This is a genomic window from Aeromonas sp. 102P (assembly GCF_051920345.1).
Taxonomy (GTDB): Bacteria; Pseudomonadota; Gammaproteobacteria; order Enterobacterales; family Aeromonadaceae; genus Aeromonas; species Aeromonas veronii.
The window spans coordinates 2,010,809-2,067,814 of sequence record NZ_JBQBCZ010000001.1 but is presented as its reverse complement, the minus strand read 5'-3'; the positions used below and the strand labels follow the sequence as shown (position 1 = coordinate 2,067,814).

At 59.6% G+C, this 57,006-nt stretch carries 49 protein-coding genes, 2 tRNA genes and 3 pseudogenes (2 of these 54 only partly in view); 29 read left to right on the top strand and 25 right to left on the bottom strand.

What is annotated here, in order from left to right:
- The 8 genes and pseudogenes from ACTG1K_RS09940 to ACTG1K_RS09905 all read right to left on the bottom strand — a co-directional run.
- Positions 1 to 6,028, bottom strand: the 5' end (the start) of a protein-coding gene (locus ACTG1K_RS09940; protein WP_440005204.1) for a two-partner secretion domain-containing protein. 6,812 nt of this gene lie to the left of the window's left edge; only the first 6,028 of its 12,840 coding nucleotides appear in the window; its start codon is at positions 6,026 to 6,028; its stop codon lies beyond the left edge, outside the window.
- Between the two features lie 88 nt (positions 6,029 to 6,116).
- Positions 6,117 to 7,556: a ShlB/FhaC/HecB family hemolysin secretion/activation protein gene (locus tag ACTG1K_RS09935; RefSeq protein ID WP_440005203.1), complete on the bottom strand. Its 1,440-nt coding sequence runs from the start codon at positions 7,554 to 7,556 to the stop codon at positions 6,117 to 6,119.
- Positions 7,557 to 8,045: 489 nt separating this feature from the next.
- Positions 8,046 to 8,969: a 23S rRNA pseudouridine(2605) synthase RluB gene (rluB, locus tag ACTG1K_RS09930; protein WP_440005202.1), complete on the bottom strand. Its 924-nt coding sequence runs from the start codon at positions 8,967 to 8,969 to the stop codon at positions 8,046 to 8,048.
- A 134-nt stretch (positions 8,970 to 9,103) separates the two neighbouring features.
- Positions 9,104 to 9,675, bottom strand: a pseudogene (scpB, locus tag ACTG1K_RS09925) (SMC-Scp complex subunit ScpB).
- A complete protein-coding gene (locus ACTG1K_RS09920) occupies positions 9,659 to 10,528 on the bottom strand; it encodes a segregation and condensation protein A (RefSeq protein ID WP_440005201.1) in 870 nt (289 codons plus the stop codon). The pseudogene scpB and the gene ACTG1K_RS09920 overlap by 17 nt, the downstream one beginning before the upstream one ends.
- Positions 10,521 to 11,141 (bottom strand): L-threonylcarbamoyladenylate synthase, encoded by a 621-nt coding sequence (locus ACTG1K_RS09915; protein ID WP_440005200.1) that lies wholly within the window; start codon positions 11,139 to 11,141, stop codon positions 10,521 to 10,523. Before ACTG1K_RS09915 ends, ACTG1K_RS09920 begins: the two co-directional genes overlap by 8 nt.
- Before the next feature lie 226 nt (positions 11,142 to 11,367).
- Positions 11,368 to 12,249 carry an RNase RNM gene (gene rnm, locus ACTG1K_RS09910; RefSeq protein WP_440005199.1) on the bottom strand — a complete coding sequence of 294 codons (882 nt, stop codon included), beginning with the start codon at positions 12,247 to 12,249 and terminating at the stop codon, positions 11,368 to 11,370.
- Between the two features lie 232 nt (positions 12,250 to 12,481).
- Positions 12,482 to 12,685: a hypothetical protein gene (locus ACTG1K_RS09905; protein ID WP_125729266.1), complete on the bottom strand. Its 204-nt coding sequence runs from the start codon at positions 12,683 to 12,685 to the stop codon at positions 12,482 to 12,484.
- Between the two features lie 11 nt (positions 12,686 to 12,696).
- On the opposite strand from ACTG1K_RS09905, the gene ACTG1K_RS09900 reads away from it, so the two are divergent.
- The 9 genes from ACTG1K_RS09900 (at position 12,697) to ACTG1K_RS09860 (ending at position 21,965) form a co-directional block, all read left to right on the top strand.
- Positions 12,697 to 14,334 (top strand): anthranilate synthase component 1, encoded by a 1,638-nt coding sequence (locus ACTG1K_RS09900; RefSeq protein WP_440005198.1) that lies wholly within the window; start codon positions 12,697 to 12,699, stop codon positions 14,332 to 14,334.
- Positions 14,327 to 14,926, top strand: a complete 600-nt coding sequence (locus ACTG1K_RS09895) for an aminodeoxychorismate/anthranilate synthase component II (RefSeq protein WP_440005197.1) — start codon at positions 14,327 to 14,329, stop codon at positions 14,924 to 14,926. The genes ACTG1K_RS09900 and ACTG1K_RS09895 overlap by 8 nt, the downstream gene beginning before the upstream one ends.
- 15 nt (positions 14,927 to 14,941) lie before the next feature.
- On the top strand, positions 14,942 to 15,970 hold the full coding sequence (gene trpD / locus ACTG1K_RS09890) for an anthranilate phosphoribosyltransferase (RefSeq protein WP_279484096.1): 1,029 nt from the start codon (positions 14,942 to 14,944) through the stop codon (positions 15,968 to 15,970).
- Positions 15,970 to 17,466, top strand: a complete 1,497-nt coding sequence (gene trpCF / locus ACTG1K_RS09885; protein ID WP_440005196.1) for a bifunctional indole-3-glycerol-phosphate synthase TrpC/phosphoribosylanthranilate isomerase TrpF — start codon at positions 15,970 to 15,972, stop codon at positions 17,464 to 17,466. Before trpD ends, trpCF begins: the two co-directional genes overlap by 1 nt.
- A 47-nt stretch (positions 17,467 to 17,513) precedes the next feature.
- Positions 17,514 to 18,707, top strand: a complete 1,194-nt coding sequence (gene trpB, locus ACTG1K_RS09880) for a tryptophan synthase subunit beta (protein WP_005347359.1) — start codon at positions 17,514 to 17,516, stop codon at positions 18,705 to 18,707.
- Positions 18,704 to 19,510: a tryptophan synthase subunit alpha gene (trpA, locus tag ACTG1K_RS09875; protein WP_042032437.1), complete on the top strand. Its 807-nt coding sequence runs from the start codon at positions 18,704 to 18,706 to the stop codon at positions 19,508 to 19,510. Before trpB ends, trpA begins: the two co-directional genes overlap by 4 nt.
- 706 nt (positions 19,511 to 20,216) lie before the next feature.
- Positions 20,217 to 20,372, top strand: a complete 156-nt coding sequence (locus ACTG1K_RS09870; protein WP_376896042.1) for a hypothetical protein — start codon at positions 20,217 to 20,219, stop codon at positions 20,370 to 20,372.
- 208 nt (positions 20,373 to 20,580) lie between these two features.
- A complete protein-coding gene (locus tag ACTG1K_RS09865) occupies positions 20,581 to 21,309 on the top strand; it encodes a DUF2971 domain-containing protein (RefSeq protein WP_376896040.1) in 729 nt (242 codons plus the stop codon).
- A gap of 98 nt (positions 21,310 to 21,407) precedes the next feature.
- Positions 21,408 to 21,965, top strand: a complete 558-nt coding sequence (locus tag ACTG1K_RS09860) for a hypothetical protein (RefSeq protein ID WP_376896038.1) — start codon at positions 21,408 to 21,410, stop codon at positions 21,963 to 21,965.
- A gap of 575 nt (positions 21,966 to 22,540) precedes the next feature.
- On the opposite strand, the gene ACTG1K_RS09855 is transcribed toward ACTG1K_RS09860, so the two are convergent.
- The gene (locus tag ACTG1K_RS09855) at positions 22,541 to 23,083 is read right to left on the bottom strand and encodes a metal-dependent hydrolase (RefSeq protein ID WP_440005195.1); all 543 of its coding nucleotides are present in this window, start codon (positions 23,081 to 23,083) and stop codon (positions 22,541 to 22,543) included.
- Between the two features lie 220 nt (positions 23,084 to 23,303).
- On the opposite strand from ACTG1K_RS09855, the gene ACTG1K_RS09850 reads away from it, so the two are divergent.
- Positions 23,304 to 24,080, top strand: coding sequence for a BPL-N domain-containing protein (locus ACTG1K_RS09850; protein ID WP_101529787.1), 777 nt, complete (start codon positions 23,304 to 23,306; stop codon positions 24,078 to 24,080).
- 181 nt (positions 24,081 to 24,261) lie between these two features.
- Here the strand turns inward: ACTG1K_RS09850 and ACTG1K_RS09845 are convergent, their stop codons facing one another.
- Positions 24,262 to 24,411 carry a hypothetical protein gene (locus ACTG1K_RS09845; protein WP_005338159.1) on the bottom strand — a complete coding sequence of 50 codons (150 nt, stop codon included), beginning with the start codon at positions 24,409 to 24,411 and terminating at the stop codon, positions 24,262 to 24,264.
- Between the two features lie 443 nt (positions 24,412 to 24,854).
- Here ACTG1K_RS09845 and ACTG1K_RS09840 point away from each other — a divergent pair, with 443 nt between their 5' ends.
- A complete protein-coding gene (locus tag ACTG1K_RS09840; protein ID WP_101529788.1) occupies positions 24,855 to 26,954 on the top strand; it encodes a hypothetical protein in 2,100 nt (699 codons plus the stop codon).
- Between the two features lie 77 nt (positions 26,955 to 27,031).
- On the opposite strand, the gene ACTG1K_RS09835 is transcribed toward ACTG1K_RS09840, so the two are convergent.
- The 7 genes from ACTG1K_RS09835 to ACTG1K_RS09805 form a co-directional block, all read right to left on the bottom strand.
- Positions 27,032 to 28,240, bottom strand: coding sequence for a NupC/NupG family nucleoside CNT transporter (locus ACTG1K_RS09835; RefSeq protein WP_101529789.1), 1,209 nt, complete (start codon positions 28,238 to 28,240; stop codon positions 27,032 to 27,034).
- 358 nt (positions 28,241 to 28,598) lie between these two features.
- Positions 28,599 to 29,024, bottom strand: a complete 426-nt coding sequence (arsC, locus tag ACTG1K_RS09830) for a glutaredoxin-dependent arsenate reductase (RefSeq protein WP_080741219.1) — start codon at positions 29,022 to 29,024, stop codon at positions 28,599 to 28,601.
- A gap of 89 nt (positions 29,025 to 29,113) precedes the next feature.
- The gene (arsB, locus tag ACTG1K_RS09825; protein WP_047440564.1) at positions 29,114 to 30,178 is read right to left on the bottom strand and encodes an ACR3 family arsenite efflux transporter; all 1,065 of its coding nucleotides are present in this window, start codon (positions 30,176 to 30,178) and stop codon (positions 29,114 to 29,116) included.
- A gap of 109 nt (positions 30,179 to 30,287) precedes the next feature.
- Positions 30,288 to 32,051: an arsenical pump-driving ATPase gene (arsA, locus tag ACTG1K_RS09820; protein ID WP_440005194.1), complete on the bottom strand. Its 1,764-nt coding sequence runs from the start codon at positions 32,049 to 32,051 to the stop codon at positions 30,288 to 30,290.
- Between the two features lie 27 nt (positions 32,052 to 32,078).
- The gene (gene arsD, locus ACTG1K_RS09815; RefSeq protein WP_440005193.1) at positions 32,079 to 32,447 is read right to left on the bottom strand and encodes an arsenite efflux transporter metallochaperone ArsD; all 369 of its coding nucleotides are present in this window, start codon (positions 32,445 to 32,447) and stop codon (positions 32,079 to 32,081) included.
- Positions 32,448 to 32,451: 4 nt separating this feature from the next.
- A complete protein-coding gene (locus ACTG1K_RS09810) occupies positions 32,452 to 32,820 on the bottom strand; it encodes an ArsR/SmtB family transcription factor (protein ID WP_005338181.1) in 369 nt (122 codons plus the stop codon).
- Between the two features lie 239 nt (positions 32,821 to 33,059).
- The gene (locus ACTG1K_RS09805) at positions 33,060 to 33,458 is read right to left on the bottom strand and encodes an META domain-containing protein (RefSeq protein ID WP_139741745.1); all 399 of its coding nucleotides are present in this window, start codon (positions 33,456 to 33,458) and stop codon (positions 33,060 to 33,062) included.
- Between the two features lie 157 nt (positions 33,459 to 33,615).
- Between ACTG1K_RS09805 and ACTG1K_RS09800 the strand changes: the two genes are divergently transcribed.
- Positions 33,616 to 34,095, top strand: a complete 480-nt coding sequence (locus tag ACTG1K_RS09800; RefSeq protein ID WP_440005192.1) for a hypothetical protein — start codon at positions 33,616 to 33,618, stop codon at positions 34,093 to 34,095.
- A 1-nt stretch (position 34,096) separates the two neighbouring features.
- On the opposite strand, the gene ACTG1K_RS09795 is transcribed toward ACTG1K_RS09800, so the two are convergent.
- Together ACTG1K_RS09795 and ACTG1K_RS09790 are read right to left on the bottom strand one after the other, a co-directional pair.
- On the bottom strand, positions 34,097 to 34,576 hold the full coding sequence (locus tag ACTG1K_RS09795; RefSeq protein WP_005338188.1) for a putative 4-hydroxy-4-methyl-2-oxoglutarate aldolase: 480 nt from the start codon (positions 34,574 to 34,576) through the stop codon (positions 34,097 to 34,099).
- A 42-nt stretch (positions 34,577 to 34,618) separates the two neighbouring features.
- Entirely contained in the window at positions 34,619 to 35,026 is a 408-nt protein-coding gene (locus tag ACTG1K_RS09790) for a DUF3293 domain-containing protein (RefSeq protein WP_368158459.1), read from the bottom strand.
- 396 nt (positions 35,027 to 35,422) lie between these two features.
- Here ACTG1K_RS09790 and arcA point away from each other — a divergent pair, with 396 nt between their 5' ends.
- Complete coding sequence (arcA, locus tag ACTG1K_RS09785; protein ID WP_005338193.1) at positions 35,423 to 36,142, top strand: two-component system response regulator ArcA; 720 nt, start codon at positions 35,423 to 35,425, stop codon at positions 36,140 to 36,142.
- Positions 36,143 to 36,303: 161 nt separating this feature from the next.
- On the opposite strand, the gene ACTG1K_RS09780 is transcribed toward arcA, so the two are convergent.
- A tRNA-Gly gene (locus ACTG1K_RS09780) sits at positions 36,304 to 36,378 on the bottom strand.
- A gap of 15 nt (positions 36,379 to 36,393) precedes the next feature.
- Positions 36,394 to 36,467 (bottom strand) — tRNA-Gly (locus ACTG1K_RS09775).
- Positions 36,468 to 36,668: 201 nt separating this feature from the next.
- Here ACTG1K_RS09775 and cydD point away from each other — a divergent pair.
- From cydD to ACTG1K_RS09755, 4 genes are all read left to right on the top strand, one after another.
- The gene (cydD, locus tag ACTG1K_RS09770) at positions 36,669 to 38,438 is read left to right on the top strand and encodes a heme ABC transporter permease/ATP-binding protein CydD (protein WP_181269020.1); all 1,770 of its coding nucleotides are present in this window, start codon (positions 36,669 to 36,671) and stop codon (positions 38,436 to 38,438) included.
- Positions 38,431 to 40,161, top strand: a complete 1,731-nt coding sequence (cydC, locus tag ACTG1K_RS09765; RefSeq protein WP_440005191.1) for a heme ABC transporter ATP-binding protein/permease CydC — start codon at positions 38,431 to 38,433, stop codon at positions 40,159 to 40,161. Before cydD ends, cydC begins: the two co-directional genes overlap by 8 nt.
- Before the next feature lie 174 nt (positions 40,162 to 40,335).
- Entirely contained in the window at positions 40,336 to 40,707 is a 372-nt protein-coding gene (rcsF, locus tag ACTG1K_RS09760) for an Rcs stress response system protein RcsF (RefSeq protein WP_041235016.1), read from the top strand.
- 9 nt (positions 40,708 to 40,716) lie between these two features.
- On the top strand, positions 40,717 to 41,103 hold the full coding sequence (locus ACTG1K_RS09755; RefSeq protein WP_335828445.1) for a DUF488 domain-containing protein: 387 nt from the start codon (positions 40,717 to 40,719) through the stop codon (positions 41,101 to 41,103).
- A gap of 159 nt (positions 41,104 to 41,262) precedes the next feature.
- On the opposite strand, the gene ACTG1K_RS09750 is transcribed toward ACTG1K_RS09755, so the two are convergent.
- Positions 41,263 to 42,261 carry an NAD-dependent epimerase/dehydratase family protein gene (locus ACTG1K_RS09750; protein WP_440005190.1) on the bottom strand — a complete coding sequence of 333 codons (999 nt, stop codon included), beginning with the start codon at positions 42,259 to 42,261 and terminating at the stop codon, positions 41,263 to 41,265.
- A gap of 213 nt (positions 42,262 to 42,474) precedes the next feature.
- On the opposite strand from ACTG1K_RS09750, the gene tsaA reads away from it, so the two are divergent.
- Together tsaA and ACTG1K_RS09740 are read left to right on the top strand one after the other, a co-directional pair.
- Entirely contained in the window at positions 42,475 to 43,179 is a 705-nt protein-coding gene (gene tsaA, locus ACTG1K_RS09745; protein ID WP_440005189.1) for a tRNA (N6-threonylcarbamoyladenosine(37)-N6)-methyltransferase TrmO, read from the top strand.
- A 288-nt stretch (positions 43,180 to 43,467) separates the two neighbouring features.
- Positions 43,468 to 44,016, top strand: coding sequence for a cytochrome b (locus ACTG1K_RS09740; protein WP_064341216.1), 549 nt, complete (start codon positions 43,468 to 43,470; stop codon positions 44,014 to 44,016).
- Between the two features lie 87 nt (positions 44,017 to 44,103).
- Here the strand turns inward: ACTG1K_RS09740 and ACTG1K_RS09735 are convergent, their stop codons facing one another.
- Positions 44,104 to 44,775: a bactofilin family protein gene (locus tag ACTG1K_RS09735; protein ID WP_440005188.1), complete on the bottom strand. Its 672-nt coding sequence runs from the start codon at positions 44,773 to 44,775 to the stop codon at positions 44,104 to 44,106.
- 208 nt (positions 44,776 to 44,983) lie between these two features.
- Here ACTG1K_RS09735 and ACTG1K_RS09730 point away from each other — a divergent pair, with 208 nt between their 5' ends.
- The 5 genes and pseudogenes from ACTG1K_RS09730 (at position 44,984) to ACTG1K_RS09710 (ending at position 48,586) form a co-directional block, all read left to right on the top strand.
- Complete coding sequence (locus ACTG1K_RS09730; protein ID WP_040066247.1) at positions 44,984 to 45,658, top strand: response regulator transcription factor; 675 nt, start codon at positions 44,984 to 44,986, stop codon at positions 45,656 to 45,658.
- A pseudogene (locus ACTG1K_RS09725) lies at positions 45,658 to 47,042 on the top strand (ATP-binding protein). Before ACTG1K_RS09730 ends, ACTG1K_RS09725 begins: the two are co-directional and overlap by 1 nt.
- Positions 47,043 to 47,234: 192 nt before the next feature.
- On the top strand, positions 47,235 to 47,714 hold the full coding sequence (locus ACTG1K_RS09720; protein ID WP_227096060.1) for a TIGR00645 family protein: 480 nt from the start codon (positions 47,235 to 47,237) through the stop codon (positions 47,712 to 47,714).
- A gap of 85 nt (positions 47,715 to 47,799) precedes the next feature.
- Complete coding sequence (locus ACTG1K_RS09715; protein ID WP_440005187.1) at positions 47,800 to 48,225, top strand: N-acetyltransferase; 426 nt, start codon at positions 47,800 to 47,802, stop codon at positions 48,223 to 48,225.
- A 112-nt stretch (positions 48,226 to 48,337) separates the two neighbouring features.
- Positions 48,338 to 48,586: a DUF3297 family protein gene (locus ACTG1K_RS09710; RefSeq protein WP_005338226.1), complete on the top strand. Its 249-nt coding sequence runs from the start codon at positions 48,338 to 48,340 to the stop codon at positions 48,584 to 48,586.
- A 124-nt stretch (positions 48,587 to 48,710) separates the two neighbouring features.
- Here the strand turns inward: ACTG1K_RS09710 and ACTG1K_RS09705 are convergent.
- A pseudogene (locus ACTG1K_RS09705) lies at positions 48,711 to 49,987 on the bottom strand (NAD(P)/FAD-dependent oxidoreductase).
- A 45-nt stretch (positions 49,988 to 50,032) separates the two neighbouring features.
- Entirely contained in the window at positions 50,033 to 50,635 is a 603-nt protein-coding gene (puuR, locus tag ACTG1K_RS09700; RefSeq protein WP_201990823.1) for an HTH-type transcriptional regulator PuuR, read from the bottom strand.
- Positions 50,636 to 51,048: 413 nt separating this feature from the next.
- Here puuR and ACTG1K_RS09695 point away from each other — a divergent pair, with 413 nt between their 5' ends.
- From ACTG1K_RS09695 to ACTG1K_RS09675, 5 genes are all read left to right on the top strand, one after another.
- A complete protein-coding gene (locus ACTG1K_RS09695) occupies positions 51,049 to 52,512 on the top strand; it encodes an NAD-dependent succinate-semialdehyde dehydrogenase (protein WP_440005186.1) in 1,464 nt (487 codons plus the stop codon).
- Positions 52,513 to 52,636: 124 nt separating this feature from the next.
- On the top strand, positions 52,637 to 53,926 hold the full coding sequence (gene gabT / locus ACTG1K_RS09690; protein ID WP_440005185.1) for a 4-aminobutyrate--2-oxoglutarate transaminase: 1,290 nt from the start codon (positions 52,637 to 52,639) through the stop codon (positions 53,924 to 53,926).
- A 366-nt stretch (positions 53,927 to 54,292) separates the two neighbouring features.
- Positions 54,293 to 55,642: an APC family permease gene (locus tag ACTG1K_RS09685; protein WP_440005184.1), complete on the top strand. Its 1,350-nt coding sequence runs from the start codon at positions 54,293 to 54,295 to the stop codon at positions 55,640 to 55,642.
- A 536-nt stretch (positions 55,643 to 56,178) separates the two neighbouring features.
- A complete protein-coding gene (locus tag ACTG1K_RS09680) occupies positions 56,179 to 56,445 on the top strand; it encodes a hypothetical protein (RefSeq protein ID WP_021230505.1) in 267 nt (88 codons plus the stop codon).
- Positions 56,445 to 57,006: the start of an APC family permease gene (locus ACTG1K_RS09675; protein WP_021230506.1), read on the top strand. 785 nt of this gene lie beyond the right edge of the window; only the first 562 of its 1,347 coding nucleotides appear in the window; it begins with the start codon at positions 56,445 to 56,447; its stop codon lies off the right edge, out of view. Before ACTG1K_RS09680 ends, ACTG1K_RS09675 begins: the two co-directional genes overlap by 1 nt.

Sequence of the window (57,006 nt, the reverse complement as noted above, 5' to 3'; positions counted from 1 at the left end):
TGCCCCGGTTATCCAGCCGCGCACCGCTGATGCTGCCCTGGCCAGTCACCAAGATCACCCCATCATTTTGCAGCGCACCGCCGCTTTGCAGGCGAGTCGTTTCAACACGGCCCAACTGCTCGATGCGAGCAGCATTCATGGCCAGTTCGCCGCCGCTCAGCAGATTGCCGAGCTGGCTTATCAGGGTATTGGCATTGAGATCTACATTGCCTTTGGCGGCCAGGGTCCCCTTGAGGGTGAGCGCGGGCGCCGAGAGGGTTGCATTGCCATCGGCCTGCACTGTGCCTGCAAGGGTCGCTCCCTCGGTCAGCTCGGCGTTCAGTCCCCCGTTTGCCCGGGTTTTGCCACCTTGTTGCCAATAGCCGCTGCGCAAGAGCAGGTCACCGCCGGCCAGCAAGTCGCCCTGCTGCTCGAAGCGCGAGCCCTTGAGGCTCATGCCACGCGCCGACTGCCACAGCCCTTGTTGCGTCAGGGTAGCACCATCAAGGGACAGCGCTCCGCCCGACACTAGCTGGCTGTCCGCCTGACTGGTCAATGCCCCCCGACTGGTAAGCGTCAGGTTGCCGCCACTCACCAGCGAGCCCCCCAGCGTCATGGTATCGGCCTGAATGTCTGCCTCACCACGAATACGCCACGGGCCGGCCAGTTGCAGTTGGCCGGTACGTAGCTCAAGTACGCTGCCACTGCCGACGCCACCGCTTCCCTGCCAGCTGGCACTACGCAGCACAACCTGATTGCCTTGCAGTTGGCCATTATGCTGCACCGCCCCCCGGGCATTGACCGCCAGGTCGCCACGGCTGGTCAGTTTGCCGCGATTGGTCAGTGTGCCGGTATCCAGCAACACCCGCTCCCCTTGCAGGTCACCGTCCAGGGTGACGGACTCACCCTGCAGCGTCAGCGCACCATTGGTCACCGCACTGCCGCTGTACGCTAAATTCGCGCCTTGCCAGCTCAGATCACCCGCCGATGACAATGTCCCCTGGCTGGTCAATGTGCCCGCATGGAGTTGCAACTGGCCATTGCTGGCCGTGGTGCTGCCACTGCCCAGCGTGGCTTCGTTGGTGTTCAGAACAAGGTCTTTATTGGCCAACAGCTTGCCGCTGCTGCTCAACTGTGGGGCGTTGATGGTGAGGTCAGCACCGGCAAGCAACGTTCCACTGTTATCCAGTGCATCCAGTGTCAATGTCTGACCCAGGCCGCTGACCCACTGACCGCTGTTGAGCAGCCGATTGGCCATCAAGGTGATGCCCTGGTCCGATTGCCAGTGGCCCCTGTTAGTCAGGGTGCCGGTCTTCAGGTTCAGTGCATCCTTGCTGACCAGCGCACCACCGTTGTCGATGTCTGCCGCCGTCAGCGTTATCGCTTGCGCCGACACCTTGCCATCATTGCGCAGGGTATCGGCGACCTGCAGTGACAGTGAGCCACCGCTGGCCAATATCCCCTGTTGTGACAACCGGGTGGCTTCGATGTGCTGGGCCCCTCCCGCAACCGCACTACCCTGCAGCGTCATCTGGCCAGCCGTCAGCTGTTGCCCTGCTTTGGCCAACAATTGACTCTGCTGACCGGTTGTGAGGGTGGTTGCCGTCACCTGTTGATGGTCCCCTTTGAGGGTGCCATCCAGCGTCACTTGTTCACCACTCAAGGTGACATCTCGCGCGGCCGCCGTACCCGACATCACCAGAGTCTTGCCGCGCCACTGCAGTTGGTCGGCTGCCAGGTTGCCAGCCAGCGCTGCCTGCTCCGCCGTCACAACCAGCTCACCGTCGGCCTGGGTAAGGCCATTCAGATTCAGAAGTGAGGCCCCCAACTGCATGGGACCATTACTCAGCATGTCACCTTGCGAGTTCAGGGTCGCCGCCGTCAGATTTATCCCCTCCTTGCCAACCAATACACCACGGTTGTCCAGACGGGTGGCCGCCTTCATGGTCAATTGACGGGTACCCACATCCCCGCTGTTGAGCAAGGTATCGCCCCTCAGCGTGGCATGCCCGGCCAACAGCGCGCCCAGATTGCGCCACTGCGTCCCCTGCCAGTTAAACACCCCACCGCTCTCCATCCGACTTCGGTTTTCGAGCTGATTCACGGTCAGGTCAAGACCGGCGGCCCGCAAGGTGCCGCTGTTAACCAACTTGCGCCCTTTCACCTGCAAGGCACCGTCGCCCAACCACTGACCTTGCTGGGTCATCTCGTCGACCATCAGGGTTTGGCTGCCATTACCCAGCCAGATCCCTTGTTGCAGCAAGCGGTGGCCGGTCAGGTTCAACGGTCCCGCGGCAACCAGGGTCGCACCCTGCTCGTTGTGCCACTCAGTTACCTTAAAATTGGCCACCTGTTCGCTGGCCAGTCGCCCCTTGTTGGTGAGTCCATCAGCCTGCAATTGCCACTGCCCTGCCTGCCAGTCACCAGCCAACGCCAGTTGTTTACCTGTGCTTTGCAGCAACCCGCCAACTCGCCAGACGCCTGTCAGTTGCTGTATATCTCCCTGCAAGGTGAGTGCGCCACCGATGTTTGCATTGCCGCCCAGCGCCAGCAGTTTTGCGCCCAGCTGGACTGCCCCTTGGCTGACCAAACGCCCGGTCAAGGTGGCTTCTTCCGCCTGAAGCGTAATACCCTGTTTACCCTGCAACAGCCCGCCGTTTTGCAACTCTTTGGTTGTCAGAGAAAGCGTCTTCCCTGCCAGCTTGCCCTGATTGGTGAGGCGTTCCGTGGCGTCGAGTTGGTGGTCGCCACCGGCGATGACCGTGCCCTCGTTATCAAGCGTACGCCCTGTCAGCGCAAGACCCTCTCCCGCTTGCAGCCACCCCTGGTTGACCAGAGTATCGCTCTGCCAGTTGAGCTGCTGACCTATCAAATGCTGGCCACGACTGCCTCCCACTTGACTATGCAGCTGCGCCGCCTTCGCTTGGGTAGTACCATCCAGTTGTAGCTTGGTTGCATCGATACGCAGCTCTTGAGCGGCATTCATAGCCCCCTGTTGCTGGTACGCCTTGGCCACCACTGCCACATCACCTTTGGCTGCCACATCCCCAGCCAGGGTGATGTCATCACCTCTCAGGTTCAGCACGCCACCGGCACGCAGGGCACCGCCAGCCTCTTGAGTCAGCTTGTCACCACGCCAGATCAGCGCATTGTCGGTGGTCAATTCCCCATGCTGTTGCCAGTTGACCGCCGCAATATCAGCCTGGTTTGCCAGCAGCTTGCCACTGCTGGTAAGCGTCTTGGCATCCAGCTTGAGCTGCTTGCCGACTTCCAGCTCTCCGCTCACATCGGCCTGCTCGGCCTGTAGTTGCAGGTTGCCACCAACATGCTGAGTCCCGGACAGTGTCAACAAGGTCGCCCCCAGCGCCAGGTCAGCCCCGGTGCGCAGCTCGCCCCCTAGTTGTAATTTGTCGGCCGTTATCTGCGTGGATGACTTGCTTTCCAGCGCCCCCTTCAACAGAAGGCGGGACCCCGTTACCGCTACTTCATTGGCAAACAGGCCACCCGTGCTGTTCAGTTCGGCAAAAGTGAGCGCCAGCTTGCCGGCTGTCACAGCCGTGCCATTGTGGGTCAACCGCTCCCCGCTCAAATTCAGGGCCTGGCCGGCCTGCAGCCAGCCATTGCCATCCATTTGTTTGCTGTTCCAGTTCAGCGTATCGGTGGCCAAGATGCGCCCCTGCTGGGTCGCACGCTCACTGGTCAGGTTAATCGAGTCCCCTTGCACCAACCCAGCCAACGCCAGCTCATCGGCATCGATTCTCAGGGACTGCGCACTGACCAGCCGGCCATCCTGTGTCACCTGCTTGCCCTTGATGACCGTATTCTGGCCAGCACCAACCGTACCACCCAGTGCCAGCTGGTCGCCGTTCAGACTCACGTCATGGTTGGCCAGCAGCTCGCTCGCACTCCCCGTCGCAAGCCGTTGCCCTTCCCACGCAATACCTTCCCTACTGTGCAGCTTGCCTTCGCTCGTTGCCTCTTTGACCGCCAGCACCAGCGACTGCGCCTTCAGCACGCCATCGAAGTTGCCTCTCTCAGCCGTCACCCCGGCCTTGCCACCGACCAGACTCTGCCCGCTCAACTGCAGCAACCGGCTGCCCAGCTCCAGTTCACCGTCGGTCAGTTGCTGCCCCGTCAGAGCCAGATCATCCCCTGTCAGGCTCAACCGGGAGACCCCAAGCAAGGTACCGCTGCTGCGCAGCTGGCGACCGGCCAGCGTCGCCAGCTGACTGGCAATACGCCCTTCGTTGTCGAGGGTGTCGGCCTGCAACGTCAGGCTGTCGCCTCCCGCCAGAGTGCCCTGGTTCTGCAAGGCATCCCCCTTGAGCACCAGTTGTTTGTCCCCTTGCAGGGCGCCGCTGTTGACCAGTCGGCTACCCTGCCAGTTCAGGATCTGCCCTGCCTGCACCTCACCCCGGTTGGTCAGCACACCCGCCTGCAACTGCACCGCGTTGCCCTTCACCTTGCCCGCCACGGTCAGCTCATTAGCGTTAATATCCAGCGTCGGAGCACCAAGGCCCCCCCCCAGGCTCACCTGCTGCGCCTGCAGCTGGATGCGCTGACCTGCGTGACTTTTACCCTGCTCTCCCTGCTCCCAGCGCGTACCGGCTTGTATCGCCAGGTTGTTGCCCGCACTCAGCTCGCCGGCGTTATAGCCTCGCTCCCCGAGCACGACGCTCATCGCTTGCCCACTCTTCAACGCTCCCTGGTTATCCAGCGTCGTCGCATCGATAGTCAGATTCTGTGCTGCTAGGGTCGTGCCCTCATGACGCAGCGCACCCGCTGCCAACTTCACCGAAGAGCCCTGTACCTGGCCCGCCAGGCGCAATTGTTCAGCCTGCAGTGTCACGTCCTTTGCCGTAAGTGCCGACTGGGTGTCCAACTGTTGTGCCGTGGCATGGAGCGTCTCACCCTGCAACTCGCCTTCTCGCACCACCAGCTCATCGCTCGCCTGCAGCGCCAGAGTGCCACCACTGCTGACCCTGGTTCGCTGCAATTGCTGTGCCCCTGCCTTCAACGTGGCATCGCCTTTTGCCGCGATATCGGCATCTTGCGCCGTGAACTCACCGCCAGCGGCCAACTTCACTGCACCGCCGCTGTGGATCGTCCCCGTGGCCGCCAGATCTCCCTGACTGCTGACCTGCAGGTTACCGGCACTGCTGCTGTCACGCAGCCGCACGCGGCCATTGGCATCAAGGGTCAAATCTCCTTGTTTGGCCACCACGTTGGCCAGATTGACCCCCACCCCTTGTTCGGTCGAGACCAGCCGAATTTTGCCCGCGTACATGCCGCCCAGCGCGGCTGTGTCGATGGCCACTTCTGGAGCCGGGCCATTGCCAGCCTGAGCAACGATGTCCCCAGTCTGGCGGTCAACCTTGTTGGCACCCGCCACCACATTGACGGTCTGGCCATGCAGTGCGCCATTCAGCTGGACGGCGCGCGCCACCAAGTCGACCGATGCCTGTCTGGTCGCATCCAGTCCCTTGCCACCTACGGTCAGGGTGCCCTGTTTCACATCGAGTGCCTGCAACTGGCCTTGTGCATCCAGTACTGGCTTGCCGGTCGAGAGCGTCACATTGGGGGTATTGATGAAACCGCAGCCATCACAGGTGAGGCCATTGGGGTTGGCCACCACCACACCAGCCTGCTGACCAGCCACTTCCAGATAGCCTTGCAACTGCGACGGGTTGGCACCCACCACTTCGTTGATGATGAGATTGGCCGCTTGACCATTGAGGTGGGGGTTGTTTTGAATAAGCCCACCCAGCTGGGTTTGGGTCAGCTGTCCGGTGGCATTATTGAGAATGACGCCCGCCTGGCCAACGTTGAAATCATGATAGAGGTTGTGCGATAACCCGGCGCCGTTGGGGGTGGCAATGTCGACGATGGGCACTCCGTTACCGGCCTGATTGAGGGTGGTATTACCGGTCGCCACCGCAATGCCTTCAGCAAATGCCGGGTGAGCCGGTTGCAGTGCCAACAATCCACATAGCTGATACACCACGGCCCGACATACCAGAGAAAACCGCGGTTCACCTTGCTTCTTCATTGCGCTTGCATCCATCTCAACCATCTTCAATCGTCCATTCACGTCTTGATTGCCATCTCGCGACGCTCGACGCATCGCCATCCTATTGCTAGAACGCCACACTCGCCCGGTAGTAGAGCACCCAGGGATCTGCATTGAGCCAGGCGGGGGCGCTTAACGGAAAGCCCACGCTGACGTTGCCGGTAAAGTGGCGATAGCGTTGCTCCCACCCCACGGCGGTGCCCACCATGCCACGCCACTCATCCCCCTGATTGCCCATGTCCACTTGCCCCATATCCAGCGCCAGCCAGGTACGCCATTGACCGAGCCAGGTCGGGGTAGTTCCTTGCCAACTCAGCTCGTTTCTAAGGTATCCGCCCACATCCCCGCTGATACTCTGCTCTTTGAACCCGCGCACCGATGCCTCGCCGCCCAGCGACAAACGCTCCACGCTATAGAGCCGGGCAGGCGTCCATTGGGCATTGAAGGTCGAGAGCCATCCCCACTGACCACCCGCCGTGCTGTAGCTGCCAAACAGCCCCCATTTCTCAAACTGGGCCTGCGGCCACAAAGCCGAGCGGCCACGGTCGCGGTCCGCTCCGAACCAGTCGGTACCGAGCGTCAAGGCGGGGTTCAAGGTGAAAAAGTGACGCTCTACGCGCGTGGCAACATTAAGTCCAAGCCGCAGGGAAGAGAGCTGGTAGCTGCTGGTCTCGAGCAGTTTGTCCATGATGAAGTTGCGGCTCTGGCGATGAGTCACGCCCAGCACACCGGATATCTTGCTCTGCCCATCGCGATAGAGGGTTCGCGTGGCAGAGCCTGTCGTGGTGCGGGTATCACCGCGGCTTTCATAGACATAGCCGCGAGAGTCGATATCGTTACGGTAATCGCTAAATTGATAACCGGCATCAAACAACCAGTAGCCATAGGGCAAACTGAAACCGGCCTGCCAGTTGGTGGCGTTGTGGCTCGCTCGCCCATCAGTGCTACTGCCAGCTACCAAGGTCCATTGCTCGGCCAGTAACAACAGGTTGTCGGCAGTCAACGAAAATCTCCCCTGCTCCTCCCCTGTGCTCTGCTGACCACTGTTGTCGAACTCCAGCGCACCTTGTAGCGGTACACCCTTGGTGCCCTTCAAATTGACGATGGATTGACCAGGTGCACGACCCGGCTGGATATCAAGCTGATAAGAGAGCGAATGCAGGCGAGAAAGATGGTCTACCCCCTGCTCCAGATCACGCAGATTGAGCACCTGCCCGACCAGGCCCGGGAAGAGGGTACGAGTGATGGACTCCGGCTCGCCATTAACCACAATGGCTTCGATGCGCCCTTCGAGCACTGCAATGGTAAGCGTTCCTTTGGCTAAATCTTGCTCCGGCAGAAAGGCTCGGCTGGTGACGAACCCGGCAACCAGATACCACTGACTGACATCGCGAATAAGGGCATTTATGTGAGAGAGCCCCATGCAGCTATTGAGGTAAGGTGACGCCAGCCGGATTTGCTGGCTGGCAGACAGCTGCGACGCCCCCTCAAAGTGAATTTTGCTCACTTGGAAACAGGGGCCTTGGGCTTGTGGCGCTTGTTCGGTCGGTTCACTTGGCAGTGACAGAGGGCGAGCAACCTCCTCGCGCTGACGAGCCGCCTCTTCCAACAAGGCGCGCTGGCGCTGCTGAATCTCTTGCTGCTCTGCAGGAGGCAATGCTAAAGCAGGCTTAAGAAACAGCACCACCAGAAAAGCAAAAAAAACAAAACCTCCCGCAGATGCAGGAAGTGCAAAGTAGTTAAACATCGATTTAGATAGCCTGAACTTTATTTATTTTTTGTAGTTACGGGGCAAACCCGAACGACTCCATAAAGTTAATGATAATGGTTATCATATGCGCTATCAAGGCTAATTTATCAGCTTATACAACATGCTGTTGTGGCTAATTACCTAACAAACACGCGTCATAAAAAAGGCCCGCACCTGTTGGTGCGGGCCTTTGCTTGGCCGACTGTGCGCTATTTGATGGCACACAGTTCGCAACGGGTTGTCGGCTTACTTGCTGCCGGTGCCGGAGTTGCGGGTAGAGGCTTGCGGCTTGCGACGGGCGGTGGTGGCGCGAGCGCGCGGCTCTTTGCCCTGCATCTCTTTGTGACGCTGCACGGCGCGACGGATCTGGGCGGCCTGCTTGTGACGGCTGGTTTTGCCATCCTGCTGCAGATCGACCTTGGATTCGGTCTCCGGCGGCAGGTTGACCAGACCGCGAAGGTAGTTCACTTCCGGCAGTTTCAGCTCTTGCCAGCCGCCACGCGGGATGCCGCGGTCCAGCTTGACGTCGCCGTAGCGGATACGCATCAGGCGGCTCACCTGCACTTCCTGGGATTCCCACAGGCGGCGCACTTCACGGTTGCGACCTTCGGTCAGGGTGACGTTGAACCACTGGTTCAGACCCTCACCGCCAGCCGGTTTGATCTTGTTGAACTTGGCGGAGCCATCTTCCAGCTGCACGCCCTTGCGCAGACGCTGCAGCATGGCTTCGGTGATTTCGCCAAAGACACGTACCGCGTATTCCCGCTCCACTTCGTGGCTCGGGTGCATCAGACGGTTGGCGAGCTCACCGTCGGTGGTGAACAGCAACAGACCGGAGGTGTTGACGTCGAGGCGGCCGACCGCGATCCAGCGGGCACCTTCCATCTTGGGCAGACGATCAAACACGGTGGGACGACCTTCCGGATCGTGACGGGTACACATCTCCCCTTCCGGCTTGTGGTAAGCCAGTACGCGGCAGATCACTTCCTCTGCGGCACGGGTCTTGACCTGGTGACCATCCACCCGGATCACGGCGTTCACTTCGACGCGATCCCCCAGTGTGGCGACCTTGCCATCCACACTGACCCGACCTGCGGTGATCAGGGCCTCCATCTCACGACGGGAGCCGTGACCCGCGCGGGCCAACACTTTTTGCAGTTTTTCACTCATCGGGGTTACCTGATTGTTGATCGCTGCCCACTGGTAAAAGGGGCAACGGGGTTAACTGTAACAAACGCCGGTTGGAGCGTTTGCCGCAGTTGAAAAATGTATATCTCGGTGAAATCGGCACACTTGGGCGCCATTCACCGGGCATCGCTCTCCCCATCCACCGCAGAGGGCAACAGGGGTTGCAGCTCAGGATCCAGCTCGGGGAGCTGCTCCAGACTCTGCAAATTAAAGTAATCCAGAAACTCTCTGGTGGTGGCGAGCAGTTCGGGGCGACCCGCCACCTCTTTGTGGCCGATGCTGCGCACCCAGCCACGCTCTTTCAGGGTATTCACTATCTGGCTCGACACCGCCACCCGCGGATCGCTTCGATCTCGGCCCGGGTGATGGGTTGGCGATAGGCGATCAGGGTCAGCGTCTCCATCACGGCACGCGAATAGCGCGGCGCCCGCTCGCTCCAGAGCCGCGAGAGCTCTTCGGCATACTCCTGACGCGCCTGAAAGCGCCAGCCGGAGGCGACCTCTTTGAGCTCGACGCCCCGCGAGCTGTAATCTTGCCTGATCTCGGCCAACAGCAGCTGAACATAGCGACTGGTCACCGGATAATCGGCCAGCACGCTGCTTTTCAGCTCGCTGACATTGAGCGGACGACCGGCCACGAACAGCGCCGCTTCGATCAGGGTCTTGAGTCGTTCAGTGGGCAGCGCCACGGTTGCCCTCCTCGCTCTGCTCGGCCAATGCAAAATGGATAGGACCGAGTGGTTCAGCCTGCAGGATCCAGATCAGTTGCTCCTTGCACAGCTCCAGCAGGGCCAGAAACGTCACCAGTACCCCCATGCGACCCTCTTCGGCACGCAGCACCTGCTCAAGGCGCAGGGTCTGCCCCAGCGTGAGCATGGCGAGGATCTCCGCCATGCGCACCCGGGTCGGGATCTGTTCGCGGCGGATCTGGTGATGTTCGAAATGAGTCGCGCGTTTTACCACACTTTGCATGTAAAGGGCGAGCTCAACCAGCGAAACATCGGGCGCCAGTGGCTTGAGGGCGCCAAAATCGGGGGGCAAGGCGGCTGCGATATAAATCTCTCGCTCCACCCGTGGCAGCTCATTGACCTTCTCTGCACCTATCTTGTAGCGCTCGTACTCCTGCAGGCGGCGAATAAGGGTCACCCGCGGGTCTTCTCCCTCATCTTCATCCTCCAGCTCCGGCGCCTTGGGCAGCAGCAGGCGGGATTTGATCTCGGCCAGCCAGGCCGCCATCAGCAGATATTCGGCCGCCAGCTCAAGGTTGAGCCCCTGCATCAGCTCCACGTACTCCATGTACTGGGCGGTGATCTGCAGGATCGGCAGGTTGAGGATATCGAGTTGCTGGCGCCGGATCAGATAGAGCAGCAGATCCAGCGGCCCCTCGAAGGTATCGAGGAACACCTCCAGCGCATCGGGCGGGATGAACAGGTCCTGGGGCAGCTCGTGATAGGGCTGCCCCAGGACTTTCGCGATGGGTAGCGCGGAGCCAGCCCCCATCTCGGCAGCGGGGACTGTCACCGGTTCAGCGACATCACTCAAACGGGGTCGGGTCCCCGGCGCCGCGACGACGCAATACCGGCTCGTCGTCAGAGAAATCGACCACGGTGGTTGGCTGCTCGCCCAGATAACCGCCGTTGACCACCAGATCGACCTGCTTGCCCAGCTTGTCGAAGATCTCTTCCGGGTCGAACTCGGCCATCTCGGAGTCCGGCAGGATCAATGTGGTGGAGAGCAGCGGCTCGCCGAGTGCTTCCAACAGCGCCTGAGCAATCTTGTTGTCCGGCACCCGGATGCCGATGCTCTTCTTTTTCTCGTTCATCAGGCGGCGCGGCACCTCTTTGGTCGCCTTGAAGATGAAGGTGTAAGCGCCCGGGGTGTTGTTCTTGATCAGGCGAAACGCGCTGTTGTCGACCTTGGCGTAGGTGGAGATCTCGGAGAGATCGCGGCACACCAGGGTGAAGTCGTGGTTGGCGTCGAGGCGACGGATGCGGCAGATGCGCTCCAGCGCGCCCTTGTCACCCATCTGGCAACCCAGCGCATAACCGGAGTCGGTCGGATAGACGATGACGCCGCCGTTCTGGATGATCTGTACCGCCTGACCGATCAGACGGGCCTGGGGGTTTTCCGGATGTACGTAAAAATGCTGACTCATAGCTTGTTCTCGCAATGGGGGCAGCAATACCTGCCCGCTCGTATGGTCACGGATCAAAGACCCATGACACTACCTTAACCTGTTTGTGGCCGCTTCGCTGGTGCCGTTACCGGCTTGCCAGCAGCTCTACATGCTGTTCAGTGGTGAGCCCAAAGTGACCGGGATAGGCCAACCAGACTGTGGGAATCCCCTCTTGCCCGGTTTGTTCCCTATTTCGCTGGTGCCGTTACCGGCTCGCCAGCAGCTCGGCATGTTGCTCGGTGGTGAGCCCAAAGTGACCGGGATAGGCCAACCAGACGGGCATCCCCTCTTTGGGCAGCCAGAGGTGGCGGCCCAGCTCGGTCCAGTTGGAGGGGAAGTGAAAATCCGATCCCACCGAGATATAGAGGTCGTGATCCTTGGCCCACTGGCCCAGATTGGCCCGCTCCTGCGGACTCTGCTGGGGCAATGAGACCTCCATGGCATCGCCACCGGCCGCCTTGAAGGCCACCAGCAGCCGCTTGATCCACTTGGCGGTGAGATCGTAACGGCTCGGATGAGCCAGCACCGCCAGCCCGCCAGCGGCGTGAATGGCAGCGATGGCTTCGCTCATCTCGGGCCACTCGGCCGGGGCATAGCCTTTATTGCCACGGCTCAGGTACTTTTTGAATACCTTTTGCATGTTGTCGGCTACCCCGCGTGCCACCAGCACCCGGGCAAAGTGGGCGCGGGTCACGGCAGCATCACCGGCGAGCGCCTTGGCCTCTTCATAGGTGCCGGGGATGAGGCACTTCTCCAGACGACGCCCGATTTCCAGCGCACGCGCCTCACGGCGTGCCAGCTGACCGGCCAGAAAGTCGGTCAGCTGCGGATTTTTTTCATCCACCCCCAGCGCCACGATATGAATTTCGTGATGCTCCCAGCCGGTGGAGATCTCGACCCCGCTCACCAGTCGCAGCGGCAGTTGCTCGGCGTCGATGGTGCGGCGCATCTCATCAAGCCCGGCAAGGGTATCGTGGTCAGTAACTGCTAACACCTCGACCTGTTTTTCGGCAGCGCGGCGTACCAGTTCGGCTGGGCTCAGCACCCCGTCGGAGGCAGTGGTATGGCAGTGAAGATCGAATCTCATCAGGTTATTCCGCTCTCGTGGTCAGGTCACCATTCATGGCAAATCGGTGAAAGAAGGCTAAAAAGCGACTTGACTTGGCCGCGGCTTTATCGTTTTCTGTAGGCACTTCATTGCAAACATCTTTTTACAGGACTTTATCATGCAAACGACTTCCATCCTGACCATCTGGTGGTGGCACACTCCCTGATATGCGGGCGTGTGGTCGTTGCTGTATCTGTAATCTGACAGCAAATTAAGAACCCAAAGAAAAAGCCCGCTGACCCCAGCGGGCTTTTTTATTATCCGGCAAATGGACCTGTGATGAAACCGAGAATTCAGACAAGAACACTGACATGGCGATGGCGACCCTACTGAAACCGCCAAACCAACGTAATTTCCAAGGCATTTTTTCAAGGTATTCAACGTCATGAACATCGGTAAAACGCATCACACGCAAGGGAACGCACTATGACCGTCAATACGACTCGCTTGCCCCTGGGTGAATTCGATACCCTCAAGCTCAATGCCCCCTATGTGGCCGACCCGCTGGCACTCTATACCCAGCTCTGCCAGGGGCGCCCCAACAACCTGCTGCTGGAATCGGTCGAGATCGACTCCAAGGCGGGCAAGCAGAGCCTGCTGCTGGTCGATGCCTGCCTGCGCATCGAATGCCGGGGGCGCACTGTGCGGGTTCGCACCCTGAACGACAACGGCGCCCAGTTGCAGAGCTTGCTGGCCGAGCGTCTGCCCGCCGTCATCAGCCAGACACTGGTGGATGGCGAGTTGCAGCTCGATTTCCCGGCCTCCGATCGGGAGCAGGACGAAGATTCCCGCCTCAAGGGGAGCAGCGTGCTGGACGTGTTGCGCACCCTGCAGCGGGAACTCGATTGCCAGCTCGGCAAAGAAGCGCTGTTTATGGCGGGCAGCTTTGCCTACGACCTGATCGCCTCTTTTGAAGATCTGCCCGAAGTACCGGAGGGGAACAACGACTGCCCCGACTACTGCTTCTATGTGGCCGAAACCCTGATCACCATCGACCATATCGAGCGCACCACCCAGCTGATTGCCTGCATCTTTGGCGGCGACAGCGACGAGAGCCGGGTGGAGGACAGATACACCCGCCTGACCGAGCGACTCACCGACTTCAAACAGATTTGCCAGCAACCCCTCTGCGCCGAGCTGACCACCAAGCCCCTGACCGGTGGCATGAGCGTGGACAAGAGCGACAAGCAGTTCTGTGCCGAGGTGGAGAAGCTCAAGGGCTTTATCCGCCGTGGCGACATCTTTCAGGTGGTGCCGTCCCGCTGCTTCTCCCTGCCCTGCCCAAGCCCCCTGGCCGCCTATCGCCGCCTCAAGCAGACCAACCCCAGCCCCTACATGTTCTACGTGCAGGATGAGGGCTTCACCCTGTTTGGCGCCTCGCCGGAGAGCGCGGTGAAATTCTGCGCCGCCAGCCGCGATGTGGAGATGTACCCCATCGCCGGTACCCGCCGCCGCGGCTTCAACCCAGATGGCAGCATCAACCGGGATCTCGACGGCCGCATCGAGCTGGAGCTGCGTCAGGACGAAAAAGAGGTGGCCGAGCACCTGATGCTGGTGGATCTGGGCCGCAACGACATCGCCCGCATCTCGGAACCGGGTACCCGCTACGTCAAGGAGCTACTGAAGGTGGATCGCTACAGCCACGTGATGCACCTGGTCTCCAAGGTGGTCGGCACACTGCGCTCCGACCTTGACGCCCTGCACGCCTATCAGGCCTGCATGAACATGGGCACCCTCACAGGCGCCCCCAAGATCCGTGCCAGCGAGCTGATCCGCATGGTGGAAGGCAAGCGCCGCGGCAGCTACGGCGGCGCCGTCGGCTACATCAACGGTGCTGGCGAGATGGATACCTGCATCGTCATCCGCTCCGCTTTCGTGAAAGATGGCGTGGCCCATGTGCAGGCCGGTGCCGGGGTGGTCTATGACTCCAAGCCGCAAGCCGAAGCGGACGAAACCCGCGCCAAGGCGGCCGCCGTGCTGGCCGCCATCGCAGCCAGCCATGGCACCTCCCTGCAAGCCCTGAGCGCCCAGCAGGAGCAACATAAGGACGTGAGCCATGACTAATATCTTCCTGCTCGACAACTTCGATTCATTTACCTACAACCTCGTCGATCAGTTCCGCTCCCTCGGCTATCCGGTGCGGATCTACCGCAACAGCCTGCCGGCCAGCCGCATCATGAGCGAGATCGCCGCCTGCGAAGGGGACGCCGTGCTGGTGCTCTCGCCGGGGCCGGGTGCCCCCCATGAGGCGGGTTGCCTCATCGATCTGATCAAACTGGCCCGCGGTCAGGTACCCATCCTCGGCATCTGCCTCGGCCATCAGGCCCTGTGCGAAGCCTACGGCGGCACCGTCGGTGCGGCAGGCGAAATCGTCCACGGCAAGCGCTCCCTGATTGAGCACAACGGCCACGGCGCCTTCGCCGGTCTGCAAAGCCCCTTGCCGGTAGCCCGCTACCACTCGCTGGTCGCTACCTATGTACCGGCAGAGCTGACGGTGATTGCCCACTATCAGGGCATGCCCATGGCCATCGAGCAGCAGGATGAGCGGGTGCTGGGCTTTCAGTTCCACCCGGAATCCATCATGACCTCGGAAGGGGCCCGCCTGCTGACTCAGGCGCTCGCCCATATCACCCGTCCAGAAAGCAGCGTGCGGTAAGGTAAGGAGACCAACATGCATCATCATCTCAACACCCTCTATCAGGGTCAGTCTCTGAGCCGTGAAAGTACCCGCGACGCCTTCGGCCAGGTGGTACGTGGCGAAGTGGATCCCATCGTGCTCGCCAGTCTCTTGACCGCCCTCAAGATCAAGGGGGAGACCCCGGAGGAGATCGCCGGCGCCGCCGAGGCCCTCTTGGCAGAAGCGCGCGACTTCCCGCGTCCGGACTATGAATTTTGCGACATCGTCGGCACCGGTGGCGATGGCCTCAACACCATCAACGTCTCCACCACCTCGGCGCTGGTCGCCGCCGCCTGCGGCCTGAAAGTGGCCAAGCACGGCAACCGCTCGGTCTCGAGCAAGTCGGGGTCGAGCGATCTGCTGGACAAGATGGGCATCAAGCTCGACATGAGCCCAGCGCAGGCGCGCCGCTGTCTGGACGAGCTCGGCATCTGCTTCCTGTTCGCCCCCCAGTACCACGCCGGGGTGCGCCATGCCATGCCGGTACGCCAAGCCCTCAAGACCCGCACCCTGTTCAACGTACTGGGGCCGCTTATCAACCCCGCTCGCCCCACCTATCAGCTGATGGGGGTCTATGCCCCCGAGCTGGTGCGTCCCATCGCAGAAACCCTGCTGGCACTGGGGCTGAAAACCGGTATGGTGGTGCACGGTGCCGGGCTGGATGAAATTGCCATCCACGGCCCGACCCAGGTTGCCCAGATCCGTGACGGCGAGATCCGCGAGTTTCTGCTCACCCCGGCTGACTTTGGCCTCGAGACCTATCCGGTGAGCGCCATTCAGGGTGGGGAGCCTGAAGAGAACCGCGCCATCACCGCCGCCATTCTGGAAGGGCGGGGCACCCCGGCCCACAACGCCGCCATCGCCGCCAATGTGGCGCCGCTGCTGCTGATGGCGGGCAAAGCGAAAGATCTCAAGAGCGCGGCGGCCGAGGTGCTGGCGGTGCTGGCGAGCGGTAAAGCGGCTGAGCTCGCCGCCCGGCTGGCTACTCTGAGCCATCAGGAAGCGGGCCATCAGGAGGCATGATGTCAGCCACCACGTTGCACAACAGTCATTCAGAACGCCCGCAGGGCAAGAGCCAGTTTCGCAAGGATAACGAGATGTCAGACCTTATTGCCCCCCATGCTTTTCTGAACATGGCCTCCATCAGCCAGACCATTCTCGGCAAGATCGTGGCGGCCAAACAGGAGTGGGTTGCCGCCCGCAAGCTGGCACAGCCGCTGGAGAGCTTCCAGAGTGCGCTGACCCCCAGCGATCGGGATTTCGTAGGCGCCCTCAAGGCGGGCTCCACCCGCTTTATTCTGGAGTGCAAGAAGGCCTCCCCCTCCAAGGGGTTGATCCGCGACGATTTCAGCCCGGAGGCCATCGCCGACATCTATGGCAAATACGCCACCGCCATCTCGGTGCTGACCGACGAGAAGTTCTTTCAGGGGGATTTCGCCTTTTTGCCGCGGGTGCGCAGCCGCGTATCGCAGCCGGTGCTCTGCAAGGATTTCATGATTGACCCCTATCAGGTCTATCTGGCCCGCCACTATCAGGCGGACGCCATCCTCTTGATGCTCTCGGTGCTCACCGACGAGGGCTATCGCGCCCTGTTCGCGGTGGCCAAGGAGCTGGGTCTGGGCGTGCTCACCGAGGTGAGCAACGAGGAGGAGCTGACCCGCGCCATCGCGCTGGGGGCGCCGGTGATCGGTATCAACAACCGGGATCTGCGCGACTTGAGCGTCGATCTCAACCGCACCAAACAGCTGGCCAAAGATATTCCGAGCGATCGGGTGGTGATCAGCGAATCCGGCATCAACCACCGCGCTCAGGTGGCGGATCTGCGCCACCACGCCAAGGGCTTTCTGGTGGGCTCATCCCTGATGGCCGAGCCGGATCTGGAGGCTGCGGTGCGCAAGCTGGTACTGGGCCAGAACAAGGTGTGCGGCCTCACCCGCGCCGAGGATGCTGCCGCCGCCCATCAGGCGGGCGCGGTATTTGGGGGTCTTATCTTTGTGGCCAAAAGCCCGCGCTATGTGGACATCCCCGCCGCCCGCGCCGTGATGGCGGGCGCACCGCTCTCCTACGTCGGGGTATTTCGCAACGCCCAGCCCGCCACCATCGCCAAGACGGTGGAGGCGCTGGGGCTCGCCGCTGTCCAGCTGCACGGGGATGAGGATGCAGCCTATATCGATACTCTGCGCCCGCTGCTGCCAACTGGCTGCCAGATCTGGAAAGCGATTGGCATCACAAGCGGCGAGCCGCTGCCCGCCCTCGACTACCCGGCCGATCGCCTGCTGCTGGATACGAAAGTCGGCAGCCAGAGCGGCGGCACCGGTCAGGCGTTCGACTGGGCCATGCTGGCCAATCTCGATAAAGCCAGGCTGATGCTGGCGGGGGGCCTTAATCCCGACAACGCCCTGCAGGCGGCACAAGTGGGCTGCCTCGGCCTTGATTTCAACTCCGGGGTGGAGAGTGCCCCGGGCCAGAAGGATGCGCACAAGATTGCAGCCGCCTTCGGCGCATTGCGCAACCTGTAACGCAACCCTTTTTGATGTTTCGATTTAGCTAATACAAGGAAGAAGCCATGACCCTGCTCAACCCGTTTTTCGGTGAATTTGGCGGTATGTATGTACCCCAAATCCTTATCCCGGCCCTGCTCCAGCTGGAGAAGGCCTTCGTCGATGCCAAGGATGACCCGGCCTTTATCGCCGAGTTTCAGTCCCTGCTGACCGAGTATGCCGGTCGCCCGACTCCGCTCACCCTGACCCGCAATCTGACCAAGGGCACCAAGACCCGCCTCTATCTGAAGCGTGAAGATCTGCTGCACGGCGGCGCCCACAAGACCAACCAGGTGCTGGGTCAGGCGCTGCTGGCCAAGCGGATGGGCAAGAGCGAGATCATCGCCGAGACCGGTGCCGGTCAGCACGGCGTCGCCACCGCACTGGCCTGTGCCCTGCTCGGCCTCAAGTGCCGGGTCTATATGGGTGCCAAGGATTGCGAGCGCCAGAAGCCCAACGTCTTTCGCATGAAGCTGATGGGCGCCACCGTTATCCCGGTGCACTCCGGCTCCAGCACCCTCAAAGATGCCTGCAACGAGGCGCTGCGCGACTGGGCTGCCAACTACGAGTCGGCCCACTACCTGCTCGGCACCGCCGCGGGCCCACACCCCTTCCCCACTATCGTGCGGGAGTTCCAGAAGATGATCGGCGAAGAGGCCAAGGCCCAGTGCTTCGAGAAGGAGGAGCGACTGCCCGACGCAGTGATCGCCTGCGTCGGCGGCGGCTCGAATGCCATCGGCATGTTTGCCGACTTTATCGATGAGCCATCGGTGCGCCTTATCGGCGTCGAGCCGGGTGGTCACGGCATCGAGAGCGGCGAGCACGGTGCGCCACTCGGCCACGGCAGCAAGGGGGTCTTCTTTGGCATGCACTCCTACCTGATGCAGGACAATCAGGGCCAGATCCAGGAGTCCTACTCCGTCTCGGCGGGGCTCGATTTCCCCTCCGTCGGCCCGCAGCACGCCCACCTGGCCGCCATCGGCCGCGCCGAGTACCCCTCGGTGACCGACAAGGAGGCGCTGGACGCCTTCCAGGAGCTGGCCAAATCCGAAGGCATCATACCGGCGCTGGAGTCCTCCCACGCGCTGGCCCACGCCCTCAAAATGGCCCGCAGTGAACCGGAAAAAGAGCAGGTGCTTATCGTCAACCTCTCCGGCCGTGGCGACAAAGATATCTTCACCGTTGCCGACATTTTCGAGAAAGAAGGAACCTTGTCATGAACCGTTACGCACAACTCTTCTCCCGTCTGGACGCGGCCAATCAGGGCGCTTTTGTGCCGTTCGTGATGCTGGGTGACCCCACCCCCGAATTGTCGCTAGCCATCGTCGATGCGCTGGTCGCAGGGGGCGCCGATGCCCTCGAACTCGGCATTCCCTTCTCCGATCCGGTAGCGGATGGCCCCACCATTCAGGGCGCCGCCCTGCGCGCCTTTGCCAGCCACACCACCCCGGACGACTGTTTCGAGCTGCTTGGCCGCATCCGCGCCAAGTACCCGCAGCTGCCCATTGGCCTCTTGGTCTACGCCAACCTGGTCTATGTGCGCAAAATTGACGGCTTCTACGAGAAGTGCCAGCAGGCGGGTGTGGATTCGGTGCTGGTCGCCGACGTACCGGTGCAGATGTGCGCCCCCTACAAGGCGGCCGCCGACAAGTTCGGCATCGACAGCATCTTTATCGCCCCGCCCAATGGCGACGCCGAGACCCTGAAACAGGTGGCGGAGCTCGGCAATGGCTACACCTATCTGGTGAGCCGCGCCGGTGTCACCGGTGCCGAGACCAAGGCCGGCATGCCGGTGGAAGGTCTCATCAATACCCTGCGCGAGTTCAACGCTCCCCCCGCCCTGCTCGGCTTTGGCATCAGCGAACCGGCTCAGGTGCGTGAAGCGATTGCCGCGGGCGCCGCCGGTGCCATCTCCGGCTCCGCCGTGGTGAAGATCATCGAGACCCACCACCAGAACCCGGAACATATGCTCACTCGTCTGAAAGAGTTTGTGGAAGGGATGAAGGCCGCGACCAATCGATAAGGTCGGTTATGGGGTCAGCTGGTTGTGACCCTGATCTGCCAGTTCGCATAACCACGCCATAACCATGAGAAAGGGAGCCTGACCGGCTCCCTTTCTATTTCCTGCTTGTTGCCGCTCCCAGCGTCTTTTTCCCCTCTCCCCTTGGGAGAGGGTTGGGGTGAAGGGAAGCTACAGCAACCGAATTTGCTCAAATTGAATACTATTGATGACTAATTTATTGATCCAACACAGATTCCCGCCAAAACACGCTTCTCAACGCGCCACCAGCCCCCTTAAGATACCCGAATGACAATCAACCTCTCGGAAGAACGCCATGACAGCGATTGTTGCTATCTCGCAGGTTAACAGCAGCGAACTGGGGGCTGTCACTCAGGGGCGGTAGCGTGGTTTTTGTAGGTTGACGCAGCGTGTAGCAAAGCACAACAGATAAGCATTATTTCGCCAACCAGACCGGGACAAACAAGGATGTGGCAGATCCGTAAAACAGATTTACTGATATATTCGCGGTAAACGTTGGGCCTCACTTCGTTTAGCACCAAGCTATAATTGTTAGCTCAATATAATGGATGCCATCTATCTAATAATTATTTGATGACATCAAACGTAATTATAAATAATCATTATGGCCTCTGAAATAAAAGATACATCTGGAAAAACCTTATGCAAACTTGATGGAGCTGAAATAAAGGAGACTTCTGGAAAGATCATGTTCAAAATTACCAGTAGCGAAATTAAAACTTCAAATGGTAAAACACTTTATAGATTTACAGGGGATGAGACAAAGGAACCTAGCGGAAAAACTATTTACAAACTCACTGGTAAAATTCCATTACCAGTGTTATTCGCACTGAGTTTAATATGATGCGAGTTCTCTAGTTCATTTAAGTCTCACTCTTTAAACGGCTAACTAACAGTCATATAAACTCGGCAGACATCGAATGCTATTAGATAGATACTACAACCCAAGCAACACAGAAAAACTTTACCACTATTGCTCAGCCGAAACGCTTAACGCCATATGTTCGGGGAAAAAAATCAGATTCTGCGACATATTTTCGATGAATGACTTCATGGAAATGCATTGGGGTTATCAAGTTTGGGAACATGCAGCTACAGAATTAATCACAGAGCTAGGAAAAGAATTTATCGATAATGTCGATTTATTGCTTCATAACTCGGGAGCAATAGCACTGCCACTGGCATCTTGCTTCTCCAAGCATGGAGATACTTTAAGTCAGTGGCGCGCATATGGAAATGACGGCAAGGGGTACTCTATTGGATTTAATGCCGAATTATTGACCAAGCTCGCCGTCCGCCCTCTCCATGTCTTATACAACAACTCTGAGCAAATAAATGAAGTAAAAGCAATTATAAAAGCAATTCATGCAATCGAAGAATCAAAGGGAAATACTCGAGACAACGATTATATCGAAGCCATAACACAGCTTGCATTTGATCTTGCGGCATTTAAAAACCCCGCTTTCTCAGAAGAAAACGAGATTCGCTTAATACACTTGGTTAACTTCGAACCTAGCAACCGATCTCTGCGAATTGTTGATGCTGGCGGCACATCGCATGGAAAGTCCTTACCAGCCCAGACAATAAAATTCTTCATGCGTGATTCAGTTCCAGTCCCATATATCGACCTTGACTTCACTGACTCTGGAAATATAAATCCAATAGAAGAGATTATTTTAGGCCCTAAAAACAATGCCTTACCATCTGCTGTATCTATCTATCTCGAAACCTTAGGAATACCTAATGTAAAAGTTAAAAAATCTACAGCGTCCTACCGTTAATGATGGCTTATAACAAATAGTTCAAGCTGTTAGCTCGCTCATAGGAAAGGGTCACAGCCTGTCCCCTTAAAAAATATTAAGCTAAAATGGAACTGAAAATGACAAAAATATCAGAGAAAGACCTAACAAGAAACCTCCGTGTTTTTTTAGAGTCTGAACATCTAATTGACACAGCAACTTCCCACTTTAATGGGGATGATGAAGAAAAATCTGATATTGAGCTTGTGTTAATCTCCACGCTATGGCGAGGAGTTAATTCTAAAAAGTTATATATCGAAGCCAAATCTCACCATTCAAAAGACTCTCAAAACACAATCAATAAAATTTTCGGGCAACTTCTTAAAGAAACGGGAAAAAGAACCCTTGATAAAAATAGAGAATGCTTAGCAATACTATTTCCCTCTGAAAGTGCGAAATGGATTGATAATAAAGGTAAGACTGAAACTAGAATTGACGGCATTGAATATTATCGGAGAGGTTTCTCAAGAATAAACTCGCAAGTATTCATCAGTTTTGGTGAGTTAGTAGGAGCCAAGTATATTTTATCGTTCAATAGCAGCCTAAATGAATTGTATGTTTTCGAGTGGAGAACATTTTTAGAAAGCAATTCTACACCAATTCTAACCATAACAAATTCAAGTTCTCAAAAAAAATAAAGCTGTGCCAGTTTTTGAAGCATTACGCGTATAGGGGACGATGTCGCATTCTAAAGAAACCATTAATGAGTTTAGAGTTAGATATAAGCTCCCATAACAAAACAAAAATCTATTCATATAATTGGGGGTATTTTATTCTGTAAAGTTGGGATACCCACCTTTCTGAACAAGGCATAACATAGCCAACATTCAAAATGATGGATGTCCCAGCTCTGCTGCATCTCAGCCCCAAAAGTTGGCGTTGGAAGATTTGAGAAGTTGCATGACAGAAATCAGCCGAAAGACAATACAACTGGCCACTCTCTGCTTTTCCTTGTTTCTCTTAAGACTCGGATTTCGCGCCTTTGGCTATGACCTGCTTTATCACAATCCTAATGATCTCTACGGTATATCGGATTTAATTGAAATGGCGTTAGCTCTCATATATCTGGTGAGCTTGGGTCTCTGCATACTACATGCTCTGTGGATATTACTCCGACACTGGGTTCAAGGTGCCTTGGAGGCATCAGCCCAACTCGCTCTCTGTGCCGCCCAGTGGCATAGCTATGACTATCTTCATCACTTGGCCGCCAGTCTCAGCATTCCATAGGCGTCCTTCCCCACACCCGCCGTCCCATCAACACCAGCATCAATACAACCCCCGGCAGCCAGACCCAGTAGAGCTCGGAGAGGATCACCGCTTCACCTCGGGCAGTGAGATAGGCCTCCAGCTTGAAGGGGGCGACCCGGATCACCTGCCAGGGTGCAAAGAAGCGCTCATCCCGCCACGGCCAGAACCAGCCAACCCCCTTGCCGCCGGTGGTGAGGGAATCGAGCAGGCTGTGGGAGAGCAGAGAGACCAGCAGAAACGACCAGACAGTGGCGGCGCTGGCCCGAAATTGGCGATGAAACAACATGGCCAAGGTAGGCAGGGCAAAGGCAAACAGCAATGAGTGGGTAAAGCCGCGGTGGCCAAAGACATGGCCGTAGGCAACTCCCAGTTTAAAGGCGAGCACATCGGCATCGGGCAGCATGGCGATGGCAACCCCAGCCAGCAGCAGGCGGGGCGGGATAATCCGGCTGCCAAGCCCGAGTCCAAGGCAGAGAGGGACGGCGGCGTGAGTGACTATGGTGGGCATAGAATAAAGCTCCAACTGAAAACGTGAGCCTACCCTACCCCCGCTCGGTGAAGTGAAGGTGAAGTGCGCCCACTGTATTGGCTCGTTCGTTGTGTGTCGAACGCAGGCCCAATCAGCGTTGCCGCGTTAACTTGAAACGTTCATTTAACTGCGGCTGACATACAGAGCGGGATCGTGATAAGTAGTCTCTTCGATTCACATCACAGGGACAGTGGCAGCGATGAATGTATCAAAAAGCGTCGTGCGGATTGCGAGCGTTATCAGTCTTTGGTTAATGACAGGATGCATGGCAGAGGCCGCCTCTGCGCAGCCGCAGCAAGAGCCGTACGCGCTGATCTATAACGGGCCGGTTTCTGATGGGGATAGCACCAGAGCGATTGCTGATGTGGTCAAGCAGGTGGGCTTGCCGGTCAGGTATCTCTCCAATCTCGAGGCGCTGCCTGCAGAGCTCGATAATGCCAGGGTGTTTATCGTTGGCGGTACTGAGGACGATGTTGAGCCGCTCCTCAATGCCTTCACCGCGGACGCTCGTTCGGCGTTAAAAACCTATTTGCAGAATGGTGGCCGCTACCTCGGGATCTGTGGGGGGGCCTTTGTGGCATCCACCGGCTGGTCTGAAGAAGAGGGCTTTGTGCCGGCGCTGGGCCTTGTTCCTGCCACATCCGATGATTATGACGGCGACTTTAGCGCCAGGATCTTCCCGATCAGCTGGCTTGGTGAAGAGCGCCAGATGTATTACCAGGCCGGCCCGCAATTTACGCCGGTGCCAAGCCCCGAGCAGGTCAAGGTCATCGCCCATTTTCAAAACCATCAGATTGCCGCGCTGATCAGCTCATACGGGAAAGGCAAGGTGGCCGTTTCCGGGCCACACCCCGAAGCCCCCGAATCGTGGAAAGCCAACGCGGTGGACGGCGACCAGATGGAGTCGAATATTCATCTGGCTGCAGGACTCGTTAACGAGCTGCTCTCCGAAGAGCCCGTCACCCATTCGAAGTAGTCGCGCCCCTACGCCCTTGGATGTGACCCCATTGCTCGGCCCGGAAGTCAGGCCATCCAATCAGCCGCTATCCATAAAAAACCACCGACCTGCAAAAGGTCGGTGGTTTTTTTATCGGTGGTAGATAACGGGTAGCCGATACGAAGGGTTCGCTACCTCAACTTTCGCCCGGGAGCGAGCACTACTCTTCCTGCTCCTCCGGTTGTCTCTCCTCACCCCGTATCTGTAGCAGCTCCTCGACCCTGGCTTGCCACTTGTCGTGGGCCTGTTTGCGTTCCTGCTGCATAAATGCTTCTCGCATGGTGTCGATTTTCTGGTCAAGTGTTTCCATCAGAGTGTCTCCTTGTGTGACCGCGTAAAGACTGGCTGACGGCGCGTTGGCCAACCTGCTCCCCTAATCTGACACCGCTAATGCCGTTATTGCCCAATCAAATAATCGATTGGAAATGCTAAAACCAATCTAAAAATTCTTTTTCGTGTTTGTTCCACCACGCCAGCGCAAGGGAAACTGGCCGTTCCGAGCGGGATAATCCGGCGCACGATCAACATGTTGTTGAGTGTGGTCGTCCCCCTTTTCAGGGGAATGGGGCGCCGTTGCCCCATCCGTCCAGGGCGGGGTACCGGCAGATTTCCGGGGTGTTGCTGTGCCCATGATCACACAGTCACAACTCTCGCCCTCCGCTCACCGCGCCCCCGCTTTTTATCATCTAGAGTTACCGGGCAGTGCAAAGCTGCTGATTTATATACATTCGCCGCCAAGAGGGATCTTTTTTCATGACCGAGCATATCGATCTGCTACCTATCAACACGGATGATGAGCAGGACGCAGGCAACCGTTACCTCTACTACACCGAAGGGGATCTGGCCCGCATTCTTGCCAATCTGGAACAGCTGCGCCACGCGGTGTTTCCGGCCGCCATCGGAGAGAGTGAAACGGGCGCCACCGTACCCCACAACTTTCCGTCCGTCTGTCTGGTGGGGCTGGGACGCTGCGGCTCCAACATCGCGCAGGATGTAGCCTCGCTGGTCTACAACGCCCGCAGTTTTTATCTCAATGAGTTCAACAGTGAAGAGCAACGCAAGCGGGAGAAGGAGTTTGGCCCGGTAAGCTGGATCCGGCGCAACCTGCGGCTACCAAACAACGGTGCCCGGCCGGTCTTTCTGATCGAGCCCATGGTGATGCTGGGGGATCTGGACAAGGACATCGATGGCCGCATCCGCCACTCCAATCGCAGCGGCGAAGGTGGCTCCTTGCGTGACTACGCCAAGATGCGGGTGATGGACTTGTCGGAGATCCACGCGGGAGGCGCGGGTAACGCCCCCATCCTGGGTCAGTATCTGGCCAAGATCATCCTCAACAAGAGCCCCCACTACTTCGCCAACTCCGAGTGGCAGGCCATTCATACCTATCTGGTGGACTCCTGCGGCATCAAGGCCAACCAGTCCCGCCTCTATTTCTACATCTTCAGTGCCGGGGGCGGTACCGGCTCCGGCATGGCCTCCGAGTTCGGGCTGGCCCAGCAGTACTCCTACATGAGCAAGACCTTTTCACCCCCGTCAGAAGAGGAGGAGCACCTCTCCCTCGGGGAGCACTTTATGTTCGATCCCATCTTCACCAGCGGCATCTGCATCCTGCCCAATATCTGTGATCGGGGTATCGAGATCTCGGAAGCGCTGCACATCAACGCGGGGCGTTTGCTGTGCAAGTATCTGGCCGAGGAGTGGGACTTCTCCTATCACTTCGACAACGAGCAGGCGTGCGATGCCAGCATGCTCAAGCGGATCAGACCCTGGAATGCCATGATGCTGATCTCCAACGACATCATGCGCTACGCCGAAGAGAGCGACGATGGCGAGATCCAGCATGTTGACGTCAACACCATGGAGAAGTACGCCAATCAGTACATCTCACAGCAGATCTTCAACATCCTCACCGCCCAGGCCGTCACCACCGACTACGACGAGAACTACTTTCGCCGGGCGGGCATCGACATCAGCGAGACCATTCGGCTCGATGCCAACGACCTCTTTATGAGTCTGGCGGGGCCGGTGGCGGTAGCGTATGCCGAGTCCATCTCGCCCCCCGGCGGCCTGTTTGACAAGGAGGACGGGCTCAATGTGGACGATCTCTTCACCCGTTCCATCGAGCTGCCCCACTTCAACAAGATGACCCAAGCCATCGAGGGGATCAGTCTGCTGCCCATCGAGGCGGGCAACTATCGGGAGTATCTGGACGACTATGTGAAAAGTGGCCATGACCCGGCCCACCTCAACGAGCTGCACTTCTTCAAGAACTGCTCCTCTGTGGTGTCGATCATCTCCCTGCCCAAGGAGTACAAGCTCTCCTATATGGATCTCAACCGGCTCAAGTCTCACCTCAACGGGCTCTTCCCCAATACCACCCTCAAGCGCTATGCGCTGGTCATCGGGGCGTCGGCCAACATCTCCCTCACCACCCTGATCGTCAAGAGCCCCTGCCTGAGCGATGACTTCCTGACCCTGATCGTGGCCTTTATCAAGCGCTGTTTTGCCAAGGACCACTATCGCTTCGATGAGCATCTGGACAAGGCGGTGATCGAGATGATCAGCAATGAGGAGTGGAACGACACACTGCTCGACAGCATGCTCAACGAGTTCGAGAACCCGGCCAAGATCCTCGATACCAACTGGTACGCTATCAAGCCCATGTATGAGAAGAAATATCGGGAGCTTATCCGCGAGAAAGAGAAGTTCGTCTCCATCAACGATATTCGCCTCAGCCGCGACTCGGTGAAAAAGGCGCTGCTCTATCTGCGGGAGATCTATCGCCACCGGGTCAGCAAGACCCGGATCCTCTCCCTCAACCCACGGCTGGGGGAAGCGAACGCTCGCTAGCCCCCTGCCCATAAAGCAAAGCGCCCGCCCCACATGGGGCGGGCGCGTTTTTACTGGCGCAGCCTGGCTTTATCTCATCAGAGGGAGACAAAGATCCCGGCCAGGGTAGCGCTCATCAGGTTGGCCAGGGTCGCCGCCAACACCGCCTTGAAGCCCATATTGGCCACATCGTGACGGCGTTCCGGCGCCATGGTGCCGATGGAGCCGAGCTGCACCGCAATGGAGCCCAGATTGGCAAAACCACAGAGGGCGAAGGTGATGATGATCTGGGTGTGGGCGCTCAGACCTGCCTTGATATTGGCAAAATCCAGATAGGCAACGAACTCGTTCATGATCACCTTCTGACCAATAAGCGATCCTGCTGCCATCATCTCGCTGGCGGGCACGCCAATCAGCCAGGCCACCGGAGCAAACAGATAACCCAGCAACTGCTGCAGGGAGAGATCGGCCCAGCCGAACCACTCGCCTACGGTGGTGAGACCGGCGTTGATCATGGTGATGACGCTGACAAAGGCCAGCAGTATGGTGCCGATGGCCACGGCGATCTTCATGCCGCCCATGGCACCGCCTGCCAGCGCGTCGATGGCGTTGCTGTAATCGCTCTTGTCGAGGGTGATCTCGGTCTGATCACTCACCTGTTGCTGCTCCGGCACCAGCAGTTTGGCCATCAGCAGGCCACCCGGCGCCGCCATAAAGGAGGCGGCAATGAGGTATTTCAGATCCACCCCCAGACCGGCGTAACCACCCAGCACCGAGCCCGCCACCGAGGCCATGCCGCAGGTCATCACCGCAAAGAGCTCGGAGCGGGTCATACCGGCAAGGAAGGGGCGAATAAGCAGCGGCGACTCCCCTTGCGACAGGAAGATATTGCCGGTGGCCACCAGTGACTCGGCACGGCTGGTGCCGAGCAGGCGGTGAATGGCGCCGCCCAATACCCGGATCACCCACTGCATGATGCCGAAGTGGTAGAGCACGGCGATCAGCGCGCTGATAAAGATCACCAGCGGCAGCACCCGCACCGCGAAGATAAAGCCGTTGCTGGCGAGATCGCCAAACACGAAACGGATACCGCTGTCGGCGAAGCCGAGCAGGGCGGAGACGCCATTGCTCATGGCACCGAGCATGATTTGTCCGGGGGGGAAATAGAGCACCAGGGCAGCAAAACCGGTTTGCAGGGCGAGCGCACCCAGCACGGTTCGCCAGCGGATGGCTCGACGGTTTTCACTCGCCAGCCAGGCGATAAACATCAGGGCCAGCATACCGACCAGACTCAATAACAGTGTCATCTTGCACCTATGAAGAGAGGAGTTTCATATGGCAAGTCTGCAGACAGGCGTCGCGGGAGATCCGGCGGGAGAAGTGCCGACCCACGCGACACGCAGACCACAAACCTACAGGTTAGTGGCGGGTCCCATCCTGGGGTCATTCACGTTCCGGGTGACAGCATGTATCGGGTGACGCCAGCGCCGTCGCAGGGGGAGATGCGGCCGGGTGGCAGGTCGGGCGGCGATGGTACAGTGATCATCGTCACAGAAAAAGCGGTAAAACGATTGGCCGGAATAACTTTTTCAACTTGTTCACACAACGAAACAGGGCCAGCGTGAAGCTGGCCCTGTTTCAATCCGTACTTGAGCGTTCAGACGATTACTTGAGGCGCTTGCCGCTCGCGTCCACCACCTGCTCGCCATCTTCCTTGGCGAAGGCCCCTTTTTGCTGATCGGGCAGTATATCGAGCACCACCTCGGATGGGCGGCACAACTTGGTGCCGAGGGGCGTGACCACGATGGGTCGGTTGATGAGGATGGGGTGGGCCAGCATGGCATCGATCAGTTCATCATCGCTGAAACGATCTTCCGCCAGCCCGAGCGCCTCGTAGGGTGGCACGTTCTTGCGCAGCAGATCGCGCACCGGCATGTCCATGGCGGCGATCAGCGCCACCAGCTGGTCACGGGAGGGGGGCGTCTCCAGATAGTGGATGACTGTGGGTTCCACGCCGCTGTTGCGGATCAGCTCCAGGGTATTGCGGGAGGTACCACATTCCGGGTTGTGATAGATGGTGATTGCACTCATTTGCGTGTCTCTCATTAATCAAGTGAATAGAAAATGGATAGCATCAGTTCGCGGCCATCTGTTAACGGCCATCTGTTAACGGCCTTCAGTTAGCGGCTTAGCCCCGCTTCGTACCAGGGTTTGCTGGCGTTAACCACCCGCACTACCAGCAGCATGACCGGCACCTCGATCAGCACCCCGACCACGGTGGCGAGCGCCGCGCCGGAGTGAAAGCCGAACAGGCTGATGGCGGCGGCCACCGCCAGCTCGAAGAAGTTGGAGGCACCGATCAGGGCGGAAGGACAGGCGACCGAATGCTTCTCCCCCACCTTGCGATTGAGCCAGTAAGCCAACCCGGAGTTGAACAGCACCTGGATCAGAATGGGCACCGCCAACAGGGCGATGACCAGCGGCTGCTCGATGATGGCGTTGCCCTGAAAGGCGAACAGCAGCACCAGAGTGAGCAGCAGGGCCGCCACCGACCAGGGCTGGATGCGGGTCATAACGCCATCAAAATGGGCCTCACCCTTTTTCAGCAAGGCCTTGCGCAGCAGTTGGGCGATGATGACCGGAATGACGATATAGAGCACCACAGAGGTGAGCAGGGTATCCCACGGCACCACGATACTGGAGACCCCGAGCAGCAACGCCACCAGCGGCGCGAAAGCAAACACCATGATGAGGTCGTTCACCGCCACCTGCGACAGGGTGAAGTAGGGATCGCCGTTGGTGAGACGACTCCAGACAAACACCATGGCGGTGCAGGGTGCCGCCGCCAGCAGGATCAGTCCCGCCACATAGCTGTCGAGTTGATCTGCCGGCAGCCAGTCGGCAAACAGCACGCGGATAAAGAGCCAGCCGAGGAAGGCCATGGAGAAGGGCTTGACCAGCCAGTTGATAAAGAGGGTGACCCCAATGCCCTTCATGTGGCCCTTCACCTGATGCAGGGCGCCAAAATCGATCTTGAGCAGCATGGGGATGATCATCACCCAGATCAGCAGCCCCACCGGCAGGTTGACCTTGGCCACCTCCATGGCACCGATCGCCTTGAAGAGATCCGGCAACCCCTGCCCAAGCCCAATTCCCACCAGAATGCAGAGGGCGACCCAGGCGGTCAGATAACGTTCAAAAAAGCCGATGGCAGGCACGGCCTTGGCATCACATGTTGCAGACATCACAGCTCCCGATGCGGCGCAATTTCGCATCTTCTATTGGTTCAAAACACGGGTTTATAACAAGTAACGGCATATTCAAGCCGCCCCGGCAGCAGACCGGGGTGGCGACTCAATGGTGCTGGCAGAGGCGGCGCAGGGCATCGGGCCCTACCGGCTCCTCGGCGAGCAGCGGCACCACGGCGTAGCGGCTGGCATGTTGCTGCTCGACCGCTTCGATATGGGGCAACTGGCGCTCGGCCCGCAGTTGCAGCAGCGGTGAGCTGACCGCGGCTTGTTGCAAGCTGTGGTTGATGAGCCAGCCCCAGGGCTCGATGCCGGCCCGGCGCAGATCTGCCTGCAGATTGGCCGCCTCCTGCACTGGCGTCGGCTCGGGCAACGTCACAATCAACACCTTGGTCTGCTTGGGGTCCTGCAACTGCATCATGGGGGTGGTGAAGTGCAGCCCCTTGTTTCCCATCTGGCGAGCGATCTCCCTGTGGTAGGCGCCGGTGGCGTCGAGCAGCAGCAGGGTGTGGCCAGTGGGGGCAGTATCCATCACCACGAAGCGCTTGCCCGCCTCGCGAATAATGCGCGAGAAAGCCTGAAACACGGCAATCTCCTCGGTACAGGGGGAGCGCAAGTCCTCCTCCAGCAGTGCCCGCCCCTGCTCGTCCAGGGCCGCCCCCTTGGTGGCCAGCACCTGGGCGCGGTAACGCTCGGTCTCGGCGTGGGGGTCGATGCGGCTCACCTCAAGATGGGGCAAGCTACCTGCAAGCGTCTCGCTCAGGTGCGCGGCGGGATCCGAGGTGGTGAGGTGCACCGGCAGGCCGCGGCTCGCCAGCTCCACCGCCACGGCGGCCGCAAGCGTGGTTTTGCCCACCCCGCCCTTGCCCATCAGCATGATGAGGCCGTGACCATCGGCGGCCAGCTCGTCCACCAGCGAACTCAACTCAGGCTGGGCTTGCTTGACAGTGGAATGTGCGGTCGAGAATTGAGCGGCTCTTCCCTCTGATTGCAGCAGCAGACGCAAACTGTCGAGCCCCACCAGATTGGTGGCCAGCAGCGGGATATGATCCTGCGCCAGCCCCTTTATCCCCTGCGGCATCTGGGCGAGAGCCTGTTGCTCGCGCTGCCAGAGCGCCATTGCCAGCGGATCTCCGGCAATAGCCCCCTCGGGGAAGAGGCCATTGATCACCAGTTGCTGGTTCAACAAGCCGATGGCGGCCAGCTCCTCGTGGGTGCGAGCCACTTCCCGCAGAGTGGATTGCTGGGCCCGCGCCACCAGCACCAGACGGGTGCGGGTAGCATCTGCCAGAGCGGCGACCGCGTCGGCATACTGGCTGCGCTGCTTCTCCAGCCCCGCCAGCGGGCCGAGGCAGGAGGCATCCCCCTTGCCCTGCTCCAGAAATTCGCTCCAGGCGCCCGGCAGTTGCAGCAGCCGGATGGTGTGGCCGGTTGGCGCCGTATCAAAGACGATGTGGTCATACTCGGCCAGCAGCGTTTGGTCGGTCAGCAGGGCGGTGAATTCGTCAAAGGCGGCAATCTCGGTGGTGCAGGCTCCGGAGAGCTGCTCCTCGATGCTGCGCACCACGCTCTCGGGCAACTTGCCGCGCACCGGCCCGACAATCCGCTCCCGATAAGCTTTGGCCGCCGCGGGGGGATCTATCTCCAGCGCCGACAAACCGGGCACCGTGGCGATGGTGGTGACCCGATTGCCGATCTCGGTGGCAAACACCTGCCCCACGTTGGAGGCAGGGTCGGTGCTCACCAGCAGTACGCGCTTGCCAATATCACAGAGAGCCACCGCACTGGCGCAGGCCAGCGAAGTCTTGCCCACCCCGCCCTTGCCGGTGAAGAAGAGAAACGGCGGTGGATTAGTCAGAAAATGATACATAGCCTCTCCCGAATGGTACGTCGCGACTCAGCAGCAACCGCTGCCAGAGCAGCAGCCGCTCTTGACGATCCCCTTGATGGCCGCTTGTGGCGCAGGCAGCCCGGCATAAAGAGCCAACTCGCTGCGGCTCGGGTAACGGCCGGTCAACACCACCTGCCCCTCCACCAGCACCAGCGGCAACCCCTCCTCCCCGGCGTGGGTCAGAAAAGCGCTGACGGCAGGTGTCTCGGCAAATTGCATCGGCTGCTGGGCCAGATTGAAACGCTCGATGGCAACGCCCTGCTCTTTGGCCCAGGCGAGGTCGGCTGCGAAGGTGATCAGTGCCTGATCAACCTCGGTACCGCAGACACCGCTGGAGCAGCAGAGGGCGGGATCAAAAATCTGAATGGAGGACATGGCATTACTCCTTGTTGCAGCAGGGCTGCGCAGGCAGAACATGAGGGGAGCAGGCTGACTCGGCACGCATCACGCCGCACGCCTCGGGATGACCGGCACAGCACTCCTCGGTGAGGTAGGCGATCACATCCAGCATCAGGGGAATATTGGCGCGGTAGCGAAGAAAGCGCCCCTCCTGCTCCACCGACAGCAGACCGGTGTTGAGCATCGCCTTGAGGTGAAACGAGAGGGTATTGGGGGCAATATCGAGCTCGCTGGCCAGTTCACCGGCGACCCGCCCCTCCAGCCCGGCCTTCACCAGCAGCCGCCATACATCGAGCCGGATGCCGGATGCCAGCGATTCAAAGACCTTGGTGGCCATCTCTTTGTTCATCTTCACTCCCCTTGGTGCGACTTTTTATTTCAACTATACAAGAATTATTGAAATGATCAAGATACGTACCAAAGCGAAGATACGAGATTCTGGTATCAAACCGGGCTGACTGGAGAATCGACGAGTGAACAACCGTTGCGGACGACCACACAGGGTTCATTGCAGATAAACAGACGCCCTCCAGAGGGAGGGCGTATCAGACAGTCAGCGCTGTCGGGGCAATCAGACGAACGCGTGCCTTATTTGGTAGCAGGCATTGCGTTAAAGGTGAGCAGGGCCGCCTTGTTGGCATCGCTCAGAGTCAGCTGGTTGCCGTTGATGGAGTAGGTTGCCACCTTCTCCAGCTTTTGCAGGAACTCGGTCTCTTTGTTCATGGCGTCGCCGATGCACATCATGCGAGTTGAGCCCATGGCGCCCAGCGTCAAGACACCGTCACCCTGCTTGGTGATACCGCCAAAATAGCGGTTGCAGCCGCCCTTGCCCGCCACCTTGCCGTCGACCACTTGCAGGGTGAAGGTATCGCCGGTGGCGCCTTGCAGCTGCCAGCTGGATGCTTGCAGTTGAGCCATGCTGGAACCTGTTGCCATTGCGCAGCCTCCCAGTGCCAGCGCGGCCAGCAGAGTCAGTTTCTTGTTCATGGATTCACCTCTTAATGATTAGAGCCATCAATACGGCAGCCTGTTTATCATGGCTGGCGCCCATGCCAAAGGATTTTATTGTGATCTCCCTTCACTTTACTACCAGCTGGCATGTGCCATGCTTAGGCTCAGTTCCGGACCCAGGGAGGGGAAACGAATGGTCAAATCACTCATCATCACACTGCTTGCAACCTGCGCCAGCATGGCCGTACAGGCCGCCGACTGGGCAGTGGTTCAGCCGCAATCCAACCCGTCTCTCTATGTCAAAAGTTACTCGGGTGTGCTGCTCAATGACCATAGCCATCACAGCGACAGTTTTGATCTCTGGCTGGTCAATAGCGGCTATCAATATCCGGTGGTGGATGATGTGACCCTCTTTATGGAAGCGGGCCCGGCGGTGGCGGATCAGAATCGCACATCCGGTTTCAATATGAGTTCGGGGGTACGCTACCAGCTCTCTCCGGCATTCAATATCGGCAGCCAGATCAAGCATCTCGATCTCGACAAGGCCAGCACCCTGCTGGAGCTCAACTCCAGCCTGCTGCTGACCCCCAGACTCTCCCTCACCGCCAACTACGGGGTCAGCGCCATCACTGCCGATCAGGCGCTGAGCCTGGGGGTCGGTTTCAACTTCTGAATCAGATCAGCGGCGTGGCACTCACCACCACGCCGTTGCGATCCGCATAGACATAATCCCCTTCGTGGATGGTCACACCGGCAAAGCTGACCACGGCCCCCAGCTCTCCCAATCCCCGCTTCTCGGTCTTGACCGGACAGGCGGCCAGCGCCTTGACCCCGAGTGCCAGTGTCGCCAGGGTGCCCACATCCCGCGCCGCGCCGTGGATCAGGATCCCCTCCCACCCCTGCTCCACCGCCTTGACCGCCAGTTGATCGCCAAGCAGCGCACGGCGCAGCGAACCGCCGCCGTCGATCACCATCACCTTGCCGTGACCGGGGCGGGTCACCAGATCCCGCACCAGACTGTTGTCTTCATAACAGGAGAGCGTTACGGCGCGACCATAAAAGAGGGCCTTGCCGCCAAAATCCTGAAACACCGGGTCGGCCACTTGCAGCAAGTCGCCATGTTGATCGCAGAGGTCGGGCAGGAGATCCAGCATGATTTGATTCCTTTCAGATACATGAAGGTGTTTATTCTTTCATCAGGCAAGGTTTCTGGCAATCCAGAAGGATTCAATATTGCCCAGACAAACTGCTGATTTATCCGTCAATACCGGTATCAGCCAGAGCTGGCCACCCTCCACCCAGTAGAGAGCATTCTGGCCAAAACGGGCAGCCAGCTGACGGGCTTGTGGCAGAGATAGCGCCACCGCCAGCGATGACTCCTGCCAGCGTTCGTCCGGGTCAGCTCCCCAAAATGGCCCCACCACGGGCACCTGCAAATCCACGGTCAGATGGCGCCACAGCGCCCGTTCCCGCCGCATATTGCGTCGTTGTGTGACCCACTGGCTGGCCGGATTCCAGGCTGTGATGATGGCAAAGGCAGACCAGCCTGGTGGCTCAAATGGCGCGATAAAGCAGATTTTCTTGTAGTTTTCCCACAAATTCATGTCAATCACATGTTACATTCCATTACATTTTGTAGGGGCGAAAACCCGGTTCAGGCCAAGTATGATGCAGCTGTACCAGGGTTTGACCTATATCAAATCAGAGTTAAAAAGTTGCTATCTGACGGCAAAGAGTGTTGTTATGCTCCTGTTAACTGATAAAATGCGGCCACTTTCGTAATGGACGACCTTTCCAGGCTCTGCTCGACCAGACTTGTCGGGAACCTATAAGTGGCACAGGGATACTTGCCGGTACTGATGCCTAATTCGCGATATTCCGACCTGACTCTCATACCCAGGATGACGTAATAAATTTTCAGGATCAGTCAGGAAATCGGTTTGAAACGCCAAAGAGTGTTAAATTTAAGATAATTAACTGATAAGAATCTGGGAATACTCATGCAAACACCACACATTCTGATCGTCGAAGACGAGCTGGTCACACGCAATACCCTGAAAAGCATTTTTGAAGCCGAAGGCTACATCGTGCTCGAAGCCAACAACGGCGACGAAATGCATCAGGCCCTCACTTCCCACACCATCAATCTGGTGATCATGGACATCAACCTGCCGGGCAAGAACGGCCTGCTGCTGGCCCGTGAGCTGCGTGAGAACGACAACATCGCCCTGATGTTCCTGACCGGTCGTGACAACGAAGTGGACAAGATCCTGGGTCTGGAGATCGGCGCCGATGATTACATCACCAAGCCGTTCAATCCCCGTGAACTGACCATCCGTGCCCGCAACCTGCTGAGCCGCACCATGAACGTGGCTGCCGGTGGCGAAGAGAAGAAGCTGGTTGAGCGCTACCTGTTCAACGGCTGGGCGCTGGATATCAACAGCCGCGCACTGGTCAGCCCCACTGGCGACATGTTCAAGCTGCCGCGCTCCGAGTTCCGCGCCATGCTGCACTTCTGCGAAAACCCGGGCCAGATCCAGACCCGTGCCGAGCTGCTGAAGAAGATGACCGGCCGTGAGCTCAAACCCCACGACCGTACCGTCGATGTGACCATCCGTCGCATTCGCAAGCACTTCGAAAGCGTCAACGATACTCCGGAGATCATCGCCACCATCCACGGTGAAGGCTACCGTTTCTGTGGTGAGCTGGAGCAGGAATAAGCTCCCGCTACGCTGTTGATCTGAAAAGGCGCCTCGGGCGCCTTTTCTGTCTCTGCTGTTTGCCTTAAAGCTGAGAAACGGTAAGCGTGACGTCGAACGGCGCACAAGATAGATGAAAAACAAAAAGCCCACTCGCAGTAGTGGGCTTTTCGCTTTGAAGCTGGAGCGGGCAGCGGGAATCGAACCCGCATCATCAGCTTGGAAGGCTGAGGTAATAGCCATTATACAATGCCCGCCTGGCATCTGAAATTTGGAGCGGGTGATGGGAATCGAACCCACGTATGCAGCTTGGGAAGCTACCGTTCTACCATTGAACTACACCCGCGTCAGGGCTCCTACTATATGCATTTTGCCGCCGAGCGCAATGGCGCCTTTGCCACTTTTTTCAATAAATCAATCTGTTCGGACAAGGATTGAACAGACGGTTGCTTTTTCAAGCAAACATTTTCAACACAGATAATTTACAAGGTTGCCAAGGCCAAACGGCAAGGATAGTCTTGCGCCACTCGACGCGAGGATGGTGGTAATGGATAAAAAAACGCAAAAACGTCTCTATGGCTGGTTGCGCAAGCAATCGAGTCACGGTCGCCGCTGGATCACGATATCCATCGCTTTTGGCCTTGGCCAAGGCATTCTGATGGTGGCGCAAGCCTGGCTGCTGGCGACCCTGTTGCACGGCTTTATCATCGAAGGCTCAACGCCTGAGCAATCCATCACACTCTTTATTACCCTGCTGCTGGTGACGCTTGGCAAGGCCGCTCTGGCCTATGGCCGCGAAGTGGCCAGTTTCAAGGCGGGCAGCGCGGTGCGCCAGACCATCCGCCAGCTGGTACTCACTCGCTTGAGCCGTCTCGGCCCTGCCTATATCCAGCGCCGTCCGGCCGGTAGCTGGGCCAGCCTGTTGCTGGAACAGATTGAAAACATGCAGGATTTCTTCTCCCGCTATCTGCCGCAGATGGCCATCGCCGTCTTTATTCCGGTGGTCATTCTGGTGGCCGTGTTCCCGGTCAACTGGGCGGCTGGTCTGATCCTGCTGGGCACTGCCCCCCTCATCCCCATCTTTATGATCCTGGTGGGTGTGGGCGCCGCCGATGCCAACCGCCGCAATTTTCAGGCGCTGGCTCGCCTCTCCGGCCACTTCCTCGATCGCCTGAAGGGGCTGCGTACCCTGCAACTCTTTATGCGTACCCAGGCTGAAGGTGACGCCATTCGCGACGCCTCGGAAGATTTTCGCGAACGCACCATGGAGGTGCTGCGCCTGGCGTTTTTGAGCACCGCCGTGCTGGAGTTCTTCGCCGCCATCTCGGTAGCGCTGGTTGCCGTCTACTTCGGCTTCTCTTATATCGACCATCTGAACTTTGGTAGCTATGGGGTCAAGGTCACCCTCTTTACCGGCCTGTTCGTGCTGTTTCTCGCCCCCGAGTTCTACGCCCCGCTGCGGGAACTGGGTGCCCACTACCACGCCAAGGCGCAGGCCATCGGCGCTGCCGAGCAGCTGCTTGAATTCCTCGAAGCCGAGGTGAGCGAACCGGCCGCAGGCACAGCGCCGTTCCATGCCGACAGCCCGGTCAAGGTAGAAGCCAAAGCCCTTGAAGTGCTGAGCGCCGAAGGCAAGGTGCTGGTCGGCCCTATCGATTTCACCCTGGAAGCCGGTTCGCGCACCGCCCTCATCGGCGTCAGCGGCGCAGGCAAGAGCTCGCTGGTCAATGCCCTGCTCGGCTTTGCCCCCTATCGCGGTGAACTCAAGGTCAACGGGCAGGAGCTCGCCACTCTCGACATGAGCCAATGGCGCCTGCAACTGGGCTGGCTCTCGCAAAACCCGCAGCTGTTCCACGCCTCCTTGCGCGACAACCTGCTGCTGGCCAAGCCAACGGCCAGCGATGCCGAGCTGGAAGATGCCCTGAAACAGGCGCAGGCGTGGGAATTTGCCATGGAAAAGGGGCTCGACTATCCGGTCGGCGATCAGGCTGGCGGCCTCTCGGTCGGTCAGGCCCAGCGCCTCGCCCTGGCGCGCACCCTGCTCAAATCAACCCAGCTGATGGTGCTCGATGAACCGACCGCCAGTCTGGATCGCCACTCCGAACGCGCCATCATGACCACCCTTGAGCAGGCGATGGCTGGCCAGACCCTGCTGATGATCACCCACCGCCTCGACCAGCTTACCAAGATGGACAAGATAATGGTGCTGGCCCGCGGCCAGCTGGTGGAGCAAGGCAGCTTCCAGCAACTTAGTTCTGGGCAGGGGCATTTTGCCCGCCTGCTCTCCCAACGTTCCGGAGGTTCTCTCGATGAGTGATCTGTTGCCGTTTCTGCGCCTCTATCGCCAACACTGGCTCAGCCTCACCATTGGTTTGCTGCTGGCGCTGGTGACCCTGGCCGCCGGCATGGGGCTGCTCTCCCTCTCCGGCTGGTTCCTCTCCGCCGCCGCGGTGGCGGGAATGACAGTTGCGACGACCCATGCCTTTAACTACATGACCCCCGCGGGCGGGGTGCGCTTCTTCTCCATCGTCCGTACCGCCGGTCGCTGGGGTGAGCGGGTCGTGAGCCACGACGCCACCTTCCGGGTACTGACCCGGTTGCGGGTCTGGTTCTGGCAGAAACTCTCGCCGCTCTCCACCGGTACCCTGGCCGGTTTCCGTCAGGCGGATCTGCTCAACCGACTGGTGGCAGACATCGATGCGATGGACCACGTCTATCTGCGGCTGATCACCCCCATAGGCGCGGCCCTGCTCAGCACCGCCGGACTGGTCTTCTTCCTGTCGTTTTTTGACAGTCGCCTCGCCCTCACCCTGGGGGCCATTCTGCTGTTTGGCATGATTGCCCTGCCGCTGGTGTTCTACTTCCTCGGCCGTCGCCCCGGTCAGGCGCTGATTGCAGAAAAATCGACCCTGCGTACCCGGATGGTGGACTATCTGGATGGTCAGGCCGAGCTGCAGATGTTTGCCGCCGCCCCCAAGGCGCTGGTTGAGCTGCAACAAGCCGAACAGGCTCTGCTTGCCGCGCAGGCCCGGATGGCCAAGGTGAGCGGGCTGGCCAACTTCTCGGTGCAACTGCTGAGCGGCTGGACCCTGACCCTGATGCTCTGGCTGGCCGGTCATGGGGTGGCGGGTGCTGCGCCCGACCCCATTACCGCACTGATGGTCTTTGCCACCCTGGCAAGCTTCGAGGCACTGATGCCGCTGGCGGGGGCTTTCCAGCACCTATCCACCAGCCTCACCTCGGCACGCCGCCTGAACGAGATCCTGCAAGAGGCAAAAGCCCCTGTGTGGGGCGACGAGCAGACCCACGCTACCGCTGGCGCGCTGCAGATCAATGACCTCTATTTTGGCTACCCCGGCAACCCCCAGCCGGTGCTGCGTGGCTGCACCCTGCAGCTGCACGCCGGTGAGAAGCTGGCGCTGCTGGGCCAGACCGGCTGCGGCAAATCGACCCTGATGGGGCTGCTGACCCGGGAGTGGAGCCCGCAGGCTGGCAAGATCCTGCTGGGTGGCAAGCCGCTCACCGACTATAGCGAAGGGGCGCTGCGCGCCTCCATCTCGGTGGTGAGCCAGCGGGTGCATCTGTTTGCCGATACACTGAGGGGCAACCTCAAACTGGCCGCCCCGACCGCCACTGACGAGCAGTTGATTGCGGTGCTGACCCAGGTCGGACTGGCCAATCTGCTGGAAGATGAGGCGGGCCTCGACGCCTGGCTCGGTGACGGCGGCCGCCCCCTCTCCGGTGGTGAGCGTCGCCGTATCGGCATCGCCCGCGCCCTGCTGCACGATGCGCCGCTCTGGCTGCTGGACGAGCCGACCGAAGGGCTCGACAGCCAGACCGAGCGGGAGATCATGGATCTGCTGTTCCGGCTCGGGGCTGATCGCACCTTGCTGCTCATCTCCCACCGCCTGCTGGGGATGGAGCAGATGGACCGGATTGCCCTGATGGAAGAGGGACAGATCCGCCTCTGTGCCCCTCATGACGAGCTGCTGGCGGATGATTACTACCGCAGCCTCTATCAACGGCTGGCTCCTGTTTGATATCAGGCTGATATCAGCCTGATGGGGCTCACACCCTGACAACCGGGCGCAAAACGGGGCTGGTCGCCGCAGGCGGCTGGCCCCTATAATGTCCCCCTCATTATTCAACAAGATGCCGACATGGAGCGCCTGCGCATTTCTACTGTCCTCATCACCGACACAAGATACGAGACGATGAAACGCCTGATCCTGATGATGCCCCTGATTGCCTCCGGCTGTGCCAACTACGCCTTCAACAGCAATCTGGATAAAGAGAACTTCGACGAATACTTCAAACCCGGTAGCGTGCGCATCTATGAACAGGATGAGCTGGCTGACCTCAACTACCTCTACCTCGGCACCATCGAGGGTGAATCCTGCCAGGCCGATGCCAACCAGCCGGTGCCCAACGCCGGTGAAGCGCGCACCCTGGCCCGCCGCCGTGCCGCCGACATGGGTGGCAACGGCGTCACCATCGACAAGTGCGCCGAGTTCAGCGACACCCCGGGCTGCCTGAGACAGGTGATCTGCTACGGGCAGGCGCTGAAAGTGGCCGAAGAGAAGTAACCCGCTGTCATGACCCTCGCTATCGTTCGCCTTGGCAGCCCGCGCCTGCCCGATGAGGGGCTGCGGATCGGCACGGTGCGCCGCCCGCCCCGCGGCGTACCCAAGAGCGAATTTGCCAGCCAGCATTGGTACGATGTCTGGTTCCCCAATCTGGCCCCCAGCAGCGAGACCATGAAGCTGGGGCAGGCAGCCGAGACACCCGCCCAGTGGGCGGCGTTTGGCAAACAGTACAAGGCCGAGATGGCGCAACCTGCCGCCAGGCATGATCTGGCGCTGCTGGCCGCCCTCTCTCATACCACCAACCTCTCGGTGGGCTGTTACTGCGAGCAGGAGTCCCGCTGCCATCGCGCCATTTTGAAAGAGTTGCTGGTAGCCGCGGGGGCCGCCATTCGCTAACTCGGTGAGCGACAGCGATGGGATGGGGAATCGCGTCAGCCTCTATTCGGCAACCATCAGGCATGAATAGACAGAGAGGGCATCCCGCGGGATGCCCTCTCTCGTTGTATTCACACCTGCCGCGCCACGCTCGGTAGCAACGGCTCGATGCCCCCTCTCTTATTGCAGACTGGGCTCCAGCAACTGCTGCCGCAGCGAAGTCTCCTCGGCCTGAGTCATGGCATGTTCCGCCACCCCGGCGGCAGGCTCGATGGCCAGCCAGTGGGCAAGATCGGCGACGGTCTCCTCCAGCGGCCGGAAATTCAACCCCTTAACGATGGCCGCCTCAGCGCTTATAGAGCCGTAACCGGCAAACTCCGCCTGCGCGCAGGGCAGCAGGGTGGGATAGCTCTGCCAGGGCTCGATACCGGCCGCCATCAGGGTCGACCAGGGCAACCATTCAGGCTGGATGGGGCGAGCAGGCTGCAACCGGGCGCTCAGCCGCTCCAGCCAGTCACTCAGGGTAATACCGGATTTGAGCAAGTTGAATGTGCCCCCCAACTGCTGCTCGGCCGCGCGCAACACAAACTCGGCGCAGTCGCGCACATCGAGATACTGCAAGCGATCCTCGCCACTGCCCGGCAGCAACCAGGGCCCGCCCTGCTGCACCCGCTTAATCCACCAGGCCATGCGCCCGGTAGGATCATGGGGGCCACACAACACGCCCGGGCGCAGGATGCAAAGTCGCTCGCCCCAGCGGGCGCGATACGCCTGCTCGCACAACACCTTGAGGGGGCCATAGTCAGTGGGCATTTCCCCTTCGGGGATAGGGTGCAGCGGCGCCGACTCGTCCATCCCGGGCAGTGAGAAATCGCGATAGACGCTGATGGTGGAGATAAAGATCAGCCGTGCGCAGCGCTCGAGCAAGGCCGCCGAGAGGCTTGCCGCCTGCTCGGGGCGATAGCAGCAGGTGTCGATGACCAGATCCCACTGCAACCCGGCCCCTTGCAGGGCACTCAGGCTCTTGTCCCTGTCGCCGGTGAGCTGCACCAGATCGCGCCAGTCCGGATGCTGGTGCAGGCCGCGGTTGAACAGGGTCACTTCATGGCCCCAATCCAGTGCCAGCGCAGTGAGGTGGCGCCCCAAAAAGCCGGAGCCACCGATAATCAGCAGTTTCATCCCTCTCCCTCCCCCTTCGGCGCATGTGCGCACATTTCATCCTGACACGCCAGTTGCCTCCACCCTACGCAACTTGGCGCGCGGGCACAGCCCCCGACTGGCCGGGATGGGACAGGGATCACGGCAGCGCCACAGAAAAGGGCGTATCGAGGCCAAGCCTGCGTTTTGGGGCTGTCTGTGCTAAATTGCCGGGGTTTTCAGTCAGGATCCGCCATGAAGTTCGAAATCGACACCCTCGGGATCATCCGCTCTCCCTACAAGGAGAAGTTCGTCATCCCCCGCCAGCCCGGTCTGGTCAAATCGGCCCGCGCCCGCCTCGAGCTGCTCCCCCCTTACGATCAGCCGGATGTGCTGCGCGGCATCGAGCAGTTCTCCCATCTGTGGCTCAGCTTCGTCTTTCATCAGACCATGGCGCAGGGCTGGCACCCGACGGTGCGCCCGCCGCGCCTTGGCGGCAACGAGCGGGTCGGCGTCTTTGCCACTCGCTCCACCTTCCGCCCCAATCCGCTAGGGCTCTCGGTGGTCGAGCTGCACGGGATCGGCCGTGAGCGGGGCAAGCTGTGGCTGGAGCTGGGGGCGGTGGATCTGCTCGATGGCACCCCCATCGTCGATATCAAGCCTTATATTCCCTATGCCGACAGCCTGCCGGATGCCCGTGGTGGTTTTGCCCCCGACGCGCCCACCCCGCCGCTGGCGGTGAGCTTCAGTGCCGAGGCAGAGCAGCAGTTGCAACCCTGGCTCAAGGCCCATCCCGAGCTGCGCCAGCTGGTGAGCGAAGTGCTGGCACAAGATCCGCGCCCCGCCTACAAGAAGGGCAAGCCCGATGAGAAGGAGTACGGGGTGCGGCTGTTTGACTGCAACGTCCGTTTTCGCATCAGCGAGCCGGATTGCGTGGTGCTGGCCATCGAGCCCGCCTGAACCTGGGCGGGCCGACATCACTGATGCTATTTCACGCCTTCTTCACGTCACAAGGGGCTTAATGAGCCTGTAAATTGTGTGGCATTGATCAGACTATCCACCCGGTTGCCAGTGATACCATGCAGACAGCAGAGGGCATCTCCTCTCTGACTGATGCCAGCGGCAGGCTACCGATGTATAGCAAGCATGCTAGCTCTGCTATTGCCGCCAAAGGATCTGGCCTCGCCCCGACACGCTTGAGTGCGGGGATGCCACACGGATGTGACAGCACTTCGAAGGAACAAACCTATGCTGATGAACAGTGAACAACGTTATGGCACCCTGAATATCGGGCTGCACTGGCTGACCCTGTGGGCCATGATCGCCGTCTACGCCCTGATCGAATTTCGCGATATCTTCCCCAAAGGGGACCCTGGCCGGGATCTGATGAAGGAGTGGCACTTTATGCTGGGGCTGCTTATCTTCGCCCTGGTGTTTGTCAGACTGGCCCTGCGCTGGATGAGCCCGACACCCCGTATCGTGCCCGAGCTATCCCCGGTCATGCACAAGCTGGCAAAACTGGCCCACCTCGCCCTCTACGGTTTTCTGATTCTCACCCCGCTGTTTGGCTGGCTGCTGCTGAGCGCCGCGGGCAAGCCCATCCCCTTCTTCGGGCTTGAGCTGCCTGCCCTGCTCTCCCCAAGTCCGGATCTCAAGGGGCTGATCAAGGAGGTGCACGAGACCCTGGGTAATATCGGTTACGCCCTGATCGGCCTGCACACGGTGGCGGCCCTCTATCACCACCATATTCTCAAAGACAACACCCTCACCAATATGCTGCCGCCGCGCCGCAGCTAACGGGTGACAGATAAACGCAGAGGGGGCCGTTATGGCCCCCTCTCTGTTTTCCTGAACAACCGTCATCTGCACCGCTGGCAAATGGCATCACGCCTGCTTGGCCAGCTCCTCGGTCGGCTTGCCTTTCGGCTCGTGCGGCAGCTTTTTCACATTGTTCTTGCTCTCCAGCGGCTTGCTCCCGGACGAACTGTTTTCAGACAAGGCTTGCAACACGGGATCGGCCTTGCCGGCCACGGAGGGCTGGGACTGGCCAACAAAGTTGCCGCCTTTGCAGATGGAGAGACTGCCCCCCTTGAAGATCCCCTGCATCTTGCCGCTCTCCAGGATCTCCACCTCGGCGGAGGTACAGGTGCCTTCCAGCAGACCATTGATGATCACGTGGGGCGCACTCACCTCTCCCTCAACGCTACCGCCCTGCATGATGCGCAGCACACCACCGATGAGCTGGATGGTGCCATTGATCTGACCGCGCACCTCCAGATCCCCCTCCACCTGCAACTCGCCCTTGAAGCGGGCACCGGCTGCAATCACGGTGGCCCCCGCCGACGCAGTAGCCGCACCACCTTTGTTTCTTCCAAACATCCGAACTCTCTCCACCAACCACACAAGCAGAACCAGCGGCATCGGCGCCACTGGCCACAGAAAACAGGGCGACCCCAGCACGTAGAGCAGCAAGGCTGCCCCCCAGCAGAGCCAGACAATATAGAGGAGGTCGCTGCGCTCACGCTGTTGCAGTCGCGCCAGCAGCCTCCCGGCCATCTATCTCATCACATCAAACCTTTCGCAACATGGCTGCCGACCAGCATGCCATCGACAACCCGGACCATGGTTAAACGACCAGTTGGCGCGAACTCTGAAGTCCCGCTGATTCAGTCCCGATACAGCCGGGATGCATTAGGATTCGAATTGACTCGAAGCGACATACACTTTCTAATTGACAGCCTGGATCCCTATGACCGCTCACATCATGAAAATTCTGTTGGTCGAAGACGACAAGCTGCTCAATCACCACCTCTCCTCTCTGCTGACCGAAGCCGACAATCAGGTCTACAGCACCGACCAGGCCGGGATTGCACTGCACTACGCCGCCGACTATCCCATTGATGTGGCCATCATCGACCTCGGTCTGCCCGATATGGACGGCCTGCAACTGATCCGGCAACTGCGCGAACGGCAGATCCCCTTCCCCATCATTGTGCTGACCGCCCGTGGCAACTGGCAGGACAAGGTCGAAGGACTGGAAGCAGGTGCTGATGACTATCTGGTCAAACCGTTCCAGAAAGATGAGCTGCTGGCCCGACTCAATGCGCTGGTGCGCCGCAGCGCCGGTTTTATCTCGCCCAAGGTGAAGGCTGGTGATTACGAGCTGGATCTCTCCCGCAAGGAGCTGACCATCGCCGGAGAAGTGGCGGTGCTAACCAGCTTTGAATACCTCATTCTGGAGTACCTGATGCGCAATGCCCGTCAGGTGGTATCCAAGCAGCAACTGCTCGACCAGCTCTACGGCGACGGCGAGGGGGACCCCAACACCATCGAGGTGATGGTGAGCCGCCTGCGCAAGAAGCTGGATCCGGAAGGGACGATTCAACCCATCTCCACCATCCGGCGTCAGGGTTATATCTTCAACCTCTCCTGTAACTGATGCAGTTTCATCTGCCACGCCCCATCAAGATGATCCGCAGCTCACTGCACATCAAACTGCTGCTCAGCTCGCTGCTGGTGATCGCGCTGATCATGGGGTTTGCCGTCTACGCCCTCTATCTTGGCCACGTCGAGGAGCAGACCCAGAAGGCCAGCGCCCGGATGCAGGAGAACCTGGCCAAGCTGTTTTCCTCCACCGAGCCGGATGACAAGGGGTCGAACGTCGAGCTGGGGCGGATATCCCGTGGTGCGGGGGATCGCAACCTCGATACCCTGATCTGCCGCGCCGATGGCGATCTGGTCTGGTCGAGCCTCCATATGCCGGAGGTGATCAAGGCCAAACAGACCATTTGCGGCGATCTGATGAAGTATCTGGGGGGGATGGATCTCGACTACTTCTTCAAGAAGCACACCATCAAGAACGGCGAGAGCTACTTCGTCTACAGCCTGCGGTTTATCCGCAATCCCGGCAGCGGCACCACCGCCTACTACGTGGTGATGATCGACTCGGCCAAACGCTACCACGAAGAGTCCCGCACCTACCTCTACCAGACCGCCAAACAGGCACTGCTCGCCTATATGCTGCTGGCCGGGCTGCTGCTGCTCACCACCTTCTGGAGCCTCAGCTCCCTGCGCACCATCGCCCGTCAGATCGACGATATCTGGGCCGGCAAGCGCGATGACCTCTCGAGCGATTTTGAGCGGGAGCTGGCCCCGCTGACCGACTCCATCAACCAGCTGCTGGAGAACGAACGCCAGCAGACCCAGCGCTACCAGCACGCCCTCAACGATCTCGCCCACAGCCTGAAAACCCGGCTGGCGCTGATCCAGATCACCACCCGCGAAGTGAAGCTGGGGCGGGAGATCCACGACAACATCAACGAGCAGATCCTCACCATGGATCAGATGATCCAGTATCAGCTCAGACGGGCCGTGACCGGCCGCCAGCGCCTTGCCAGCAAGGGCACCGAGCCGGTGCCGCTGATTGAAAAACTGCTGGCCAGCCTGACCAAGGTTTATCGCCACAAGAAGCTGCAAACCCACTTCAAGTTCGACGATGACGCCCTCTTTCACGGCGAACAGGGCGACCTGATGGAGCTGATGGGTAACCTGCTCGACAACGCCTGCAAGTTTGCCATCAGCGAAGTGAAGGTGACGGTGCGCGTCATCTCGAGCGGCTGCGCATCGAAGTGGAAGATGATGGCCCGGGAATCGACCCAGCCAAATCGGAGCAGATCTTCCAGCGCGGCGTGCGGGCTGACAGCTCGCCGGGTCAGGGCATCGGACTGGCGGTGGTGACCGAAATCGTCCACAGCTATGGCGGCCAGATCCGGGTCGATGAATCCCCCCTCGGCGGCGCCCGCTTTACCCTGGATCTTCCCTGACACCAGATAGGCCCGACCACGGGCCCTCTGCCACCCGCTGCACTGCCCTACCCAGGGTTAAATACTCCTGCCTGACACCACCCAATTCAGCAATATGCTATCGAGATGCTTGAGATGTGAGGCATCTCGGTTAAGCTATGGCCGACTCGTTTGTTAACCATTTGATGGACCTGTAATCGCACTATGGAAAACATGTTTGAAAGATTGATGTACGCATCCCGCTGGATCATGGCCCCCATTTATCTTGGACTCAGCCTCATACTGCTGGCACTGGGAGTGAAATTCTTTCAGGAGATCCTCCATATCCTGCCCAACATACTGGAGATGAAAGAGGTGGATCTGGTGCTGGTCACACTGTCGCTGATCGATATCACCCTGGTGGGGGGACTTATCGTGATGGTGATGTTTTCCGGCTATGAGAACTTCGTCTCGCGCCTCGATGTCGGGGATGAGAGCGACAAACTGGTGTGGCTCGGCAAGCTCGATGCCGGCTCCCTGAAAAACAAGGTCGCCGCCTCCATTGTCGCCATCTCATCTATTCACCTGCTCAAGGTGTTTATGAATGCCGAAAATCTCCCCAACGACAAGATCAAGTGGTACCTGCTGATCCACATCACCTTTGTCCTCTCGGCATTCGCCATGGGCTACCTCGACAAGCTGACCCGCAAATAGTAGCCAGCCTGCGATAGACGATATGCCCGATAACACGACATGGATCGGGCATATCGTGCGACCACTCTTCACAGTCGAGGCCACTATGATCCGCCCATTATCCGCCACCGATCTGGATGCCGCCGTCGAGCTCTGGTATCAGGCATCGGTGCAAGCCCACGACTTTATTCCCACCGCCTTTTGGCATGAGCAACGGGCAGCGATGCGGGACATCTATCTGCCCGCCAGCCAGAGCTGGGTCTATGAGGAGGATGGACAGCTACTGGGCTTTATCTCCTGGTATCAGGGGTCTGTTGCCGCCCTGTTTATCTCCCCAACTCACCAATCACACGGGTTGGGTCGCCAACTGCTCGAACACCTCAAAGCCCAATATGACCGGCTCGAGTTGAAGGTCTACGCCGAAAATGAGCAGGCGCGGCGCTTCTATTCCCGCAACGGTTTTAAAGAGGGTGAGCAGCTGTTGTGCGAGCATAGCGGCCACCCCGAGCTGGTGATGCATTGGCAACGATAAGCGGGTCGCCCATAGCGATGGCGAGCACGCTTTGCCTGTTTTGTGGCCGCCTTGAATGCCATGGCGGCATTCTCTACAATGACCCACTTTTTATTCATTTCGGGTTATATCGATGAGCGATACCAGCACCAAACCGGCTCTGCCGGATCACCTCTCCTGCAATCCCCGCAGCCCTCACTATGTGGCCGCCTGCTTCGAGCACCCGATCGGTATTCGCCTGAACGGCAAAGAGCGCACCGATGTCGAGGAGTACTGCATCAGCGAAGGTTGGGTAAAGATCCCCTCCCCCAAAGCGCTGGATCGCCGTGGTCAGCCCATCCTGATCAAGCTCAAGGGCACCGTTGAAGCCTTCTACAGCTAAACAACGCGCTGCAGCGTGATAAACAAGGCCACCCTCGCGGTGGCCTTCTGTTTTTCGGCATTTGTGCTGGCATCTGCGCTCGCATCGTCGCCAGCACCAGACCATATTTCTCGCCGGGCAGCCCTTATACCCCCAACCGGTCGCGCAGGGTGTACCAGGCGGCGCCCGCGGCGGTAAAGGGTATACGGAACAGGCGGCCACCCGGGAAGGGGTAGTGCGGCAGTTTGGCAAAGGCATCGAAGCGCTCCGCCTGACCGCTCAGCACCTCGGAGAGCAGTTTGCCCGCCAGATGGGTGCAGGTGACGCCGTGGCCGCTGTAGCCCTGCATGTAGTAAATGTTGGGGCCGATGCGACCAAACTGCGGCAGCCGTGACAGGGTGAGCAGGAAGTTGCCGGTCCAGGTGTACTCCACCTTGACGTCGGCCAGCTGCGGGAAGGTCTTGAGCATCTTGGGGATGATCAGCCGCTCGATATCCGCCGGATCCCGCGCCCCATAGACCACGCCGCCGCCATAGAGCAGCCGGTGATCGCCGGAGGTACGATAGTAGTCGAGCAGGTAGTTGCAATCCTCCAGACAGTAGTTCTGCGGCAGCAGTGAACGGGCCCGCTCCTCTCCCAGCACTTCGGTGGCGATCACCTGGGTACCGCAGGGCATGCTCTTGCTGGCCAGTTCCGGCACCAGATTGCCGAGGTAGGCATTGCCCGCCACCACCACAAAGCGCGCCTTCACCGCCCCCTTGGCGGTCTTGATCAAGGCTGGCTGGCCCGGGGTGATGCTGGTGACGGCGGATTGCTCGAAGATCTGCCCCCCTGGATGCGGATGGCTTCCGCCTCCCCCAACGCCAGATTGAGGGGGTGGATATGGCCGCCGCTCTTGTCGAGCAGGGCGCCGACATAGCGATCGCTCGCGACCACCTCGCGCACCCCCTTGGCATCGAGCAGCTCCAGCTGGTCGTTGCCCCACTTCTGCCAGCGGGCATATTGGGATTTAAGCTCGTGCAGCTGCTTCTCGGTCTCGGCGGCAAAGACGCCCCCCTCCTGCAGATCGCACTGGATGTTGTAGCGCTTGATCCGCTCGCGGATGATCTGGCCCCCCTCAAACAGCATGGAACCGAGCAGCCTGGCCTGATCCGGCGGGCAGTTCGCTTCTATGGTGTCGATGTCGCGGCTGTAGGAGTTGACGATCTGGCCGCCGTTGCGGCCGCTGGCGCCAAAGCCGACTCGTGCGGCCTCCAGCACCACCACCTTGTAGCCCTTCTCTACCAGATGCAGCGCGCTGGAGAGGCCGGTATAACCCGCACCGATGACGCAGACATCGCACTCCAGCTGTTCGGTCAATGTCGGGTAGGGCGCGTGTTTATTGGCGCTGGCTGCATAATAACTGTTTACATGTTCGGTCATGATCCCTGTTTCCTTACCGGTTCGGTTGCCAAACTACTGTCAGGATTAAAAGCTCGCCGGGGTGTGGGCGCTGACGATGCGACAGGTCTCCCCCGACGGATTGCTGAAGCTGTGGGGCTCGCCGGTGTCGATCACATAGCTGTCGCCCGCCTCCAGCTGATAACTCTGGCCCGCCACTGTCAGGATCACCGACCCCTCCAGCACGGTGCCGACCTCCTCCCCCTGATGGGTCACCTGACCGCCGGTGTCGGTGCCGGGGGGGTAGGTCTCCAGCATAAAGCCGAGCTGGCGGCGGTTGTTGCCGTTGTGCACCAGCTTGAGGGAGACCCCCTGACTGCCCAGCTCGATCAGCTGATCCGCCTTGATCACCACCTCCGGAGTGCGGCTCTCCTCCTCGGCGAAAAAGCGCGACAGCGGCAGGCCATAGATGGTGAGCAGCTTTTGCAGGGAGGCGACCGAGGGGCTCACCTTGTCCTGCTCGATCATGCAGATGGCGCCATGAGTCAGGCCGCTCAACTCGGCCGCTCGCCGCTGGGAGAGCCCCAGCTGATGGCGCACCGCCGCCAGCCGTTCCCCCATGGTGCGCGCCCCGGCGTCAGCCGCACCCAATGGTCGAGCCACGCCCTCCCGGCTCTGTGGCCCGCTCATGACAAGCCCCCTGCTGCGCCATATCTGCATCCTTGCATCATCAGCCTCTCCTGCTTGCGCGTGATCGCATCGGATCAGGCGCAGCCCGTTTACCCTGCTGGTTAAAATAGCCGACCAGCTTTCCCTTGCCGTTCACTATGTTACACAGCGAAACCGTTCATTATTTTGCACACCTGATTTACCATCCCCCGGTCATCTGCCCACTTGCAGCCTGCAAGCAAACCGGAGAAAGCGCGCTACACAGCCCATTTTCTAGCATGGCGCCCCCCAGCAATTCAAATATATTTAACACTTGAAAAACATTTCAGCTCAAATTATGGTCTTCCTGTGCTTATTATTTTATACGGCAGCGGCGCAGGAAGGGTCGGCTCACTCCGGCAACCAGCTGCTCTGACCCACACTCGAGGCTTCTCATGTCAGGAACAACATCCCACTCCAGCTTGATCACATCCCGCGCCTATATAGATGGACAGTGGTGCGAGGCCGCCAGCGGCCGCACCTTCGAGGTCACCAACCCCGCCAGCGGGGCTGTCATTACCCAGGTGCCCGACATGGATGCCGAGGATACCCGCCGCGCCATCGCGGTCGCCCACGCGGCGCAACCCGCCTGGGCGGCACTGACTGCCAAGGAGCGCAGCAACAAGCTCTACGCCTGGTTTGCCGCCATCACAACCCACAGCGACGAGCTGGCCCGTATCATGACCTGCGAGCAGGGCAAGCCGCTGGCGGAAGCAAAGGGCGAGGTGACCTATGGCGCCAGCTTTATCCAGTGGTTCGCCGAGGAGGGCAAGCGCGCTTATGGCCGCACCATCCCGGGCTTTAGCGGCGATCGCCGGCTGGCCACCATCAAGCAGCCGGTGGGCGTGGTCGCCGCCATCACTCCGTGGAATTTCCCGATAGCCATGATCACCCGCAAAGCGGGCCCGGCGCTGGCAGCCGGTTGCACCATCGTCATCAAACCTGCCGCCGAGACGCCGCTCTGCGCGCTGGCGCTGGCGCTGCTTGCCGAGCAGGCAGGGATCCCCGCCGGTGTCATCAATATCGTCACCAGCCATCAGGCGAGCGCGGTGGGCAACGAGCTGTGCAGCAATCCGGTGGTGCGCAAGCTCTCCTTCACCGGCTCCACCCGCATCGGCAAACTGCTGATGCGCCAGTGCGCCGACACCATGAAGAAGCTGTCGCTGGAGCTGGGTGGCAACGCCCCCTTTATCGTCTTTGACGACGCCGACCTCGATGCCGCCGTGGCTGGGGCGCTCGCCTCCAAATACCGCAACGCCGGGCAGACCTGCGTCTGCGCCAACCGCATTCTGGTGCAGGCCAGTGTCTACGACGCCTTCGCCGAGAAGCTGACTGCCGCCGTCGCCGCCTTCAAGGTGGGAGATGGCATGGCGGAGGGCACCCAGATCGGCCCGCTCATCAACCCGGCTGCCGCCAGCAAGGTGGCCGATCTGGTGCAGCAATCGGTCGCCGCCGGTGCCGAAGTGCTGCTGGGGGGCGAAGCTCACCCCGCCGGTCCCCTTTTTTACCGCCCCACCATTCTGGGCAAGGTGGATAAAACCAACCCCATCCTGCAGGAGGAGATCTTCGGCCCGGTCGCCCCGCTGGTGTGCTTCGAGAGCGAAGCCGAAGCCATCGCCATTGCCAACGACACCCCTTATGGCCTGGCCGCCTACTTCTATGGCCGCGATATCGCCCGGGTGTGGCGCGTCGCCGAGCAGCTGGAGTACGGCATGGTCGGCATCAACGAGGGGATCATCTCCACCGAGCTGGCTCCCTTTGGCGGCATCAAGGAGTCGGGGTTGGGCCGGGAGGGTGCAGCCGAGGGGCTGGAGGAGTATCTGGAGACCAAATACCTCTGCTTTGGCGCCATTCGCTAGGGCAGCAACAGAGAGACAAGGCGCCGCCGATCTGGCTCGATGGGCTGATCGGCGGTGATGGGCGCCAAAACGCCTGCCACATTTTCAGGGAATATCGGGGGCTGCGGCCCCTCAGGGAGGAAAGATGAGTCAGTCAGAATCAAACAAAGCGTGGCAAGCGCGCCGCGAAGCAGCAGTGGTCAACGGCGTTGGCACCCTGCTGCCGGTCTTTATCGACCGGGCGCAAAATGCCGAGCTGTGGGATGTGGAGGGCAACCGCTACATCGACTTTGCCTCCGGCATCGCCGTGCTCAATACCGGCCACAACCACCCCAAAGTGGTGGCGGCGGTGCGCAAGCAGCTGGAAAAGTTCAGCCACACCTGCTTTCAGGTCACCCCCTACCCCGGCTATATCGAGCTTGCCGAGAAGCTCAACGCCCTGGTGCCCGGCCCGACGCCGAAACGCACCCTGTTTCTCTCCACCGGCGCCGAGGCGGTCGAGAACGCCATCAAGATTGCCCGCGCCCACACCGGCCGCAGCGGCACCATCGCCTTCAAGGGGGGCTTTCATGGCCGCACCATGATGGGGATGGCGCTCACCGGCAAGGTGGTGCCCTACAAGACCGGCTTTGGCCCCTTCCCGGGCGAGGTCTACCACATCCCCTTCCCCGCCGATTATCTCGGGGTGAGTGAAGAGGATGCCCTGCACGCCCTCGAGCTCTGCTTCAGCGCCGATATCGAGCCGAGCCGGGTGGCAGCCATCATCATCGAGCCGGTGCAGGGCGAAGGGGGCTTCTATCCCGCCTCCCCGAGCTTTATGCAGAAGCTGCGCAGCGTCTGCGACCAGCACGGTATTTTGCTCATCTGCGACGAGATCCAGAGCGGTTTTTGCCGCACCGGCAAGACCTTCGCCACCGAATATGCCGGCATCGAGCCGGACATCATGACCCTGGCCAAGAGTCTGGCGGGGGGCTTCCCTCTCTCGGCGGTGGTGGGCAAGGCGGAGATCATGAACGCGGCCAAACCGGGGGGCCTGGGTGGCACCTATGCCGGTTCCCCCATCGCCTGCGCCGCCGCGCTGGCGGTCTTGCAAGTGATCGACGAGGAAAAACTCAACCAGAAAGCGCTGGATCAGGGGGAGCAGATCAAGGCGGGGCTGGAACGCATAGCCGAGCGTTTTGACTGCATAGGTCAAATTCGCGGCCCCGGTGCCATGGTGGCCATGGAGCTGGTGAAACGCCGTGATGCCAGCCAGCCCGATCCCGACCTCACCAAACGTCTGGTGGCCGAGGCGGGCAAACGCGGTCTGGTCCTGCTCTCATGCGGGGTGCGCGCAAATGTCATCCGTTTTCTTGCCCCCCTGACAGCCCCTGCGGCAGTGATTGACGAGGGGCTGCAACTCCTTGAAAAATCACTGGAGGCCGTGCTGGCCTGACCAGCAGGAAAGTGACCACTCACCTGTGCAAATAAATGCAATTTTGCCCCCTTTTTTTCTTGTCAAGGGGGCCCTGCAAATGCACAATGCGCCGCCACTGAAAGAACCGATGTAAAACAATGGCATCGGTTCTTTTTTAGACAGTGAACAAACCCATAAACGAGGCCGGATCACCCCCGGGAAAGATAGCGAGATTGGCAGCAGTCTCCCGACACCAAGTCTAGTGAGGAACAACATGGGGCATCTCAATGCTTTCCAACCGGCCATGGCCGGTGTGCGCCGCCCTGGCGCCCTTGATTCCCGGGCCTCTCTCCCGGTTTCGTTGATGGACCGTGCCACTCTGGCACTGCATGAGGAACATGCATAATGGCGGCCCAGCAGGTTGGTCTGAAAAAGACCCTCAAACTGTGGCAGGTCGTGGTTATGGGACTGGCGTACCTCACCCCCATGGCGGTGTTCGACACCTTCGGCATCGTTACCGAGATCACCGAAGGCCATGTGCCGACCGCCTACCTGTTTGCTCTCATCGGCATGCTGTTCACTGCCCTGAGCTACGGCCATCTGGTGCGCAAGTTCCCGTCAGCCGGCTCTGCCTATACCTATGCCCAGAAGGTGTTTCACCCCTATGTCGGCTTTATGGTGGGCTGGACCTCCCTGCTCGACTACATGTTCATGCCGATGATCAACATGCTGCTGGCCAAGATCTATCTGGAAGCCCTCTTCCCGAACGTAGAGCCCTGGACCTATATCTTCGGTCTGGCGGCGGTGATGACCGCCCTCAACCTGCGCGGCATCAAGCTGGTGGCCAACTTCAACAGCCTGATCGTGGTAATGCAGTTCGGCATCATCGCCATCTTCATCGGACTGATCGCTTGGGGCGTTCACAACGGTGAAGGGTTGGGGACCGTGGTCAGCAGCCGTCCCTTCTTCTCCGAGCAGATCCAGGTGTCACCGCTGCTGATGGGGGCCTCCATCCTCTGTCTGTCGTTCCTCGGTTTTGACGCCATCAGTACCCTGTCGGAAGAGACCCCGGACGCGGATCGGGTGATCCCCCGCGCCATCGTGCTGACGGCGCTGATCGGCGGTGTGCTGTTTGTCACCACCTCCTACTTCCTGCAACTCTACTTCCCAGACATCTCCCGCTTCCAGCATCCGGATGCGGTACTGCCGGAGATCGCCCTCTATGTCGGCGGCAAGCTGTTCCAGGCGGTGGTGCTAGTCTGCACCACAGTAGCGGTGCTGGCCTCGGGGCTCGCCTCCCACGCCGGTGTATCGCGCCTGCTCTACGTGATGGGTCGTGATCGCGCCCTGCCCGCCCGCTTCTTCGGCTACATCCATCCGAAGTGGCAGACTCCGGCGTTCAACGTGCTGCTGGTCGGCCTGCTGGCCCTCTCTGCGGTGTCGCTGGATCTGGAGATGGCGCTGGCGCTGATCAACTTTGGCGCCCTGGTGGCCTTCACCTTCGTCAATCTGGCGGTGATTGCCCACTTCTATGTGAAGCTGGGCCGCAACAAGTGTCTCAAGGATCACCTGATGTACCTGCTGCTGCCGCTCTGTGGCGCCGCCTGCATCGGGGTACTGTGGCTCAACCTCGAGCCCTCCTCCTTCGAGCTGGGGCTGATCTGGGCGGCGCTGGGGGCCATCTACCTGTTCCTGCGCCTCACCGTGTTCCGCATCCCGCTGCATACCGCCGACAAGGTGGAGATTGCCCAGTAACCGCTGGCGCCTCTCCCCCCGATAGCGAACAAGGAGCCTGCGGGCTCCTTGTTGTTTTTGCGGTGCTCTGGTGGCCAGCTGCACGGGTTGCAAGAAATGCGGTTTCTGCAGGAAGTGTGACTGATTTCAAATAACTACCCAGCCGGGCTGCTCGCCGTGCCATGGCCCGAGCCGCGTTGCCTTCTATCCTCAGTCATTAATGTGAATGGATATGCAGCCACTCTTTTTCACTTCACCCCCTCCCATCCCCCGCCAGCCGGTAAGCTCGCAGGACTCGAGCCCGGGGGAACGCCGCCAAATATGATCAGGATCAATGTTGAGGCGCTATGCACCCTGCAGCCCCGATTTGCCGATTTTTCATACGCCATGACAGGGTTCTGTTCCCCCCGAAAAAGGGGGAGCGGCTCGGGGACGGCTGCAGGGGGCGAGTGACCACTTACCTGCCCCGTGCGTATGCAAAAAAATGCGTTAATCCGCCCTTTTTTGCTTGTCAAGGGGGCTGACCGAATGCACAATACGCCGCCAATAAAGGACCGATGTTCACTGCGACATCGGTTTTTGTATTTTTGAAGTGCAGTACAAACCCACCACAAGAGGCCGGAACGTTTCCGGAAGTGATATTCGAGATTGCCAAACAATCTCCCGACGTTGAGAGGATAACAATGGGGCGTTTTAATGCTTTCCTGCCGGTACAGCCCGGTATGCGCCTCCCCGGCGCCCTTGATGTACAGGCTTGCGAATCCATCGTATCCCTGCGCTCGTTGCAAGCACGTGCTGCGGCACTGATTGAGGAGAAAGCGTAATGGCATCGCAAAACGCCAAGCTGCTCAAGACCCTTACCCTGACACAAGTGATTGTGATGGGTCTGGCCTATCTGACCCCCATGGCTGTCTTCGACACCTTCGCCATCGTCGGTGACATCACCGACGGCCGGGTCGCCACCGCCTATCTGCTGGCTCTGGGTGGCATCCTGCTGACCGCTTTCAGCTACGGACATCTGGTACGCAAGTTCCCCTCTGCGGGCTCTGCCTATACCTATGCCCAGAAGGTGTTCAACCCCTACGTCGGTTTCATGGTCGGCTGGTCATCCCTGCTCGACTATATGTTCATGCCGATGATCAACATTCTGCTGGCCAAGATCTACCTGACCGCCATGTTCCCGGGCGTTGAGCCCTGGGTGTTCATCTTCGGTCTGGTGACCGTGATGACCTTCCTGAACCTGCGTGGCATCAATCTGGTAGCCAACTTCAACGGTCTGATCGTGGTGATCCAGCTGGCCATCATCACCCTCTTTATCGGCCTGATGGCGTGGGGCATCTACCACGGCGAAGGGGCTGGCACCCTGATGAGCAGCCGTCCGTTCC

Excerpts from the sequence above, each read along its gene's own strand:
- ACTG1K_RS09835 (WP_101529789.1), bottom strand. The coding sequence starts at position 28,240 with ATGACACTGTTATTGAGTCTGGTCGGTATGCTGGCCCTGATGTTTATC.
- tsaA (WP_440005189.1), top strand. The coding sequence starts at position 42,475 with ATGAAGTTCGAAATCGACACCCTCGGGATCATCCGCTCTCCCTACAAG.
- puuR (WP_201990823.1), bottom strand. The coding sequence starts at position 50,635 with ATGAGCGGGCCACAGAGCCGGGAGGGCGTGGCTCGACCATTGGGTGCG.
- ACTG1K_RS09750 (WP_440005190.1), bottom strand. The coding sequence starts at position 42,261 with ATGAAACTGCTGATTATCGGTGGCTCCGGCTTTTTGGGGCGCCACCTC.
- arcA (WP_005338193.1), top strand. The coding sequence starts at position 35,423 with ATGCAAACACCACACATTCTGATCGTCGAAGACGAGCTGGTCACACGC.
- gabT (WP_440005185.1), top strand. The coding sequence starts at position 52,637 with ATGAGTCAGTCAGAATCAAACAAAGCGTGGCAAGCGCGCCGCGAAGCA.
- ACTG1K_RS09805 (WP_139741745.1), bottom strand. The coding sequence starts at position 33,458 with ATGAACAAGAAACTGACTCTGCTGGCCGCGCTGGCACTGGGAGGCTGC.
- ACTG1K_RS09900 (WP_440005198.1), top strand. The coding sequence starts at position 12,697 with ATGACCGTCAATACGACTCGCTTGCCCCTGGGTGAATTCGATACCCTC.
- ACTG1K_RS09735 (WP_440005188.1), bottom strand. The coding sequence starts at position 44,775 with ATGGCCGGGAGGCTGCTGGCGCGACTGCAACAGCGTGAGCGCAGCGAC.
- ACTG1K_RS09790 (WP_368158459.1), bottom strand. The coding sequence starts at position 35,026 with ATGAATTTGTGGGAAAACTACAAGAAAATCTGCTTTATCGCGCCATTT.
- arsB (WP_047440564.1), bottom strand. The coding sequence starts at position 30,178 with ATGTCTGCAACATGTGATGCCAAGGCCGTGCCTGCCATCGGCTTTTTT.
- arsC (WP_080741219.1), bottom strand. The coding sequence starts at position 29,024 with ATGAGTGCAATCACCATCTATCACAACCCGGAATGTGGTACCTCCCGC.
- rnm (WP_440005199.1), bottom strand. The coding sequence starts at position 12,249 with ATGAGATTCGATCTTCACTGCCATACCACTGCCTCCGACGGGGTGCTG.
- cydC (WP_440005191.1), top strand. The coding sequence starts at position 38,431 with ATGAGTGATCTGTTGCCGTTTCTGCGCCTCTATCGCCAACACTGGCTC.
- ACTG1K_RS09755 (WP_335828445.1), top strand. The coding sequence starts at position 40,717 with ATGACCCTCGCTATCGTTCGCCTTGGCAGCCCGCGCCTGCCCGATGAG.
- ACTG1K_RS09860 (WP_376896038.1), top strand. The coding sequence starts at position 21,408 with ATGACAAAAATATCAGAGAAAGACCTAACAAGAAACCTCCGTGTTTTT.
- trpD (WP_279484096.1), top strand. The coding sequence starts at position 14,942 with ATGCATCATCATCTCAACACCCTCTATCAGGGTCAGTCTCTGAGCCGT.
- ACTG1K_RS09855 (WP_440005195.1), bottom strand. The coding sequence starts at position 23,083 with ATGCCCACCATAGTCACTCACGCCGCCGTCCCTCTCTGCCTTGGACTC.
- ACTG1K_RS09720 (WP_227096060.1), top strand. The coding sequence starts at position 47,235 with ATGTTTGAAAGATTGATGTACGCATCCCGCTGGATCATGGCCCCCATT.
- ACTG1K_RS09710 (WP_005338226.1), top strand. The coding sequence starts at position 48,338 with ATGAGCGATACCAGCACCAAACCGGCTCTGCCGGATCACCTCTCCTGC.
- ACTG1K_RS09740 (WP_064341216.1), top strand. The coding sequence starts at position 43,468 with ATGCTGATGAACAGTGAACAACGTTATGGCACCCTGAATATCGGGCTG.
- ACTG1K_RS09695 (WP_440005186.1), top strand. The coding sequence starts at position 51,049 with ATGTCAGGAACAACATCCCACTCCAGCTTGATCACATCCCGCGCCTAT.
- ACTG1K_RS09795 (WP_005338188.1), bottom strand. The coding sequence starts at position 34,576 with ATGCTGGATCTCCTGCCCGACCTCTGCGATCAACATGGCGACTTGCTG.
- ACTG1K_RS09870 (WP_376896042.1), top strand. The coding sequence starts at position 20,217 with ATGTTCAAAATTACCAGTAGCGAAATTAAAACTTCAAATGGTAAAACA.
- rcsF (WP_041235016.1), top strand. The coding sequence starts at position 40,336 with ATGAAACGCCTGATCCTGATGATGCCCCTGATTGCCTCCGGCTGTGCC.
- ACTG1K_RS09685 (WP_440005184.1), top strand. The coding sequence starts at position 54,293 with ATGGCGGCCCAGCAGGTTGGTCTGAAAAAGACCCTCAAACTGTGGCAG.
- ACTG1K_RS09895 (WP_440005197.1), top strand. The coding sequence starts at position 14,327 with ATGACTAATATCTTCCTGCTCGACAACTTCGATTCATTTACCTACAAC.
- ACTG1K_RS09715 (WP_440005187.1), top strand. The coding sequence starts at position 47,800 with ATGATCCGCCCATTATCCGCCACCGATCTGGATGCCGCCGTCGAGCTC.
- rluB (WP_440005202.1), bottom strand. The coding sequence starts at position 8,969 with ATGAGTGAAAAACTGCAAAAAGTGTTGGCCCGCGCGGGTCACGGCTCC.
- arsA (WP_440005194.1), bottom strand. The coding sequence starts at position 32,051 with ATGTATCATTTTCTGACTAATCCACCGCCGTTTCTCTTCTTCACCGGC.
- ACTG1K_RS09800 (WP_440005192.1), top strand. The coding sequence starts at position 33,616 with ATGGTCAAATCACTCATCATCACACTGCTTGCAACCTGCGCCAGCATG.
- ACTG1K_RS09915 (WP_440005200.1), bottom strand. The coding sequence starts at position 11,141 with ATGAGTCAGCATTTTTACGTACATCCGGAAAACCCCCAGGCCCGTCTG.
- ACTG1K_RS09840 (WP_101529788.1), top strand. The coding sequence starts at position 24,855 with ATGACCGAGCATATCGATCTGCTACCTATCAACACGGATGATGAGCAG.
- ACTG1K_RS09680 (WP_021230505.1), top strand. The coding sequence starts at position 56,179 with ATGTTCACTGCGACATCGGTTTTTGTATTTTTGAAGTGCAGTACAAAC.
- ACTG1K_RS09850 (WP_101529787.1), top strand. The coding sequence starts at position 23,304 with ATGAATGTATCAAAAAGCGTCGTGCGGATTGCGAGCGTTATCAGTCTT.
- ACTG1K_RS09730 (WP_040066247.1), top strand. The coding sequence starts at position 44,984 with ATGAAAATTCTGTTGGTCGAAGACGACAAGCTGCTCAATCACCACCTC.
- trpCF (WP_440005196.1), top strand. The coding sequence starts at position 15,970 with ATGTCAGCCACCACGTTGCACAACAGTCATTCAGAACGCCCGCAGGGC.
- ACTG1K_RS09865 (WP_376896040.1), top strand. The coding sequence starts at position 20,581 with ATGGAAATGCATTGGGGTTATCAAGTTTGGGAACATGCAGCTACAGAA.
- ACTG1K_RS09845 (WP_005338159.1), bottom strand. The coding sequence starts at position 24,411 with ATGGAAACACTTGACCAGAAAATCGACACCATGCGAGAAGCATTTATG.
- arsD (WP_440005193.1), bottom strand. The coding sequence starts at position 32,447 with ATGTCCTCCATTCAGATTTTTGATCCCGCCCTCTGCTGCTCCAGCGGT.
- ACTG1K_RS09810 (WP_005338181.1), bottom strand. The coding sequence starts at position 32,820 with ATGAACAAAGAGATGGCCACCAAGGTCTTTGAATCGCTGGCATCCGGC.
- trpB (WP_005347359.1), top strand. The coding sequence starts at position 17,514 with ATGACCCTGCTCAACCCGTTTTTCGGTGAATTTGGCGGTATGTATGTA.
- trpA (WP_042032437.1), top strand. The coding sequence starts at position 18,704 with ATGAACCGTTACGCACAACTCTTCTCCCGTCTGGACGCGGCCAATCAG.
- cydD (WP_181269020.1), top strand. The coding sequence starts at position 36,669 with ATGGATAAAAAAACGCAAAAACGTCTCTATGGCTGGTTGCGCAAGCAA.